Consider the following 55356-nt stretch of genomic DNA (forward strand, 5'->3'; position numbering starts at 1 on the left):
CAATTGCTGGTGCATGAAGCCACCTACACGGAAGCCATGCTGCAAAAAGTCGGCCCCGGCCCCACCCACAGCTCGGTGCAGCGGGTGGCGCAATTTGCCGCCGCCAGCCAGTTGCCGAACCTGATCCTCACGCATTTCAGCGCACGCTACCACCACGCGGCCGGCATGGCGGAACTGGAGGCGGAAGCGAGGCAGCACTACACCGGCAGCTTGTTCCTGGCACGCGATTTTGACACCTATGAACTCGATGCGGCAGGTGTGCTGAAGAAGCTGCCTCCCCCTGAACACCAGACCAAAGGAGAATAGCAAGTGGACAAACACATGATAGAGCAGCGCCTGAGCGAACTGAAACGCAACCAGGCACAAGGCGAACAACAGCTCCAGAAGCTGGAAACGCAAAAACGCGAGCTGCAAACCACGCTACAACGCATCGGCGGCGCCATCACGGTGCTGGAAGAATTGCTGGCGGAACCGGACGCAAAAACATGAGCATCGACAGCAAGCCTGTACCGCCAAACACAATACGTCCTTGCATAACGATATGACGCATCAGAGTCCCCGCCCCATCAAGCAGCGTGCGCATACGCTGCCCATACCAATCAGATCGATTCTTGACGCCACAAATCACCTATTATCGTTTGAACAAACATCAATGCGGCTATAAAATATGTTTTTCAATAAATAATAAAAGTTCGATATGAATAAATTTCGCTTTATTTTGGCGGCCCTGTTGTCTCTCGCTCTTGCGCATGCGAATGCGGAGGTATTCCAGGGGATAAAACATGGTTATTCACTCGCGAAGGTAAAGGAATTATTTCCAAAGGCTGACATAAAAACAGTTCCTGCCGCATGGGTTACCAAAGAAGATGGGTTTTACAAGCTTTCAGGGCAGGGATTCCCCGGCACCCTGTACATTGCATTCAACGATTATCGTCCGACCTTCAGAAAATTTGAGTTGGAAGCCAGAGAAGAAGAGTCTTCCAATACGAACGCATCTGAAAAAGAACCATTATCTGCAACCTGGAAAAAACTTGCGGATCAAACTGACGACAACGCGCTTGCTGTACGGTGGTTGCGCTGGGTTCCAGAATCTCCGATTCCATTGCAGCGCTACATATCAAAATATGGCAAGCCTGAAAAATCGGGCTTCAATGACAGCGATATGCAGCCATATGTCTCTTGGACAAAAAGAGGGATTTATGCCAACCTGTCTGACAACGAGAAGTTGGTTGTCAATGTAGAGTTTGAGTTTACCAAACAGGAAAAAACAGAAGCATGTCGAGAGAGAACGGCTAAAAAAGATTGGGCAAGCCGATGTAACTTTGATGGCTGACATGGCAGCAATCTATCACTTCCCGTTTCAGCTCCCTCCCCGCAGTACTGGATGGCCTTCGTTCGGTACTGCGACAAAGTTCAGCATTGGTCTCTTAACAGCCTCCTGATACATACACATACACGAGCATATGACGATACTCCCTGCATCGCTGAGCTTCAGCCCTGGCCGCGCCGACGACACGCCAGCCTATATCAACCTGCGCGGCAAGACCCGGCAAAACGCCATCGGCCAGGAGCGCCTGGCCGAACTGGGCATCACGGCAGCGTCGTGGGGAGAAATGATTGCATCCGGCAATCTGCCCGGACAGGTTTGCCATCAGGACGGCCAGATGCTCGGCTACTGCTTTGGCGACCGTGAAAGCGGCGAGATCGTCGTGCTGGCACTGCTGCCGCAAGCCGAGGGACTCGGTATCGGCAAGGTCTTGCTGGACAAGGTGATGGCCGAGCTGAGCGCAGCAGGCCACGCGCGCCTGTTCCTCGGCTGCTCCAGCGATCCGCAATCGCGTTCCTACGGTTTTTATCGCCATCTGGGCTGGACGTCCACCGGTGAAACGGACCAGTACGATGATGAAGTACTGGAATATCGATACAACACCAACGGGTGATCACATCATGAAGCTGCTTTCCCTTGCCACGCTGTCATTGGCATTGGCCGCCCCCGCTGGCGCCACAGAATTATTGTTCGCCGGCCAGGTACAGCAACTGACGCTGCAGCCTTCGGGCGTGGGCGACTGCCCGCCGATGTGCCCCGCAGATACTGGCCCCGACAAGAATGGCGTCAGCCATGTCTGCGTTTCCAACGCAGGCGGATGCCAGACTGCCACCGTCAAGGTGGTAACGGATTACCTGGCAACCAGCGAGACACCTTTGCTCAGCTTCAAGTCGCGCACGGGCGAATGGGGCAAGCTCAACTTTCCCGTCAAGGAAGAACTGATCCTGGTGCATGCCGTCGATGGCGTGGCGACCTGGGCGCCGTTGCTCATGCGTGATGGGAAAGCGTATTTCAAGGCAGCGGACATGCGGGAAATTAACCGCGTGCCCGTGCACGCGCTGGCCAAGGATGGCGATGGCCTGGTGCCGCTCGACCAGCTGGTCGCCGCCATCCATGCCGCGCATTAAGTTGCTGCCTCCTGTCGCCATCAGGGCATCAGGAGGCCAGCCCTGACTGCCACTTACAGCCCGGCAGCCTTTTCGATCAGGTTGGCGATTTCCTGTGGATGGGAAATCAGCGCCAGGTGGCTGCCCTTGACTTCGATGGTTTGCGCATGCATGCGCTGGGCCATGAAACGCTCGAAGTCCGGATTGATGGTGCGGTCTTCCGTCGAGACGGCGTAATAGCTGGGCTTGACCTTCCAGGCGGCCTGGGTAGTGCGGGCTGAAAAGATCGCTTGCGATGCCTGGCCTTGCACGGCGTACAGGGTGTGCGCCTTGACGCTGTCGAGGTCGCCTGCAAAATCATGCAGGAAAGCCTGTTCGCTCAACTGGGCATAACCGTCCGGCGTCTTGACCAGGCCGGCGCTGGCTGGCGCGGCCGGAAACTTGGCCGCCAGCGCGCCGTAATCTTCACCGGCATCCGGGCCGCGCGCCGCCACGTACACCAGCGCCGACACCTTCGGATCGGTGCCGGCTTCGCTGATCACCATGCCGCCGTACGAGTGCGCCACCAGCACGGTCAGACCGTCCTGCAGCGCCAGCACGCGGCGCGTCGCTTCGGCGTCGTCCGCCAGCGAGCGCAAGGGGTTTTGCACGGCCGTCACGTGCAGGCCAGCCTTTTGCAGCAGCGGAATCACTTCCGACCAGCTCGATGCATCGGCATACAGGCCGTGCACCAGCACCACATTCTTGGCGACAACCGGATTGGCGGTCGGCGCGGTGGCGGTACCTTGCGCCATGGCGCTGGTGGAAGCGAAGAGAAAGGCAGCGCTGGCAACCGCGGCGGAAATAAAACGTGCTTGCATGATGGTGTCCTTGAGAGTTGAGCTTTGAAATAAGTCAGCGAGTAAGGACAGTATGCAAGCGCGCCGGCAACAGAAGCATGACACGCTTATGACAAAATAATGACAGCCCGTCCATATGAAAGAATCAGGTGGCATCAGGGCTGGCAATCCGCATCAGTCAAACATCACTTGCACGGTGATCAAAGGCTGGCCATTGCTGCTGGCCTTGCATAAGCGGCCGATTTCCATGCCCATCGGGCCCGGCGTAAGCAACTCCGCGATACCCTTGATTTTCTCTGCCGGCGAATTGGGCATCACTCTTTGCACTTCCGCCAGCGTGGCTTCCGGAGTGTCCTTGGGATAAACGTTCTGGGCTTCACAAACAAATGCGATTTTTTGACCTTGGTGGCTAGCGCTCAATCCCGCCGATAACTGGTCATCAATTCCTTTGAGTACGGTGGCGCCCTTGATTTTCAAGGTATAGACATCGTGCGAGAAACTTCCTCCCGTAACGCACACTTTTGCCTCACTGGCCGTATCTGCCGCACAGACTTCCTTACCTGGCACTGCCGTCATCAAATACTGCTTTTCTTCTGCAGCATGCACTGCTGATGCACCCGCGATATACAACAAGGCCGATGCAACAATGGCTTTTTTAAACTGATCAAACATACATGCTCCGTCATAAATAATATCCATATTGTAATTCTAAAAATTTCCCAATGGAAATATTATGGGCAAATACAATATGAAAAAATAAGCAGAGCAAGACCAGCCATGTCGCAATACGCAACAGGGGCGTATCGGAAAGATCGCCCCTGCACCTGTTATTGCATAATATTAATAACGCGTGCTGCTCGCCGTCAGCCATGGCAGCGCCGTGGTTTGCCGGCCGTCGACCGTGGCGCCCGCGAACGCCAGCATCGGCGCCAGGTGTTGGTTGACGTCGGCCGGGAAGTTGAGCGCCGGTTTGGTGACCTGGTCCAGCCTGGCGATCTCCTCAGGCGTGAGCTTGAGCGTCAATGAACTCAGGTTGTCCTGCAACTGCTCTAACCGGCGCGCGCCGATCAGGGTGGACGCCACGCCGGCGCGGCCCTGCACCCAGGCCAGCGCCACTGCGGCCGGGCTGGCCTGGCGTTCGGCGGCGATGGCCTTGACGACATCGATCACGAGAAATTCCTGTTCCGACGGCGAAGCGCCGACCAGCTTGGAACGCTCGGACTGGCTGACGCCGGCATTTTCACGCGTATACTTACCGGACAGCCAGCCGCCCTTGAGCGGACTCCAGGGCATGGCGCCCAGCTTCAATTCGCGCGCCATCGGCATCAATTCGCCTTCCACCGTGCGCTGCAGCAGCGAATATTCCAGTTGCAGCGCGATCAGCGGCGCCCAGCCGCGAAATTGCGCGATGGTTTGCGCCTGCGCCGTCTTCCAGGCCGGTGCATCGGAAATGCCGATGTAGCGGATCTTGCCTGCGCGCACCAGATCGTCCAGGGTGCGCATGGTTTCCTCGATCGGCGTGCTCGGCTCCCAGTTATGGATCCAGTACAGGTCGATATAGTCCGTCTGCAGGCGTCGCAGCGATGCTTCGCACTGCTCGATGATGGCCTTGCGGCCATTGCCGCCACCGTTCGGGTCGCCCGCATGCAGGTTACCGAAGAACTTGGTGGCGATCACGCTGCGGTCCCGGCCTTTGCGTTTGGCAAAGAAGTCGCCGATGATTTTTTCCGAATGCCCATTCGTGTACAGGTTGGCCGTATCGATAAAGTTGCCGCCCTGCTCCAGGTAGGCGCTGAGGATGGCTTCCGATTCGGCCGGGCTGGCACCCCAGCCCCAATCTTCGCCGAAGGTCATGGTGCCGAGGCACAAGGGGCTGACATGCAGGCCGGAATGGCCGAGGGTAATATAGGAATCGAGCGACATGGTGTACTCCTGATGGTGATGGTGAAGCCTCCATCTAACCACCGGGCAGCCTGCGCGCACTAGCCGGTAACGCGCAGAGTCTTGCACGATCCGCTCAATTGCCGCCGCGCCAGCGATTTAAGCTTGCCGTTTGCGCCAGCCTGGGACTACCATCAACGCATGGATAAACTGACCGAACTACGCGCCCTGATCCAGCGCCAAGCCCGTCTATGGCCGGCGCCACTGGCCCTGGACGGCGTACACGTGTATGCCTCCGAGGGCGCCACGCCACCGGCCCAGCATATGACGGAACCGGTCTTTGCGCTGGTGGCGCAAGGCGCCAAGCAAACGATACTGGGCGAGCGCACCTATGACTATGGCGCCGGACAATACCTGGTGGCCTCCGTCGATTTGCCGATTTGCGGCTGCATTACCGAGGCCAGCGCGGACGCGCCCTTCCTGGCCGTCGGCCTGAACTTGAAACCGGCCATCATCGCCTCCTTGCTGCTGGAGGTGCCGCACAGCACGACCACTGCCACCGCCAGCATGTCCGGCATGCACGTCAGCAACGCCACGCCCGCACTGCTCGATGCTGTGCTGCGCTTGCTGCACCTGGCTGACCAGCCTGGCGACATCGCCGTGCTGGCGCCCATGATCGAACGTGAAATCCACTGGCGGCTCTTGTCGGGCGAACAGGGTGTGGCGATACGGCAAATCGGCATGGCCGACAGCCGCTTGTCGCACATCGGCCGGGCCATCCGCTGGATACGCGAACACTATGCCGAACTGCTGCGCAGCGAAGATCTGGCCCGGCTGGCGGCGATGAGCGTGTCATCGTTCCACCGCCACTTCCGCGCCGTGACCGCCATGAGTCCCTTGCAGTATCAAAAGCAAATTCGTTTGCAGCAGGCGCGCGTGCGGCTGATGCAGGAGCCCGGCGACGTGGCCGCCATCGGCTACAGCGTCGGCTATGACAGCCCCTCGCAGTTCAGCCGTGAATACAGCCGTTTATTTGGCGCGCCACCGGGCCGCGACAGCGTCCAGCTGCGGGCCACCGGCGTTTTAGAGCGTACAGGCAGACAGATGTGACGCACGCGCAGAGCGCGACCAGCCCAGCGCCGCGAATGCCAGCACCACCATGGCAATCGACACCAGCGGCAAGGCGTCCAGCCCCCACACGGGCGCCACCTTGCCGGCCGTCGAGGAACCGAGCGCCATGCCGATGAACAGGCACGAGGAATTCAACGCCAGCACCAGGCCGCGCCACTGCGGCGCCAGCTCCACCATGCGCCGCTGCTGGGCCGGCAAGAAAATATCGACGGCCAGCGCCCACAGCACCAGGGTGGCCAGCGCCACCAGCAGCCAGCCTGGCGTGACGGCCAACACCACGAAGGCAACAATCATCATTGCCAGCGACATCGTCAGCGAACGTTCGGCCGACCACAGCATCGCCAGCTTGCGCGCCACCTGGTTGCCGGCGATACCCGCCAGGCCATACATCAGCAAGGCGATCGACACCATTTGCGGGCCGGCGCCGAATTTGTCATGCAGGATGGGCGTGATCATGGTGTAGCTGCTGAACAGGCCGCCCAGGCCCAGCACCATCACGGCCAGCGCGCTGGCCAGGTCGCGCCGGCGCAGCACGGTCAACAAATCGCGCAGCTGCACTGCCTGCCCTGCCGATCGGTCATGCAGCAGCAGCGCCAGCAGCACGCCGGAAATGACGGACAGCAAGGCGATCAAGCCGAACATCGCCCGCCATCCCAGCGCATGGGCGATCCAGGCGGACAAGGGCACGCCCACCACCGACGCCACCGTCATGCCCGTAAACACGATGGCCAGCGCCTGGCCCTGGCGCTCGGGCGGCACCAGGGTCGAACCGAGCGAGGAACCGACGGGCGTGACGGCCGCCATGCCCAGTCCCGTGACGATGCGCGCCAGCACCAGTACCGTGTAATTGGGCGCCAGCGCGCAGCCGGCCGCACCCAAGGCCACGGTGGCCAGGCCGGCCAGCAGCAAGCTGCGGCGCGGCAAGTGGCCGGCAAATACCTGGATCAAGGGCGCGCTGATGGCAAAGGTGACGGCGAACACGGCCACCAGCATCGCCACGGCGCTGCGCGGCATGGCCAGCGAGGCGGCGATTTCCTGCAAGGCGCCCACCACCGACAGCGACGCCGTGCCGGTGGCAAAAAAGGAAAAGCTCAGCAATCTGAGGATGAGTGCGGTGGAACGGTCAGTCATGATGATCTCGAAGGGAGGACGCGATACCAGCATGATGGCGCCATCACTGGTATATTTGAAATCGATTGTTAATATTCGAGGTATAACCATGATCGATATGAGAGGCGCCGACCTGGCCTTGCTGGTGTCGCTCGACGTGTTGCTGGAAGAAGCCAACGTCACCCGCGCGGCATCGCGCCTGAACATCAGCCAGCCCGCGCTGTCGGCACAACTGGTCCGCCTGCGCGACTTGCTGGGCGACCCGCTGCTGCTGCCGTCCGAGAGCGGGCGCGGCATGGTGCCCACGGAGCGTGCCCGGCAATTGCGCGTGCCGCTGCGCGAGGCGCTGCTGGGCCTGGAAAAAACCGTGCGCGAACCAGCCGTGTTTGATCCGGCCAGCGCCCAGCGCACGTTCACCGTGGCGGCCAACGACAATGCCACCGCGATACTGGGGCTGGGCCTGGCGCGCACCCTGCAGGCGCAGCATAACGCCGGCCTGCGCCTGGCGTTCCGCAATGCCGACCCGGAGCAAGTGGTGGCCCAGATGGAACGCGGCGAGATCGACGTGCTGATCGCCGGCGCGCGTTTCCTGCCGCCCGCCTTGAAAAGCCGTGAACTGATCAGCGACGTGTTCATGATGGCCCAGCGCAAGGGCCACCCGCGCGGCACGGCCCCGCCCGACCTGGCCAGCTATTGCGCGCTGCAGCACGTGATCGTCTCGAACAGCGGCGGCTTCCATGGCTTCATCGAAGCGCATCTGGCCGCGCTGGGCATGCAGCGCCAGGTCGTTTTGTCCGTGCCCACCTACAACCTGGTGCCGCTGATGCTGGCCAGCACCGACTACGTCTGCGCCCTGCCCCTGTGCCTGCTGAACCGCTTTACCGACACGCTCGACATCTTCCCCCTGCCCCTGGCCAAGCTGGGCTTCACCCTGTCGATGGCCTGGCATCCGCGCAGCGACAATGATGCGGGGCACCGGTGGTTACGGGAACGGTTGATGGACGAGGCCGGGCAGGATTTATGATCTGCAACACTGTCGCCAGATGAGAGCGCCTAGCGTGGCCGCTGCATCTGGAACAGGGACTCACTGGTGACTTCGAAATAGTCTGCCGGTCCCCCGCCACGCAGGATAGGATGGGCAGCCGCCGTATCGTAGCTGCCGTTTTTCAGCAAGGCCTGGTCGATATGCACGCCGATCACTTCACCCAGTACTAGCCAGGTGGCAATTTCATCGCCGTCAGCGCTGGCCAGCTGCAGTATCTGGCTACAGCGGCATTCGAATGCCACCGGGCTTTCTGCCACGCGCGGCACCTGGACCATACGCCCGGGGACAGGCGTGAGGCCGGCCAGTTCAAACTCGTTGATCTCGGGCGGGGCCGCCATGGAACTCAGGTTCATGGCCTCGGCCAGGGGACGGGTTGCCAGGTTCCAGACAAATTCCCCCGTTTGCTCGATATTGTTCAAGCTGTCTTTACGGCCGACGCTGGCAAAACCGATGATGGGCGGGGTGTAGTTAAAGGCGTTGAAGAAACTGTAGGGCGCGAGGTTCAGCACGCCGCTGGCTGAATGCGATGCGATCCAGCCGATCGGGCGCGGCCCCACGATGGCGTTGAAGGGATCGTGCGCCAATCCATGGCCTTTGGACGGTTCATAAAAATGCTTGTTTTCTGTCATGTTTTTTCTGCCATCTCCATTACATCATCAAATTACATCATCAATTCAGCGCACCTGCGAAGGCGGGCATCCGAAACGCTCGCGGAAGCGCTGGGAGAATCGTGCACTGGCGCGGTATCCGCACGCTTCAGCAATGTGCTGCAGATTCCACCTGGTGGTCTGCAACAAGGTCATCGCGTGGTGCATGCGTATATCCAATAGCAAGCTTTCAAAACGTAAATTTTCAGCCGCCAGCCGGCGCCTTAAGGTCGCTTCGCTCATGGCAAGCTCCCGGCCAGCCTTGGCAGTCGTCCAGGGAAACGCCGGTGCGTCGGCAAGAATACGCCTGAGACGGTCCGCAATCTGTTGCGTCGAGGGCCGGGAAAAATGGCAGCCGCGCTCGGCCAGGGCCAGCAGCAAGCCGACCAGTCTGTGCATTTGCTCGCGCTCGCCGATGCTGGTTGAAGACATGCCGCGCAGGCAATGATCCAGGGTATCGGCCAGGTCCACATCGAGCACCAGCTGGCGGCCGTGTACCACGGCTGGCGATGTCGGCATGGCGTCCGCATGACGCCGGTGAAACTCAAGCACCACTTCCGGCGCGAATGCCAGCAGCAAGGATTGAAACGTCTGCGTCTCGCCACCCGGGATTTTCCGGATGTCCGCGCTCGCGTTTTGCGCCATTGCCACCAGCGTCAACGGGTCTTGCAAGGCCAACGAAGTTTCACCGTTGTCGATGCTCATCTGGCCTGACGTCACCAGCAGCAAGGTAACGTCAAAAAACCTGAAACCGCGGGCGTGCTGTGGCCGGCGCAAGCACGGCTGGACCAGCGTGCACAAGCCCCCGCGAGCGACGAGATTGCCCGATGGCAAAGACAGTATCGTTTCTCCCTGGCCGCTATCTGTCATCGTTCATCTACCTGCACGCATCTCAGTTCTTTTGCAAACGGGGATGCAGGGTGTAGGTGCCTGTGAGACTGGCTTGCGCCAGCACGTGACCGGCGAGCGCGTCCCGTACATTAGCGCCAGTCAAGGGGGCATTGACGGCGATCTGCGGCAGATCAAGTGCGTACAGCGTGAACACATAGCGGTGTACCAGCGTATCGTTCCACGGCGGACATGGACCATCGTAACCGTGATAGTCACCGCTCATTTGCTCATCGCCCGCAAACCAGTTGGTATAGTCATTGATGCCGTGACGCAAGCCGCCAGGCGCCGCGGGACCGGCTTTGCCGCGCGCTACCATGCCATCACTATGGCTGCCGGCAGCGATCTCACGGACAGCAGCAGGAATATCGAGCAAGAGCCAGTGGAAGAAATCGACGCGGGGCAGCGATGCTGGCACTTCCCGCCCTTCCTGGTTGACGTCCTCGCCACTGCCCGGCACGTCAGGGTCGTGACAAATCAAGGCAAACGATTGGGTACCGGCAGGCACATCGCTCCAGGCCAGGTGCGGGTTGCGGTTGCTGGATAAGGCCACGTGGGTCACCGGATCAATGACCGCAAAAGCAAATTCGCCCGGAATGATGGCGTTATCGGAAAAGCTCTGGCTGCTCAATTTCATGGGGACTGGCTCGCTATATCGTGGAGGGAACAAACAAAATTATAAGCAACATCCACCAGAATAAATTGACCATTCCGATCAACATAGCAACATTGGCAGTCAATTTGATTGGATTTGATGCACTTTACCACTACCGTGCACAGCGCGACGCCAGCCATGCATGGCAGCTGACGCAGACGATGCCGGCGATGACGAACAGTGCGCCAGCCAGGAATCCCGGATTGATTTTCTCATTTAACAGCCATGCGCCCAGCGCCACGCCGAACAGTGGCGTGAGGAAAGAAAACGCACCGAGTCCGGAGGCCAGATAGCGGCGCAGCAGGGCGAACCATAGCAGCAGACTGAGGAACGAGACGATCACCGACTGGAACAGCAGGTTGGCCATCAGCAAGGGCGTGGCATGGAAGGTGGTCTGCCCCGTCATTAGCGCCGCGCCGAGCAGGATGACAAACGCCACGGCCAGCTGGAAGATGCTGGTTTGCGCGGCCGACACCTTGGCCAGCCCTGAGCATCGCACCAGCACGGTGGTGGCGCCCCAGGCGGCGCCTGCCAGCAGGCACAGCGCGTCACCGAACCAACTGCTGGCATCGCCAGGCTGTGGTCCGCTGGCCGGCGTAAAAAACGTGATGGCAACGCCGGCAAAGGCCAGCACGATGCCCAGCCATTGCAGCGGCTTCAAGCGCTCGGAGCGCAAGCTGAAATGCAGGCCGACGGCGGCAAACAAGGGCGCCGTGTACAGGAACACCACGCCATGGGCGGCACTGGTGAAACGCAGGCCCGTGCCCAGCAGCAAATATTCCAGGGCAAACAGCAGACCAGCGCCCACGCCTGCGCGCCATGGTAAAGCGGCCAGGCTGGTTTTTTCGCGCCGGTACAGCATGAAGAGGGCAACCAGCATTGCGCCGATGCCGGAGCGCAGGGCGATCTGCAGGATCGGACTGGCGTCGTGCGCCGTCGCCTTCAGTCCGATCTGCTGCATGCTCCACACCAGGCACAGCATGGTCATCGCGGCGACCGCTTGCCGGTCGATATTCTTGTACATGGGCGATACCTTTCCTGAATAAAACCCATTATGTGACAGGCAGATTTTCTTGATATAGTGAATATCCGCCAAGCCATCGTGCTTTCCGGCCAACCTCAACGCTTCCCCAAAATAGGACCGCATTCGTGCAAAAGAAGACGCGGCAAGTCTTGCTCGCCCCCTACACACAGGAACTTCCTGGCGCCATTTATTTCCGCAGCGCCCCCATGCCGGCCGACGGTTTTTATCCCCCGCACCATCATCCCTGGGGCGAATTCGTCTCGGCGGTCAGCGGCGTGGTGGAAGTGCAATATGCTGGCGGACACTATGTGGTGCCGCCCCAGTACGGCATCTGGCTGCCGCCCCATACCGAACACCTGGCGCAGAACCGCAGGGAAGCCTGGCATAGCTCCGTGTACATCAGCGTGGCGGAATGCGCAGCCCTGCCCACGCAAGTGACGGCCTTGACGGTCAGCCCATTGCTACGCGCGATGCTGGAACACCTGCACCGGCAGCCGCCAGGCATACCGCCCAGCGAAGCAGAAACACGCTTCCTGAAGGTCTTGGTCGATCTGCTGGCGCATGCCGAGCGGGCAGGCAGCTACCTGCCCAGTTCGGACGATCCGCTGGTGCAAAAAGTACTGAACATGCTGGAGAGTGATCCCGGCGACAGCCGCTCCGTGGCCGAGCTGGCGGCGCACGTCCATACCAGCGAGCGCACGCTGGTGCGCCGCTGCCAGCGCGACCTGGGCATGACCCTGGCGGAATGGCGGCAACGGTTGCGGGTGGTCAAGGCCATGTCCCTGCTGGCGCAAGGCCGCACGGTGGAAAGCATCGCCCTGGAACTGGGCTATGCCAGCTCCTCGGCCTTCATCACGATGTTTCGCCGCCTGACGCAGGAAACGCCGGACGAATACCGCAAGCGCACGGTGGGACTGGCGCGCTGAAGCCAAGCCAGCCAGGCACTAGCGAAAAAAAAAGGCCGCGACGTCAACCACGTCGCGGCCTTCTCATTGTTGACTAGCGTTGTTCTGCTTGTCTACAGATCAGCTGGTGACTTACCAGCCAATTCCCAGCACCAGGTGTTCCGGTTTCGGGCCGATGACACTCGAGCTTTGGCCCGATACGTCGTCATAGGCAAAACCGTAAGCCTTGGCGCCGACACTATGGTCATGCCAGAACTTCGCATAGTAGTTCGCTGGCGATGCTGCATACCACGCAGCGGTCGGAGCGCCCCACAGGGAGGTGTCTTCCATGATATGGCGGTTCAAGGCGGCGGCGATTTGCGCTTCCAGTGCCAGTTCAATGGAAATGACTGCACCGTCGGTTTCGCCAGCCAGCGGACTGGCCAGCACGCCTTTGGCTTCCAGCATGTCCTGGGTGCTAGGCTTGCCTGGCACCGTGTAGACAGTGCTGCCAAGCACGCCATTGCCCTTGTCGATTTCATGGAACACGACAGTATCATCGGCCGCGACCTGGCCGACGAAACGGCGCGAATTGTCGTACATATCTACCACCAGTGGCTTGGTGCGGTACAGATTCCACATGTCGTTAATATATGCATCGAAATAAGCGGCGTTGACACGGCCAGTGTCGAAACTGCTCTTGCCTGGCGCCAGGATACGGCGCGGCTGCACTGCGTCTACCAGAAACTCTTTCGGCATTTCTTTCTGGTAAGCCGCAATGATGCTGTCGCGCGATTCGGCAATACCGACTTGCTGGTGGAAATTATGGCTATCGCCATATACGTCCATCAACAGCGGGAAACCGAATTGGTCCACTTGGGTCGGGTTCATGTACAAGTTGTCGTTGAGCGTGAACTCGTACCAGTCAAAATAGATATCGATGTTCGGATCATTATGGTTATTCAGATCCGGACCGGCGAAACCAGTTTGATGATTAATATCTTCATTAATCTTGATGAACAATGGCGACCCCATCGAAACAAAGATGCGGCCCGAATCCATCTTCGGCAACTTCAGGTTCTTGGCTTGCGCCAGGGTGAAGAAGTAGTTGCTGAAGTTCTCGCCATTTTTCGTCAAATGACCTGGTGCATCGTTATCACTCAGCAACATTGGCAAGATCGTACCATCGGCCTGCAGGTAAGCGAAGTTATCCTTGTTGCCAGGATCGCGGCCAATCACGGCCACGTAGATCTGATCATCAGTCCATTTACCATTGGTATTGTTTTTCAGATCGACCGTGACGAAACCCGGGATGACCGGATAGTCGGGATTAGTGCCGCCGTTGTTGCCACCGTTGTTGCCACCGTTACCGCCATTGTTACCAGTGCCACCATTATTACCGGTGCCGCCGTTGCCGTTGTCGACCGGATTCACGGTCAGCTTGGCGCCGGCCGATACTGCACCGATGCCGGCCGCGTTGGTGACGCTGACGCTAAACACCGCACCGTTGTCGCTGCTCTGCACCGCTGCAATGTCGTAGCTGGCAGAAGTCGCGCCCGGGATCAGGTCGGTATTGCGGTTCCATTGATACATGAAGGAACCGTTGCCGGCCACGCTGGCCTCGAAGTGGGCAGGCTGGCCTGCGGTCACGGTCACAGCGGCTGGCTGGGCCGAGAACTGCGGTGCGGGGCCGGGATTAGCCGGACCGTACACTTCGAACTCGTACAGCGAGTAGCCGTATGGCGTGGCGCGGGCAAAGCCTTGCAGGCGCACATAACGGGCCGAGACCGTCGGGAACGTGATCTGTTCCACGCCGCCCTTGCCGCCCGTGACGTGCTTGACTGGCACCCAGGTATTTTTATCGTTCGATACCTGGATTTCATACTCGCTGCCATAGGCGTTTTCCCATTGCAAAGTCACTTGCGAGATCAGGGTCGGCGCGTACAGGTCGATCGCCATCCAGGCATTGTCGACAAACTGCGACGACCAGCGGCTGTCGCGGCTGACGATGCCGTCGATCGCCAGGTTGGCGGTAGTGCCTTGCGGATTTTCGACAGGGCTGGAAAACGCGGTCTTGCCGAGTGCCAGATTGCTGCCCAGTACCACATCGCTACCATTGCCGGCGCCATTCCCGGCACCCGTGCCGTTGTTCGCGCCATTATTGGTATCGTTGCCGCTACCGGCGCCGATGCCTTGCGGTACGCCCACGGTCAACACTGCGCCATCGCTAGGCAGTTTGCTACCGTTCGAGCTTTCCACCACGACGCTGTAAATCGCGCCGCTGTCATCGCTGGTCACTGCCGGCGTATCGTAGGACGGTACGTCGGTACTTGCCACCAGCACGCCTTGCTTGAGCCATTGGTAAGTCAGCGTGCCCGGACCCACTGCGTCCACCGTGAAGTGGGCCGACTGGCCGACCGCCACGGTTTGCGCGGCAGGCTGGGTACGGATGGTCAGTGCCGGTGCGAACACTTGCATTTCATACAGGGAATAACCATATTGCGTGCCGCGTTTCACACCGTGCATGCGCACATACTGTGCCTTGGTGATGGCAAACAACAGATTTTCCACACGGCCCTGCCCGCTGTTCTGGGTATAGACCGGCGTCCAGTTCTGGTTGTCCACCGAGGTCTCGATGATGTATTTCGAGCCAAACGCGGTTTGCCAGTCCAGTACGACCTGGTTGATCTCCTGCACGGAACCGAGATCGATGCTGACCCATTGATTGTCGGACTGCGCATCGTCGCCCTGGAATACGAAGGACGCCCAACGGGTGCCTTCCAGTCCATTGTCGGCGCGCACTCTGCCAAAACCATCATTGACATATTGCGGGCCAAAGTAGTCGGCACTCTCCGTGGAGCTGGAGCTTGGCGTGCCTTTCAACGCCAGGTTGGCAGCATCGGACGGCACGCCGTCGATCACCAGCAAGTTGGCATCGTTACTGCTGGTCACTGCACCGTTGGCCGGATTGGTGACATCGACGCGGAAACGCTGGCCGTTGTCTGCCAGTGTCACAGGCGACGTGGCATAGCTGCTGCCGGTGGCGCCAACGATCAGTTGGTCGTCGCGGAACCATTGGTAAGTAAAGCTGTCGGCGCCGCTGGCGACCACGCTGAACTTGGCCGTCTGGCCAGGCACCAATGACTGGTTGAACGGCTGCGACACGATGGCCGGCGCCTGCTGCTGCGGTGGCTGGTTGCCGCCGCCAGTGCCATTGTCGTTTGCGGCGACGATGGTCAGGACAGCCGGATCGCTGGTAATGCTGTTGCCGCGGCTATTGCTGATGACCACCTTGTACTTGGCGCCATCGTCGCTTTTCGTCACGACCGGGCTGTAGACCGGGTTGAGCGAGGAAGCCACTTGCACGTCGTTACGGAACCAGGTGTAGGTCAGCGGACCGGTACCTTTGGCAACGGCAGCAAAATACGCTTGCTTGTCACCGCTGGCCGACAACTTGACCGATTGGGTCAACGGTTGTGCAACGATAGTTGGCACTGCAAATTGCAGCGTACCGCTGACGCACAGCACGTCGTTCGGGAAGTTGTTGAACAACTGGGTCGTGACATCGCCGTTGGACGAGACCACAAACGCACGCGTAGGATCGGGCGAGATGTCCGAAGTCCAGGTGCTCCAGCCGCCCGGGAAGGCGTCGACGTTAAAGCTGTCGCCAGCGATGGACAAGGCTTCTTCCTTGGTCGGCAAACGGCTGCCGATGGTGGAGCAATACTGGCCAGCCAGCACTTGCGTGAACTGGGCGATGCCATTCTTGGTCGGTACGCGGCTCCACAGCAAGCCGGTGCTGTTGTCGGTCACGACGTTGTTGTTGCCTGGTACCAAGGTATAACGCTCGGGAGCGCTGCCGTCCTTGGACAGATGGGCAACGTTATACACTTCGAACTCATCGATCGAATAACCATAGTCAGGGCTGCCGCGCAAGGTGCCGGTCATGCGCACATATTGACCGTTGACGAGTGGGAAAGAGGTATCTTCCACGCCGCCATTGCCTTTATCTTGCGAGTAAGCCTTGGTCCAGGTTTTCTTATCGTTCGATACTTCGACGATATATTGCTTGGCATACGCCGGATCCCAACGCACGATCATGCGGTTCATGTCCATCGGCGAACCGAGGTCGACCGTCAGTTCGGCCGTCGGTTTGAAATCCGAACCCCAGCGCGAATTGATGTCGCCATCGACCGCTTTGCCTGGCGCCAGGGCAATCGCATCCTGGGTGGTGTCGGACGTGGCCGTACGGGCGCGCGCCAGGTTGACACCAGGAGCAGCTTGCAGCAGCGAAACAGGATCGCTGGTCTGGTCGCCGGCGGCGTTGTGCACGAGTACCGTGTAGTTGCCGAAATCACCAGCTTGCACGGCAGGGAAGTCCAGGGTGGCGCTGCTGCCGACGACGCGCTGGTTCTTGTCGAACCAGGTGTAGGTCAGCGGCTGGGAACCAGTCGCCTGCACCACCAGGGTGGCATGGCTGTTCAGCGCTGCCACCTGATTGGCTGGCTGCGTGAAATGCGGTGCGGTCGCGGCGCCCACGGTCAGGGTGACCGGCGTCGATTGCACGCTATTGACCAGATTGCTTGCCACCACGTAGAACGAGGCATTGTTATCCGCCAGGACAACCGCAGGGATGGTGTAGCTGTTCGACGTTGCACCATCGATCTTCTGATTGTCGCGATACCACTGATAGGACGGTGGCGGTGCACCGTTGGCGACGATCTGGAAGGTAGCCGACTGGCCTTCGACCAGGCTCAGTGCCACGGGAGCGCTGACGATGACAGGCGCTTGCGGCGCGACCACCGTCTCGACGGCGTCGTTGCTGGTTTGCTCGCCGAAGTTGTTTTTCACCTTGACCGTGTAGACAGCGTTATTGTCGCCATTGACGGCCAGGGCCGTGTCATAGCTGCTGCCTTTGGCGCCAGCGATTTCAACGCCATTGCGGTACCAGGTGAAGTCCAGCGGAGCGGCGCCCGAGACGACAGCCTCGAAGTGCGCAGACTGGCCTACGCTGACGGTCAGCGATTGCGGTTGCGCCACGAATGCCGGCGGCAACTGGCTGGCGTCGGCAGGTTGCGGTACTGGCACCACTTCAAAGCTGGCCACGTTGCTGTGCAAGGTGCCGTCGGTAGAAGCTGCCGTCACCGTCACGGTACCCGGTTCAAACTTGCTGCGCACCGCGATACGCACCAGGCCGCCTTCGGCTGCCAGTTCGTGGTCGCCCGGCGAGTGGTAGCTGGTCGGCTTGTCTTGCGACACAGCATTGTTCCAGCCGCCACGGTAATTACCGTTGCTGCTGACCGTAAACGTGATGTTGGTGCTGTCTTCAGGCAACAGGATGTTGTTCGCGTCGACCACTTTGGCGGTGATGAACGCGGCATCGCTGCCGTTGGCGGTGATCTGGAAAGTGCTGCCGTCAGGCTTTTTCAAGCCAGGCTCGGTCGTCAGGATGATGTGGTCGGCCTTGCCGGCGGTGGCACGCTGGTCTTGTACAACCTGGCCATTGTATTGCACCACATTGCCGATTTCATCGAGACACTGGGCCGTGACGGTACCAGCTTGCCATTGAACATTGTCCCAGTGTGCCTGATGCGGCAGACCGGTGGTGTCCTGGGTCAGGTCGGTATTTTCAAAGTCCAGCGGATTCGGCGTCTGATCGTCGCCCTGCTTCACGCCATTGACCAGCAAACGTACCGCCGGGCAATTACTGAAGGTATTGACGCGCACGATGCCGGAACGGTTCCAGTGATGCGCCAGGTTGACTACCGGACGCGTCTTGTAATCGACCCAGGCTGCCTGGTAAGCGTAATACATCAGTTTAGGCAAGCGGCTGCCGTCCATCATCGACGAGCCCAGCGAGCGCACTTCATTCTTGCGCAGGTCAGGCGGATTCGGATTGTCGGCGGTCGGCACGGGCGCCGGGCCGGTCGAGGACAGGAACACATTGTTTTCACCCGGCGTTTCCGCCAGATACCATTGCACCATACCAAAGGTTTTCGCTGCCACGCCACGGCGCCAGTTGTTCAGGAACTCGGCGGTCAGCTCGATCTCGTGATCGTATTTGTAGCGGTAATCCCCCTTGCCCCAATACTCGGCGCCCCAGGCTGGCGAATTCGGGAATTCCGACTTCACGCCCAGTTCGCAGCCGTTCAGGGTGCATCCCAGCACGGTGCCGTTCTTGTCGTTCGGGGTACGGTCGGTTGCCACGCGGGTATTGACCGGATCCCAGGTGTTGTTTACGGCTTTCAACACTTGCGCGTAATTGGTATCCATCGGACCGTTATTCGATTCCCACGACAGGATCGAAGGATTATTCCGGTCGCGCACGATCATCTCCGTATGGATTTCCGTTTTCAGCGCAAATTTATCGAGCTCGCTTTGGGTACAGCTATCGCTCAAGGCTGCGTTGTAGCACTTGTCGAAAGCGCCTTCGCCTTCACCGCTAGGCTGGATGATGAAGATACCGAGCGCATCGGCTGCTTCGACGAATTCCTTGCTCGACGACGAATGGCCTGGACGGTACAAGCTGCCGCCGGCATCGGCCAGCAGCTTCAGGTCGCGCCATTGCTGCTCTTCCGGCACGGCGCTGCCCAGTGCCGGGTAGTCGTAGCGGCCGGAAGCGCCCCACAGATGATGGGCAAAACCGTTAATGATCGGGAAATCGTTATTCCAGGTGATGGTGCGGATGCCGAGCGGGCTTTCGACCGTATCGACCACCGCGCCATCGACGCTGACGATATGCACCACGCGGTACATATACGGCGTACCGTGGCTGCTATTGTTCGGGAACCACAAGGTCGGTTTGTCGACCGTCATGTTTTGAACAAACTTGTTGGTCGTCAAGCCGGGACCGGCATTCGGCTGCAAGACGCGTGCGTCCTGCGCCTGGGCCACCATGGTGCCGCTGGCATCGTAAATGCGGGTCGTCAGCGTGACGTTTTTCTGCACGCTGTCTTCGTTGAGCACATTGGTCTCGACCTGGATCGCAGCCGACGAGTTGTCGCTGGCAATGCTGACGGTGGACACATGCGTGCCCCAGGTCTTCAGGATGGCATAGACGTTTTCAGGAATATGCACCTTGTCGGTGATATGCATGTACACCGGACGGAACAGGCCTGAATCGCCCTGGCCGAAACGGGCGTCACCCGCGAAATGCGGATCTTCGAAGCCGTTCTTGGTGATTTTCACCGCCAGCACGTTATCGCTGCCGAGGTTGACCATATTGGTCACGTCCACAATGAACGGCACAAAGCCGATGACGTGGGTATAGGTCGGGTTCAAGGCACTGGTGCCCTGCACTTGCACGCCATTGATGAACACCTGGGCGCCCGTATGCGCGCCCTCGAATTCGATCAGGATCTTGCGGCCCGCATAAGCGGTCGACAAGGGCAGATGCTTGCGATACCAGACAGTACCGTAGGGCATGCCGGCCAGGCCCGACGTATTGTTGACGAACATGTCCTGTTCGTTGACAGAGTGCGGTACGCCAACGGAAGTCCAGCCGCTATCGTCATAAGCGATATCGGTGACTTTGGGATCGCCTATAAAACGATCATCGTTGGTATATTTCCACGGAGTCGCGCCCAGATTGATCTTCAGGCGCTCCGATGGCGGCGCCAGGGAGGACAAGTCTGCCGCCCTGGCAGTGGGTGGCCGATACAAGCTGGCCAGCAGGCATAGTACAAGGAACAGCCAAAAACTTGGCCGTATTGCAGGTCTACTATTTTTCATTAGTCACCATAGAGAAAAGAACCACGCCGCGTGCAGGGTTGCAGCGCGTGGCGTGGCACCAGGCACTTGCACGTCACGAACCTGCACTCACCAACCTCGTCAGTGCACAGCCGCTCCGTCAAGCATGTTTAACGCCTTTACGGCACGTTAAATGTTTCCACAAGGCATTATTATCTGAATAGTTTCCTAGTGCAACAGATTTCCATAAGGCAACAAGAGAATGATGAAAACAATAGCAAAAAACATTACTTAATTTATTATCTTTAGCGCAAAAGAAGGCCTATGGCACATAAAACAAAATTATCGACATTAATTTTAAAAAACACCGTTATATATTATTTCATCTGTCTGTCAGTTGGGCTGGAGAAAGGCGCACCCTTGATCGGCATCAGCGCCGTCGGAAATGAGGGTTTGTGTCTGCGCGCACGGCGTGTCTATTGTGATAAGACAGCACAGCAGCTGGCTCAGGCAACGACGCTGTCTTGGCGTGCAGGCCGGTGCAAGGAGCGCTTTGTTTGTCTTTGTTTAAGACGCCCGCTACCAATTGGAACTACCTTGAAAGTCTTGCCCCTGACTTGAGGAGACCTGGCATGGCCTACATTTATTCCAAAGCCGCACGATTGAAAAACCAGCCCGTCGTCGGCAGCCGCCATTGCGTGGCGCTGGTACAGGAATATGCGGGCGCTCCCGCCACCGCCCACTGGCGCCAGGGCGCAGCGGTGGCTGGCAATACCACGCTCACACCCGGCACGGCGATTGCCACCTTTGCCGGCGGGCGGCATGGCAGCCATGGCCACCATGCCGCCTTGTATGTCAGGCAAGGCATCAATGGCATTATCATCGTCGACCAGTGGCAAGCCGCCAGCAAAAGCAAGATTTCCCTGCGCCTGATCCAGTCGCAAGGCCAGGACCAGCGCGGCCATTATCGGCAAGCCAGGGACAATGCCGACGCTTTTTTTGTGATTGAGTGAGGTTGCAAGGGAAAGATAGGGTGCGGGGATGCAGTAATGGCCGCGCTGGCGTGGACTGGGTAGCCGTCGGCAGTACGGCTACCCGGCCCTGGCCTGGCGCGTTCAGCGGCTTGCCTGGCCCCCGGCCTGTTCCCCGACCACGGTGGTGCGCCCCGCGATCACCGGGGCGCCACTGCTATGGCGCGGCACACCTTGGTAGACCACCTGGTATTGGCCGGGCGCCATCCTGGCCGCTTCAAAATGCCCTTGATCATCAGCCACCACGCCGCTGATGGCGCCGGTTTTTTCATTGATGATGACAATTTGTTCGCCGGGCCTGGCGTGGCCTTCGATCTGGCCGGTCTCTGCAGCAGCCGCCGTTTGGGCAACGAGGGCAAGGCACACAGCGGGGAAGAGACTGATTTTACGGAGTATCATAAAAATAAGCTGGCATGAGTGAAGAGGATCACAACATAGCATTGCCGCCCGCTAGCGGCTAAGCCCATGCGATGGACGGATCTATGAGCCGATGGAACAGTGCATTCATGCGATGAGTGGATGCACTGCCTCGCCTGCTGCAGTGCTCACTGAAACACGGCCACCCACTCCAGCGCATTCATGCCCAGCTTGCCATTGGCAATCACTTGTCCGCCATCGGCATTCGGGAATTGACGTTGCAGCAAGGTAAAGTAGGCAGCGTTGTACACGCCGTTCAGGTGACCGCCATTGCTTTGATAGTAGGGGAAGGTTTCAGGGCGCAAGGTCCAGGCAGCGGCGGCCCGGTACGCTGCCGCCAGCTTATTGCCCTGTGGCGTATGCCAGACCGCTTGTCCCTGCAGGTCGAAAAGGCGTGCGGCGGCGGTGGTGGGCAGCAAGGTGTAATGGGTATAGCTGAGCCCATTGATGCCCTTGCGGTCGCCGCCGCAATAGTTATTATTGTCGCTACGGCAAATTTCCAGCGGCAGCGATCCATCGGGCGCCACTTCGCTGTCCATCAGTTCCAGCCAGCGGGCCCGGCTGCTGGCCAACAGGGCAACATCGCCGGTATAGGCGGCAATCGAGGCATTGAGGAAAACGCCCCAGTTGGCGTGGTTGTTCTTGCGGTCGCTATGCGACAGTGGCAGGGCGATGCGCGTGAGCAGGCGCCGGAAAGACGCATCATTCCAGCCATGCACATTGCGCACCATCGATGCGGCGATCACATATTGTGGCAAATCAAAATTGATGTCCGACGCCCCCTGTTCGGAGGGCACCGACTGCAAGGTATCGGCCCAGGCGGAAATCATGGCTTGCGCATGCTGCGCGTAGCGCATGTCTTGCGACACGGCATAGCACAAGCCGGCACGGAAGGCGACCCCGCCATCGCTGTCAAAGCGCTTCGCCATCGCGTTCTCGACCACGCCTGTCTTGCTGTAGTGCGCAGGCGGCGCAAATACGGCAACCGGCGCCGCTTGCACGTCGATCTCCTTGTCGCAGCGCTGCATCAGGGCAGCCGTCCTGGCGGGCTGGCTGCGCAGCAAGCCGATGTCTGCGCTGGTGAGCCAGATATTACCCGCCGCCATGGCCGCCGGCGCCGACATCCCCCCCGCCACCGTCAAGGCAAACACCATGCCTCTGCGGGCGAGCTGATTCAAACGGAAAATTGTTGCCATGGATATGACTCCTGCGTTTCAGACATGATGTCGTCATTAAACATCATGCTGCCTTCAGATCGCATTACAAGCTATCCATGTTGCTGGCAACGCGACTTTATAAAATACGGTACAGCGCCACCGCCCCCTGCTGGTACACCAGCGCGAACGATTGATCGAAATCGGCCTGGCTGGTGATGCCGGGCCAGCGCCCTACATTGACCAGCAGGCTGTCGTTGCCGCGCTCGCGCAAGGTGCTGGCCAGCGCCGCCGGCGCAAGCGTGGCGAGATCGCGATAGCGTCCCGGTCCAAAATGGTCGCCGCCCGTATGCAGGGGGGCGTAATACAGCGCGTCTTCCAGGCCGAACTGGTAAGTTTGCCGCATCGGATGCTGGCGCAAATAGGCCAGCACCGCATAGCCGGTAATCTTCCGCTCCAGGATCGCCTCGCGCGCCGCTGGCGCCGGTGCGATCAAGTCCCAGTTCTCCATCCATTTTCTGGCGATATTGGGCATCAGCGCCAGCACGGCCAGCAATATCAGCGGGGCCGCCGCGCGCTGCAGCAGTCCGGCGCTGGCGGGTAGCCGCTGGCCGATTTTCGCCATCCCGGTCATGAACAAATAGCGCCACACGGCTGCGGAGAGCAAGGCAAGCATCGGGAAATACGGCATCAGGTAACGCTCGTAATGCGACGTCAGATACCATACCACCATCGCGTACGCACTGAGCAGCATGGCCGGGCGGGCCCCTGGCATCTGCCGCACGCTGGCGATAAGCGGCGCGAGCAGCGCCGGCCAGAGGAGGATGTTCGGCCAGTTCGCCTTCTCCTTGAGGTCGGCGAACTGACCAGCATAATCGGCCAGGTTCCAATCCGTAAAACCGAACAGCTTGCCGCCGATGGGCGCGAAAGGATCGCCGGTCATCAGGTAATTCCGGGCGTACCAATAGACACAAGGCAACAAAAGACTGGCGCCGGCCAGCAGCCAGACGCGCGGCTTGCGGGTGCGCAGCAACAAGGCAATGGCCAGCGGCAGCAGCACCGTCAGCGCCTGGTACTTGGCGCCCACCGCAATTCCGAACAGGAAGGCCGCGCTGGCCAGCCAGCCATCATCGCGCGGCTGTTCCATCCAGCGCCAAAAGCCCACGCAGCCGGCAAACATGAAGGTTGTCACGCTGAGGTCGATCATGGCGCTGTCATAGTCCCAGCGCGTCAGCACCAGGAAGATGATGGTTGCCAGGCAAGCCAGGCCGGCACCGCCGTGGCGCTTGCCGGTCTGGTACAGCAGCAAGGTGGCCAGCCAGCCGGCCAGTGCATTGAACATGTGCGGCATTACATCGTCGTACACCAGCATGCCGCCGGCAAACAGCAGATCGACATTGTAGGGAAACCAGGGATAGCGCAGCCAGGTGTTGACCGTCAGCTTGCCATTGAGAACCCACTGTTGGGCGTGCGGCAAGTGGTACATCACTTCATCCCAGGCCAGGGGCGGGCCCAGCGGAGCGACCAGTGTCGGCAACAGCAGCAGCGCGATGATCAGTCCGGCGCCACGCAAGGGCCAGCTTGCGGCACGCCAGCGCTGGCGCCATGACGGCCAGGCGAACGGGCGCAGCGCATGCAGTTGCAGCAAGCCGGCCAGCACGCCCGGCGCCACGATGCCGATCACCGCCGCCAGATGCAATTGGCCGGCAATCGCCAGCCATTGCAAGAAACAGATCAGGATACCGGTGCCCAGGATGGCGCTGTAGGCGTGCCAGAAAAGATTATCCGGCGCACACGGCGATGCCGGCGCCAGGCGCCGCATCAGGTAATGGCCATAACCCCAGCTCGACAACAGGAAAATCAATAGCACCAGGTAATGCAGCGCGGCATAGGCGATCTTGTCCGTCATTCAAGCGCCGCAACAAGCTGGATCATCGTATTTCACCAATATTTTGACATAATCAACTACAATTATTGGCGATGCATACCATCGCGTCAAGCGCGCCACCGGATCCCGGCGGCATCGCGCGCGGGCCGGGGTTGGCTCAATTCGATGAGGACAAATGGCTATCCCGACAGGAATAACTTGATGATTTCCCAGCAGCAAATTGCGGTCTTAATCCCCTGCTACAACGAAGAAGTCGCCATCGGCGCAGTGATCCGCGGTTTCATGGCGGCACTGCCCGGCGCTACCGTCCATGTGTACGACAATAATTCCAGCGACCGCACCATCGCCATCGCCGAAGAACATGGTGCGGTAGTGCATCGGGTGCCGCTGCAAGGCAAAGGCAACGTGGTGCGGCGCATGTTTGCCGACATCGAGGCGGACGCCTATGTGCTGGTCGACGGCGACGATACCTATTGCGCCGCGAGTGCGCCCGCCATGCTGCACAGCCTGTTCGCCAATCAGCTCGACATGGTGGTGGCGCGCCGCGTCACCGACGAAGCCGGGGCCTATCGCGCCGGACACCGCTTCGGCAACTGGCTGCTGACCGAATGCGTGGCGCGCCTGTTCGGCCGCTCCTTCAACGACATCCTGTCTGGCTACAGGGTGTTTTCGCGGCGCTACGTCAAGTCATTCCCTGCCCTCGCCAACGGTTTTGAAATCGAGACCGAGCTGACGGTGCACGCGCTGGAATTGCGCATGTCGGTCGATGAAATCGCCTCGCCATACAAATCGCGGCCATCCGGTTCGCACAGCAAGTTGAACACCTATCGCGACGGCGCGCGCATCCTGTTGATGATAGTCAAACTCTTCCGTACCGAGCGTCCACTGATGTTCTTTGGCGGCATCGCCGCGCTGCTGGCAGTGCTGGCCACCTTGCTGGCCCTGCCCCTGTTCATCACCTACGCGGAAACCGGCCTGGTGCCACGTTTCCCGACCGCCGTACTAGTGACCGGCATGGGCATCACGGCGGCGCTGTCGGCCGCCTGCGGACTGATACTCGATACCGTCACCCGTGGACGCCAGGAAATCAAGCGCCTGGTCTACCTGCAAATTGCACCACCGCGTCAGCAGCAATGAAGCAATTCCTGCGCTTTTGCCTGGTCGGCACGCTGGGTTTCATCGTCGATGCCGGCATGCTGCAATTGCTGCTGCTGAGCGTTGCCATGAATCCCTACACGGCCCGCATTTTCTCGTTTCTGGCAGCCGCCAGCGTCACCTGGATCTGCAACCGGAGCTTCACCTTCCGCAGCGCCATCCCTGCCAGCCGCGCCGAATGGCTGCGCTACGTGGGCCTGATGGCCCTGGGCGCACTGGTCAACTACACGGTGTATGCGCTGTGCATTGCCGCTTCAAGCTACGCGCGGGCCCAGCCATGGAGCGCGGTGGCGGCCGGTTCCGTGGCAGCGCTGGGGATTAATTTCCTGCTGTCCCGGCTGCTATTGCGGCCGGCACCGGCCAGCCGCTGAGGCTGGGCGATGGAGTTCTGTGCAATCTGCGGCATGAGCATGACAGGGACAGGCGGGCCGCACCGCGCACGTCAAGCCATCCCCTTGCTTTTTCCTTAAACTACCAGCACCGCCAACCACGCGGTTTTTCAGGGACGCTCCAGATGCAATGTCGCTGCCAACTCACCGTTGAAAGGTCTTGCCATGCCCTTAGTCAGAATTAATCTCAGCCAAGACGCCACGCCGGAACAACTCAGCGCCATCAGCGACGTCATCTATGACGCCCTGGTCAGCGTTGCCAACGTGCCGGTGCACGACAAGTTCCAGATCATCACGCGCCATGCGGCCGATGAACTGGTGTACCCGCAGGCAGGCTATCTGGGCGTCGACTACACGCCTGGCATCGTGTTTATCCAGATCACCTGGAATCTGGGCCGCACCATCGAGGTCAAGCGGGCCTTGTACCAGGCGATTGCGCAAGGCATCCATGCCAAGGCGGGGCTGCGCATCCAGGATGTATGGATCAGCCTGGTTGAAGTGCCACGCGAAAACTGGTCTTTCGGCAATGGCGAGATGCAGTATGCGCCATTGCCCTGAGGGTGCGGCCGTGCACCCTGTCAAGACTGCTCTGGCCGTAACCCGCATACCGCGCTAGGCAGCAACAGATCTACGGGGTAAGGAAATGGTGAAAATGCAGCCCACTTCAGGAACATTGTGAACGCTGAGATTGCCACCGCTTGCCACCACACTTTGCTTTGCAATGGTGAGCCCCAGGCCGGCGCCAGTCCTATTTTTTCCGCTCTGGGAAAATGGCAAGAACATGGACTGCTCGGCTCCCGGCGGCAAGCCACCGCAATGATCCGTCACGTCTATCCGTATCCGATCAGCAGAAGCGTAGGCACTGAGCACAACCTCAGTATGCTCCTGGGTAAATTTGAACGCATTTTGTAAAATGTTCGCCAATGCAGCCAGCAGCAATGGCCGATTGCCGGAAATCTGCAGATCGGTATCGACGGCTTGCACTTTGAACTTGCAGCCTGATTTTTCAGCTGACAACTCTCCCGACGCCTGCGCTTCTGCAATAAATGCAGACAAGGAAAAAGAGAGTAGTTCGCCCTCCCTGCGCCCTATTTCCTTGATGTCGTCCAGGGAGGTATCGATCAACTTGCTTAGATTAAAAATACTTTTCTCAAGTATTGTTCCCGTCGCTCCCGACAAATTCAAGTTGCCGACTTTTGCCGCAGTAAATGCCAATGCCGTCGTACCAAGCAGATTGCGCAGTTCATGAACAAAGTATCCCAGGCGTTCATTATTGTCTTTTGCCAGCTTGGCCGCCGCCGCGGAGTCGCGCTGATAGCTGAATTCTGTCACGGCGTCCGCAATCGCATTGTCCAGGCAGCGATTCAAGGTCCGGAATTCATCAATTTGAAACGGTGCATCGCGCTCTATGGCCAGATCCGTAATTGCCTGGATGTGATCCTATGGGCATCAGCTGATACCATCAGCCTGATGCTGGGGAAGCACCACAGCCCTGATTCATATTAGCATCCATTACAAAAAAGGCATTTTCAGTTACAAATTGGGGGATCTACGTCGTAAAGTGCCATGGCAAGCCAACACTTTCGCGGTCCCAAGATTTTCTGGATGAATCGAGAACAGAAGCGGATTCGATCACTGCCCCGCCAGAGTAGCGCCTTCGGTTTCCGCGACTTTATGGACGGCTGAACAAAAAATCCAGGAATAAGAAATGTTAGAAATGGATATCCCCGTTGTAATTTTTAAAGATAAAAACAGTGTCTACGGCGTGAAAGTCCCCAATATCAAAGGCGTGCACTCCTGGGGCGACATGCGGGAAGATGCCCTGAAGAACGTGCGGGAAGCCACTACCAACCACATCGAGACCTTGCTGGAGCTGGGCGAACCTGTAGAGATGCTCAAAGCAAGATCGCAGCCCTGCAGGAGCAGCCTGAATATGCCGGCGGTATTTGGGCATTGGCCGAAATCGACCTTGATAAGCTCGACAGCAAGCCCGAACGCATCAACATCAGCCTGCCGCGCTTTGTCCTGAACAAGATAGGCCGCTAGGCTTATCTTGCGCGCCACTCAGCAGCTCATGGCGAGTGAATCCAGGGCAGCCGAGACGGCTGGCGGACAAGTGCGGGGCTATGCTGAACAGCATGCGCCCCGCAGGATACCCCCCACCGTCCTGGCAATCTCCTAGACAGCCACTGCCGGATAATCGGTATAGCCATGTTCCCCGGCGGAATAAAAGGTCGCCGGATCGGCTGGCTGCAGTGCCGCGCCCAGCGCGAGTCTGCGCGGCAAGTCGGGGTTGGCGATAAACGGACGGCCAAACGCGATAGCGTCCACCTGCATATCGGCCAGCGCCGATGCCGCGCCTTCCCGGTCAAATTCACCGGCGGCGATAATCCTGCCGCTGAAATGGCGCCGCAACTGACTCAGGGCGATGCCATCGCCGGCGCCTTGCTGCCGGTCTTCCGGGCTGACGCGGGTCAAATGAATATACGCCAGCGCGCGGCGGTCCAGCTCTTCCAGCAAGCGGCCAAAGGTGACCAGGCCCTCCGGATCGGCCGCGCCATTGACCGGCGCGCTCGGCGACAGGCGGATGCCGACCCTGCCCGGCCCCCACACGGCGACCGCCGCATCGACAATCTCCAAGGTCAGCCGCAAACGGTTCTCCAGCGAGCCGCCATACTGATCACTACGGGCATTGCTGCCTGGCCGCAAGAAACGGTCCAGCAGGAAGCCGTTGCCGTTATGAATTTCGATACCATCAAAACCGCAGGCTTTTGCCGCTGCGGCTGCCGTCGCGAACGCGGTGACGATGGCCGCAATGTCTGACAGCTGCAAGTCTTGCGGTGTCAAAGGGTTCCCCATGGCCCAGCCAAAAGGCAAGTTGCCGGCCGTGTCGTACCGCGCCTTGCCGATGGTCGACAGTTGCGCCACGATACGGCCCTGCTCGGCATGCACGGCAGCCACCACACTGGACCAGCCTTGCTGCTGTTGCGGCGTCCAGATCGCCGGCAAGGCGGGATAACCGTCGCCGTACGGCGCCACCATGATCGATTCGCTGATGATCAGGCCGGCGCTTGCGCGCTGCGCGTAATAACGGGCCGTCAAGGCACCGGGCGACAAATCCGCCGCCACCCGCAAGCGCGACATCGGCGCCATGACGATGCGGTTCGGCAGGCGCAGCGCGCCCAGTTCCAGCGGCTCAAACAAGGCCGGCGACTGGCTGGATAATTCTGACATAGGTTCATCCTAAAGGTATCAATAGAAAGTACATTATACTTTTAAATGAGACTTTCATTGATACATTTATAGCGGGCGCCACTTGCCACCGCAAATACGGGTATCATCGCTGTTTTCAATAGGATAATGGCATGGTCGACCTCCGCTTTTCGAGCGCACTGCAAATCATGCTCAGCGTGGCGAATGCGGCACAGTTGGGTGTAGACATCGTCTCATCGGCCCAGCTGGCGGTCGGCCTGAACTCGAATCCCTCGTTCGTGCGCAAATTGCTGGTGCCGCTGTCCCAGGCTGGATTGCTCAGCTCGGTCAAGGGCAAATTTGGCGGCGTCAGGCTGGGCAAAACACCGGCGCAGATTACCTTGGCCGACATCTACCTCGCCATCAACCCTGCCCGGAAACTGTTCGCCAGCCGCGAAGACATTCCCCACCGCTGCTTCGTCACCGCCAATATGGACCGCATTTTCGACGACGTCAGCGCCCGCTCGCAGGCGGCGGTGCTGGGCGTGCTGGGGGAACTGACGCTGGAGCGGTATTTGCGGGAGTATGCGGTCGGCAGCTAAGTGGAGTGAGGCTGCCTTACCAGTGCGGTTCCAGATCAGGGTAATGCCGCAAGATGGGCCGGAACAGATGCTCGTCGCACGCCGCCATCATGGGCCCCATGTGCTTGTCAAACTCTTTCCGCTCAGACTCGGGGCTGATTTCCTGCACCTTGTGGATGATGACGTTCAGCTGCGCGCTTAACTTGAGCACTTCCTGCATTAATTCAGTGGCGATTTGGCGGTCCATGGATGTGCCTTGATTAGCGTTGTGGGGTTTGTCATGCAGTGTTGCATGAGGATTCGGGACCTCGATTAATATTCTTGCCAGACGCTGGGAGATTGCTCTTAGCGATATTGCATTTATCGTAGCATGGCTGGAATGCTTGCTGCCAGCGCCTGCGGTCGATGGGACCATCTTGCGCAGGCGCAGCCTGACCTTGGTTTTGTGACAGATAAAAGATCACTGGCACACAACTTAAAAATAATTCAATATTACTATTGAAATTAACTTTTTCACCATGATGTGTGATGAGTATTGATGAGCCGGAACCCGTCCGGACCAATACCTTTTCAGGAGGCCCAATGGCCGATCATCGCACCACTCCGCTCCAGAAGAGCGATCTACAGTTCCGATACCCAGCCGGCGCTACTGGCAACGACAATCCTGCCTTGCGCGGCACGCCAGATAACGTGTTGCTGAACCGAGGGGAATGGTATGAAGTACTGTACTTCATCAATAAATTCGCAAACGAATACGGCACAGGCAGCGCCTTGGTGGCGAAGAAAGCGGAACGGCTGATACAGCGCTATCTGCCATCGGATCAGCGAAGCCAGGCTCATGTCATCGCATGGTTGCTCAGCAACTGGGAAAAGCATGGCGAGGCGCCGATTATTTGAGTCAGTGATGTCGAGATGCTTAATGAATGATGCTGGCTTTTGATGATGGCAGATTTCACATTCGGTAAAGACGGCACTCGTAGGCGCGGACCTGCCATCATTTTTACTTATCCCCACGTTGTTGGCGCTATTTCAAGATCGCATCATCAAGCGCATTACGCACGGCCTGCAACAAGCGTATCTACACCGTTGACACACTGAGGTTTCGTACATACATTGTATACACTTGCCCAGACGGAGATGATCATGATCAATCAGACAGCAGTAGACGCAACGGTGAGCCAATGGGGCAACGGCTTGGCCGTCCGGCTCAACAAGTTGATTGCTAAAACAGCTGGTATCACCGAGGGAACGCAAGTTCGCATTACCGCCGAGCAAGGCCGGATTGTGGTGGAAAAAGTCGTCGCCCCAAGTCTCAATCTAGACGAAATGCTAACTTCTTTTGATCCCGTTCGCCACCATGGTGAAGCGATGGCATTTGCGCCGGTTGGCAAAGAGATCATCTGATGATCGCGACTGCTGCAGGATGGGTACCTGAAAGAGCAGAGATCATCTATATTCAGCACAGCCCCCATGCTGGTGTGGAAATGCCGGGCATACACCCGATGTTGGTCTCGTCTACGCGCGCCTTCAATGAGCGCACCGGTATCGTTATCGGCTTCCCCATGACGCATGCCGAGTTCAACAAGGACAATCCTTTTGCCGTGACAGTCAAAGGACCAAACGAAGAAGTCGCCTACATCCTGGCCTTCCAGCCAAAGTCGTTCGACTGGCGAGAACGTAAAGCTGGCCCACATCAATGGGGCGGCCCTCATAGTGCCGTGCTTGAGGAGGCGCTCGATATCATGGGGGTGATTTGCGGGATGGCGCGCGGGTAGTGAGGGTTGGGGGGCTAATTGCAACAGACTGAGGCACAGGGTGCTAGTCTGTCATTTATATATTGGGCCCCAGGTATGGATAAGCATGACTATAGGTATGCCTGATAACATTTAAGCGCCCGCCTGCGGCAGCGGTGGAGGTTAAGAATGACGTTGGCCTGAATGGCAGATCTAACCATGCAATTGGTTCGCGCAGGAACAGTCGCCATTGCTGACATTACCTAAGCAAATTAGGCATCATCAGTTAACCGATGGCAGAAATCATCTTCCGTCGATTAATCAAAGTGCAGATTTTTCGCACTACCTAAATTTTTAGGCGGCATCCTCGTAATTTCCCTCTGCGAGGACGAGATGCAATTCATGAGCCTGGAGATTTTGCTCAGCTTCGCACAACATGAAAATACCTGAGTTTTCCACAAGGAAAATTTGCTGTCAGCTGTCGGCCCAAAGCGGGCATCTACCCGCCGCTTAATCGTCCCGCAGTGATGGCTATGCTATTTGCCAAAGCGAACCCTGCCCCGCCTGCCGATGCTGCCCGAGCCGCATCAGGTAATTGCCGCCGCATCAACGGATAGCGGCCGGCCATTCCTCGCCATCATGAAAAGGCCACTTCCAGACCGAGCATCCTGACAAGGTCGTAGGTGACGAACCCCAGGCCCACCAGCAATAGCACGAAGATGGCGACCGCCTTGCCGGTCGCGCGCAGCACCTCGCGCCGCTCCTGCTGCCGCCCCTTCTTCCCTTGATCGTAATGCCACTTGATGGCAAAGAACATGCCTGTGCAGAGCACGAGCGCCTTGAATGTCACGAAGACTATCGGGATCCAGTCCATGATGTTGAGTATTTCCAGTCTATTACTTGACGCTATCTATTGTGAGAAGCACTTCCTCAAAACGCTGCTTCAGCAGCGACATTTTTTGTTCCAGCCCCCTCCCCCTCCAGGCATGCTATTTCAATCTTTCATTATAGCTAGCCATGCAAAGATGCTGTTGCTGCAGGTTCTGATGCATACTACTTGAAAACAATTTCCATACATTGAGACAAAATGTCCCAGTTAAAAACCATACAAGATGAACATTTTCCCATCTGGCTGCCACGCCTGGCCGGCAACAAGGGGCCACGTTTCTTGCAGATTGCCGATGCCTTGCAGGCGGCGGTGGCAAACGGATCGTTGAAACCAGGTGACCGCCTGCCCCCGCAGCGCCACCTGGCAGCCCAGCTGGATGTCGACCTGACGACGATCACGCGCGCCTACGACGAAGCCCGGCGCCGCAACTTGCTGGAGGGCCGCGGCGCCCGGGGTACGTATGTCGCGGCGCCGAAAGTGGAATTGAACGCCATCCTCGACCTGAGCATGAATACCCCGCCGCCACCGGCTGGCGTGGACTTCGACGACATGTTGAAACAAGGTTTGTCCCAAGTATTGATGCGGGCAGATACCGAATTGCTGATGACTTACCACCTGGGCGGGGGAAGCGACTCCGACCGCAAGGCTGGCGCCACATGGCTGGCGCCGATGTTTGGACCTCTCGATCCGGGGCAGTTGCTTGTCTGTCCCGGTGCGCAAGCGGCGATCGCCGCACTGATCCTGGCGCTGACGCAGCCTGGCGATGTCATCCTGGCAGAGCCGGCCAGTTATCCAGGCTTGCGTACCGCAGCGGCCCAGTTCGGCCGGCGCCTGATTGCAGTGGCAGCAGACCAGCACGGGATGCTGCCCGAGATGCTGGAGGCTGCCTGCCGCCAGCACCAGCCCGGGCTGGTCTACCTGAATCCGACCTTGCAGAACCCGACCGCCATCACCATGCCGGAACGCCGGCGCAAGCAGCTCGCCGGCATCGCGCAGCGCTGCCATGTACGCATCGTCGAAGACGATCCCTACTGGCTGCTTGCCGACGCCCCGCCGCCGCCGATTGCCACCTTTGCCCCGCAACAGGTGGCCTACATCTCGACCCTGTCGAAATGCCTGACACCCGGCCTGCGCGTCGCCTTCGTGCTGATACGCGACCCGATCGAGCGCGAACGTTTCCTGGTCGCGCTACGATCATTTGCGCTGATGGCCGCGCCCCTGACAGCCGCACTGGCCACGCAGTGGATACTCGACGGTTCGGCTGGCGGCTTGATGGAAGGCATACGCAAGGAAGCCCGCCTGCGCCACCGCATGGCCCGCGACATCCTGGCGGGGCGCTACAGCGGCTCCGGCGACGGCCTGCATGTATGGCTCGAGTTGCCGGCGTACTGGAACTCCTCGCAACTTGCCCACGCCGCCGCCAGCTACGGCATCGCCGTCACGCCGGCGGAGGCATTCGCCACTGGCAGCTCCTCGGTGAATGCGATTCGGATTTCTTTGGGCTGTATCAAGGACCGGGGGCGCTTGCGGGCGGGGTTGCAACGGGTGTCTGAGTTGCTTGGGCAGAGGCCGGAGGGGGTTGGGGGGGCGGTGGTTTAGATGTCCTGAAACCCGAATTACCTCAGGTCTGACATTCAGACACGGACTCAACTGAGCCCCCCCCACCTGTTGAGTCGAAGAACTATCTGCGTGAGTATGCCAACGATAAAGTTAAGGAAGGGCTTGTGTTTGAATGGCAGAACTGCCCTTGACACCCTGACATGCCGTAATTCGTCCGGCTCTTCGGGCGACCAAAAATCCAATGCGCACAGCCAAGGCTGGGTAAATTCCACCACCTGCCCTTTTCGTTATTTACTCGTTCCAAGTCCACCAGGGGTAAACTTGCTTTTATTGGCCCATATGATGTGGGTATCGAGCAACTCCATTTCAGGGCCATCACTGTCTAGTTGCTTGACGCGTGCGACCTTTAACCGGCGACGCAGCCCCTGATCGGTCAAGCCCATTATCATCAGCGACCTATAGTGCCTTACGGTGCATAGGTCATTCAGCATGCTCCGCCCGACGGCTACGCCAGTCTTCCACGTCTTGGTCGCCTTTATTCCCATAACGACAACACCAAATAACTGTATATAAAGATAGTATCCTCACAGAGCTTGAAAACCCAAAGACGAGGTTTGCAACTAGAAGAGGACGCCTTGCTCTGTAGGTGCGATCAGCACTGGGTGAGCGACTGACGCCGTCCCCTACGACAGGTGACAATTGGATACATTTCCACTTGTCAATATTGCATATAATCGCCACATTAGGTGAATTTGTAAATTTAACTCAAGTCTACAGATAGTTGAGCGCCTCATGCCTGGGCAAGAGCAATATTGCGCTTGCAATCCCATGGATTGACCATACAATGATATCATCGGTAATATCGTGGATCTAAAAAAACTAGCCAAAATCAAAATTGAACTGAAAAATTTGCTAAATAAGCAACATAGCATTAAGCCATCTGAGTTGCAGTCCATTGCAAAGCAACTGGGAAGAAGTATGGTGGATCGAGGCAAGGAGCCTAATTATGAAAAAAAGGATCCACCTCCATTCCCGTACCCGTTGAGTATACCTAACCATAAGCCAACTCTTAAAGCTGGCACTGCCAAAAGCGTCATAGGCACTCTTTTTGATGACGCCGATATTTGGGAGTTATATTTAAATGAATAAAACACAAAGCACTAATCCGCCGCCAACAATAATAGATTCATTAATTGCGCAAGCGCAAAAAATTTTACAAGATAATTATTCACGCCGATTAATACCTGAGGAAGAAGGTGGTTACTCTGCAAGCATCATGGAATTTCCAGGATTGGTAGCAGAGGGCGACTCTGCTGATGAAGCTCTGCAAAATCTTAATCTCGCAGCGGAATCATGGATCGTGGCACACTTGGCGAATGGTGAATCCGTCCGCCCCCCCGTTGACTTCATTGGCGCCAGCGGCAAGATTGCCCTACGCATCCCTCGTGGGTTGCATAAACAAGTTTGTGAATTAGCTGAGCTAGAGGATGCTAGCATCAATCAACTTCTAACTTTCGCAATTGCCGAATACGTTGGACGAACGACTACTTTAAAAACTTTGGAAGCTACTATTCTTGAACGTTTAAATACGCCGCCAACTGTGTTAAACGCCTATATTAATTTTAGCACTGATTTTAACCAACTTAAATCTGTAATTGCTCCCCCACTACCCAAAATGAATTTTCTAGATTCGTTTATGCCGTTAGTGACTAACGTAAAAGGGTAAAAAATGGCTGAACCAATTCATCACATGCTGACACACCAAGAGTTGACTGAGCTGCTCATCAAGCATTACGATATCAACGAGGGATTCTGGGCAATCGCAATCGAGTTCCGTATGGGAGCAACTTTGGCCGGGCCCAACGAGAAGGAGCGCATTCCGTCCGCCATGGTCGGAATTGGAGGTATAGGGATACAATCCGCTGGCGCTGAGTCACCCATTGCCGTTGACGCGGCTAAAATAAACCCAAGTCCCAATGCTTCCCCAAAGAAACCTTCAAAACCTCGCAAAACATCAGGTTGAAGCTAGATTAAGTATCTCCCACTAGGCCCGCCTCGTGCGGGACTTTTTACGTCTATCAGCAGCCCACAGCCGCCACCTCAAGTTCATTCTCATAGTTGCGCACTCGCGACCGGCCACGCATCAGCACCAAGATAATTTACGGCATTAAGCTGCCGCTGCGCACAACCAGGTAACACTCCCGCCTTGCCACTCATCAAAATCAGGGTCTGAGTATCTCGCGCCGCCGTGTTCAGAAGGAACCCGCTGACGAGATCAGTAGTAGCACCTCCTTCGAAGCCACCAGCCCCGGTCGGGGCGGCAGGCCCACCACTTACACAGAGGGCTGGCTTGTAGATCTGTTAAACAGCAGCAAGCCGAACGCGCACATCATTGATTTCTTCATCCTAGACTTTCGTGATGACCAGTTGGAGCGAGGACCAGCTCCGTCTTTCGTAAACGAACTCATGCGTTGTGTAACATACAAACCAGCTCAGTCGAAAACCTGATTAGAATCACGAAGCGCGCAGTGCCAGTAATTGAGCGATTCGGAGAGGCTAGCGTCAATAGGCGCAAGACCTTCGAATCTCGCACGCAGGGTGTGCAGGTATACGGCTCGCTTCCTCCAGGAAATAAAAGCAGCTGCTCAGGGATGCGGGGGGCAGTTTGAGGTAGTTGGGGTTTTCAGGACATTTAAGTAAGCACACGACAAACACTCGGTAAGATTCGCCCACTCAACTAATGAAAGGGAAACTTATGCGCATTCGTCCATGGCTATTGCCAGTCCATGCTTCAGGCCGCGCGCTACGCCTGGGAGTCTTGCTGGCGGTGGCAGCAGGTAGCGGCACCGTCCACGCGGGCGAGTCCGATATCGCCGGGCGTATCGCCGGGGTGCTGCGACAGCGGGTGGATATTGCAGGCGAGCCAGCGCAGACCTTCGATATCCAGCAGCGCCTGCGCCGCTATAATGTCTCCAGCGTCAGCGTGGCGGTAATTCGTGACGGCAAGATCGCCTGGGCCGGTGTCTACCGGCAACCGTCCGCACCTGCGGCCGACACCGACACGCTGTATCAGGCGGGGTCCATCAGCAAGGGTGTGACCGACGTACTGGCGCAGCGGCTGGCGGCCAGCAACAAGCTCCAACTCGATAGTCCGGTGGACGCCTGCCTGCGGCCGTGGACCCTGCCCGCCGGACAGCAAAGCCCCGAGCATCCGGTGACCTTGCGCAATTTGCTCGACCACACCGCAGGGGCAACCGTATCCGGCTTCCCCGGCTATCCACCGTCGCAACCGATCCCTACGGACCTTCAGGTAACCAAGGGCGAACCGCCGTCGCTCACGCCAGCGGTCACCATCCAGACCATCCCGGGCGCAGCCCATGCGTATTCCGGTGGCGGCTACACCATCGCCCAAGTTGCCATGCAACAATGCTTGCACACGCCTTTTGCGGAGTTGATGCGCCAGCAAGTATGCAACCGCTGCAGATGCGGCGCAGCACATTCGCGCAGCCATTGCCGGCGGCAGAACACAACCGCGCGCGCGGCCATTACGCCGACGGCAGCGAAGTCGAAGGCGGTGCCTTCGTCTATCCCGAACTGGCGGCCGCCGGCCTGTGGACCACGGCCAGCGACCTGACGCGCTTCGCCATCGGTGTCCAGCAGTCGTGGAAAACTGGCACGGCCTTTCTGAGCACCGCCGAGGCGCGTGATCTGCTGACGCTGGCGCTGAACAATTATGCGCAGTTCGTGGTCGGCGATGGCGAGCACGAACGCTTCATGCATTCCGGCGGCAACACCGGCTTCAAGAGCAACTACGCGATGTATCTCAACAGCGGCAACGGTGTAGTAGTCATGACCGACGGTGACAACGGTAGCTATCTTGGCGGCGAGATCGTCAAGGCGGTGGCGCCATCTACGACTGGCCGGACTTCAAACCTCGCCTGGCCCAGACTGCGCCGCTGGACCTGGCAACGGCCACACGCTACGTCGGCACCTACCAGCTCGATAACTTCGAAGGCCGTTTCGCCAACCGCTACGAACTACGCTTCGACGGCAAGGACTGGACGATGTTGATGCCAGACATCGGCGCCACCCGACTGGTGCCGACTGGCAAAACCAGCCTGGTGTCTCCCGAGACTGGCGACATTCTTGAACTGACGCAGGATGGCGTGCAGGACGTTTTGTTAATCGGGGGGCGTAAGGCTCGTCGTCGTACGGGGAGTTGAATCAAGGATGCGAGGGGCAGCCCTGCCTTTCGGATACGGGTTCATACGTTCTCCGCCGTACAAGCTAGCTCAGTCGAAAACCTGAAGTGATCGACGATGCTTGCGAGATTATCTGCGGTCAGTACGATGTTGATCGCCAGATCGAGCACCTCTTCAAATCCAGTGATCATCCGCATGTTCGGCAAGGTGTTAGCCGACAGCTTGAAGTGCTTGACTGCCGCGCACCAACTCAATGCCATTGTGGGACTTGTTCTGGCGCATGGCATCGCCTTTCAGGTAGCTGTAGTTTTAGGTACCAGCCGGGCGGCGACGCTGGCGGTATATGCCGAGCAGAGCCTCAACGGATGCTTAACGGCTGCAATAACAAGCGCTGGAATACTTCACGCCGGTGACAATCAGATAGAGTTACAGGAAAATAAACCTATAACATTACCGTTCCAACAATCAAGAAAGGGGCCCTGAATGTCAGAACATCGAATCTCTTGCATTAACAAGTCCAATAGGACGAGTGCGCACGAACGGATCCAAAGTATCGGCGGCATTAATCCGGACGGAACCGCGTGGAAACTGTCCGTTTCGCAAGCCATTGCCGATATCGAGGCAGGCAAATACAGTTTTTATGTCTCTGCCAATGGCCAAAGTGTTCGCGTGATTGTTGCCATCAGTGCTGCTGGCAACAAATACCTCAAGACTCAGAATGATGGAGAGCAACCCAACAATCTGCTAAGCCTGCCGGAATGTCCATAAGAGCGCCTGATGGAATCAAACCTTACGTTTACTTGCGCCAGCTGCGGCAGCGGCAAGTTCGAGATACCCAGCGATCCACGGCCCGATGACATGGTTACCTGCACCGGCTGCGGTGGTGCCGCTCGATACTCCGACCTCCAAGCGAGCGCCGTCAAGCAAGCCAAGGAATTTGTCCAAAAATCTCTGAACGGTCTTTTCAGGAAGTAATCCAATTTGCTGAGTAAGTGCGGCTAAGGGAGGCGAGGGCCAGTTCCGCCATTCAGACACGAGCTCATGAGTCGTGGGACGTAAAAGCCAGCTCAGTCGAAACCCTAATTAGAACCACGAAGCGCGCCGCAGGCGCGCAAAGCTGCCGCGCAGCGGCAGCAGGTGGGCGATTCGGGGCGGGCTGGGCCGGTAGGCCCAGCCCTTCGAATCTCACACGCAGGGCGCGCAGGCGCCCTGCTCGCTTCCGACAGGCAATAAAAAACCGCCCGAAGGCGGTTTCTTTATTTCCTGGCGGAAGCGGTGAGATTCGAACTCACGAACAGTTTAACCCGTCGCTAGTTTTCAAGTCTTCTAAATACTTCATACACTTCAACGGCCTACGTGTAATTTCGTTCCGCACGTAATGTTTTTCTACCACCGTGCAACATGCTGTTTTCACCGCCCCACAACGGCGATGCGGAAACGTTTTTTTCGAGGAAGAGTGGTCAGTACAGCCAACGCTTAGCCGTTAGATCGACCAGGTTCGCAACATCTATCATGCGGGCTCGATTCCCGCCGCCTCCATCACCAAATTGTTTAGAATCAATTAGTTAGCAATAAGAAGGCTGTCATTATTTGGGTTGTTTTTGGGCTGTTTTAGCCTAGGAATGACAACAAAATGACAGCCTTTTTCTATCTGTAGACCCCATGCCATAGACTAGAGCGCCGCACTTTGATCATGGCGCCAAGCTACACGCCAATGATGCAGCTGTGCATCTCCCCTATGCATGATATAAGCTAATTTAACAAGGCCACGCTATAAGTTACGCTATTTAGTATCCGACGTACAAAAAATGCCTTCTGAAGATGTTTTTTTACCTGATGGCAAACAAATCAATAATCCTTCATCGGATATTAACTCACGCGAACGGGCGCTTAAAAAGAGAATAATGGAATAATTCTTTGTTTGGCGGCAATATGAAATTGCGTCAATCTCAATCTAGCATTACAATTTATCTTTGCTAATTCGGAGAGAAAATGAACGATCTAATTAACGGTATAAAAGCGCAGCTTTACGATAGGCTAAGTAGTCCATTGCTATTCACGTTTGCTTTTTCGCTATTAGCTTGGAATTACCGTGCAGTTTTAATTTTCTTATCTTCCCTCACTCCATCGGACAAATTTTTGGCGCTCGACCTACTCAGTCTGTCCTGGAATAATGAGACGTTTTACTGGCCATCCCACCTTATTTTTTTCCCGCTCGCCACATCCGCAATTTATATTTTTGCATTGCCTTGGGTGGAAAAAATAGTTTTCGAATATTCGCTAATGAGGAAAAGAGATCTAAAAATATCCAGGCAAAAAATAGAGGATAAAACACCAGTTTCCACCGAGGAGGCACGAGAATTACGAAGTCTCGGCGAGGTCGCATACAAGGAATACGACGCTGTTATTAAAAGTAGGCAAGAGGAAATCGCAAGACTAAAGATTGAAGTAGATGATCTGAAAGAGAAACTAAAAAGTCTTTCTCCGTCCTCGACAAATGCCGACACACACTCGAAGGATCTCCAAGAATCACAGATAGCTTTGTTGCGAAAAATCGACGAATTTGGAGGTGATAATATCTCGAAAAACTCTATTTTTAAACGGGTATCTGTTCCTCGCCTGAAAATTCAATATGATATTGACGAGCTTGTTAGAAGAGATTTCATTTCTGAGCACGACGCCGATGACGACGATAACGATACTACATATAGTGCCGTTAGTCTAACGGTGGCCGGACGTCGTTTTCTTATTGAGAACTTATCAGCGGATTTGATTTAGTTCAGCTCGCTCCTCAATTACATCACAACCTGCTATTTATGTCAGACAGACAGAGATATGCATGGGGAGGTACTTCTCAGGGGATGCGAGGGCCGGATGCGAGGGCCAGTTCTGCCTTTCGGACACGGGCTGATGCATTGGGGATGTAGAAGCCAACTCAGTCGAAACCTGATTAGAACCACGAAGCGCGCCGCAGGCGCGCATAGCTGCCGCGCAGCGGCAGCAGTTGGGCGATTCGGGGAGGGCTGGGCCGGTAGGCCCAGCCCTTCGAATCTCACACGCAGGGCGCGCAGGCGCCCTGCGTGTAAGATTCGAATAACTAGTCTTTATGGGGCCTATAGGGTCAAAATAACAGCCATACCTACCAATCTACCTACGCATGAAAATTAGTATAAAAAAGTCTTTGCGTACAGGCAATCCGTCAGCTAAATGACCGAAAAGACACCCTTAATTTACAGGTGCCAAAGAACTGGATAGTACAATTTTAGCGAGTCTTTGCTGAGTACTATGGGCTATGGAGTGCCTCCAAATCCAATGATAAGCTTTCCGCCTTCATACACAATTGCTCCAACAGCAATGAAATCGCTCGCAGTGCTAACTTTTGCCGCCATTGCCTGCGCTTTGTTCAAAAGCGCTCCAAACTTGCTGATTTCGGGTGAGTCTTGGTTCTCCTGCAATATGTTCCGGTGCTCGTACAAATCTGCGGTCATTTGCTTGAGAGCATCTCTTAATGCTTGTGGACCTCTGATTGGGTAGCGAGCTAAGCCCTCACGCAACAAAGCTATGTGATTTTTGACAATTTGCAAAAGTGGGGGAGGTAGAGCAGACGACTCGATCGACTCTTGCAGTTGGGCAAGCAATCTGTTCAACTCAACCAAGTCTTCGGCTTCAAATTCGCTTTCCACGGTTTCTAATGCCGGAACCATGTACCGAAATGGCGTCCTAACCTCTGCTAAGAGGTATGATTTTGCTTGATTAATATTCCCCCCCAACATCGCGGGTGAGATTGCACGCCGAGCAACCTGTATAGGTGTTGCGTAAAGATCGGCGCCATGGCTTCCGCCTGCGACCAGAGCTGCCTCCATCAGGTTTAATTCACAATTTAATACACAAAGGCGTTCGGCAACTCTAAATACTTGTTGGTGTGCATCCGCCTCGTCTATAGCAAATACTCTTAGCCATGCATCCAAAGCAGTCATGCCATCTGGGGAGCTCAGTATTGCCTCAAAGTGCCGGAGCAGACGCGATGCAGAATTGTAATGGTGAGGGATTGGCACTTGCTGTCCGTTCATTGTTAAAAATTCACTTTAAATCAAAGTAGAAATTAATTCAATTAGGAATGCATTAAGAGAATCACCGTAAACTGCTTTACTAAGTTAATGCCAAGCAGTCACTTAGCAGGCAGAGCCGGGGACAGGTCTGCCATTTGGTCATGGACTCATACTATGGGGAAAAAGTACCTTGGGTATGGGACAGACGGCGCCCAAGTGCCCAAGCAGGTGTTTATTTTTTCACACGCGGTGGAAGCGGATCAGCGACAGCTACGAGGCGTTCTGCTGGATACTGCTGGAACAAATCCTCTTCAGTCACAAGGGAACCATCGAGCCAGCCGTGATACTGGTCCGGGTCGAGGATCATCACCATACGCTTTTCATCATCCGGCTTGTGGAAACGCTGCATAAGCGGGTGGCCATCGGCGTTTATCGTCAGCATCGAGAACGACAACAGCAAATCTTGCGGCCGGAATTCCCATATTCCGGCGATGGCGGCCGGCCTTCCGTCGGCGCGCTCGATGCGCCAGCGGATTGGCTTCCCGGTTTCGTAGCAGGGTTCAAAGAAGTTATCTGCGGGGATAATGCAGAACTGTTTGCGCTTCCAGGCATTGCGGAAGGATGGCTTTTGCGCCACGGTTTCGGTGCGGGCGTTGTAGGTCTGGCGGGCCAGCTTCATATCGGCCCAATGGGGCACCATCCCGAAACATGCCGGCGCGACTTCCATTTCACCGGACGCGTCGTGCGACGCGCGAATGATCGGCGCCATGTATCCTGGCCAGGCTTGAGGCGGCAGGTCAAATTGCGGGGAGCGGACAGCAAAATGCTGTTCGATTTGATCGCTACGGCTGGGGGTATAGTCGGCGCACATGCAATTTATTCTACCTGCCTTCTGGAATTGGCGGCGGCTCCGTCCCAACAAAGCACAGCCAGGACTGCGCATAGTCGCAAAACTGCATATCGACCTTGCTGCGCTCAAACCCTGACAACACCATGCGCCCATCCCGATACCAAAGCAAATTTACATCGAAAAGTGTATCAACGTAGTTGCCGTGCTCTCCGTAAGTGAAACGGGCCAGCTTTACCAAACGGTGCAAGCCCTGGTCTGTGGTTTCAACGACTTCCAACCTGCCGGGCCGTGCCGAGTTATAGCGATCATGCAGCCGTCGCTTGGGCACCTCCACGCCAGCAAGGCGCATCTTTAACATTTTAACAATCATCATGCCACCTGAATAAAATACTGTACATTTATACAGTATATCAAGTGTTCTTGAGGTCGCAATACTCACCCATGATACGAGGGCACGCCGATGAATGACGCCCAGAATCAAGAGGCCAATACATTGGCCAGAACAGCGCCAGGACGCCGTGCAGCGCGAAAACAACACCGTTCCCACGGCGCAACACCTTTCGCACGAAAAACCGCTCAAAGTGCATCAAAATGCGTCAAATCGCACACCCCCTCTTCACCCCGCCGCGCCAGTCCTCATGCCCCTTCGGCCATGGCGCAAATTTGAGTCAAAAGACCCCTATATAGCGGGCAGGTGTGGAGCGGGGACAACTGCGCGCGCCGGGCCGAAATCATCATTTTTATTGCCCCTGAGACAACATCGATCATCAGGACGTGAAAAAGCCGCCTCATGGGCGGCTTGTGCGGTGGCTGGGGCAGTCTGGCGCGGCTGGGCTGTCGCGGCCCTGCCCTGCCAGCTAGCGCGGCGTGGCGGTCATCCTGTGCAGCCGGCGCGGGCCTTGGCCGCTTGCTCCTTATCGTAATCGTCGCGGCACTCCACGCCGCAGAACAGCATGGCCGGCGCCAGTGCTTCGTCGCAGAAATAGCAGCAGCCGTGCGCCACCAGGGCAGGACGGCTGCGCACGGCGGCCAGGCCGCGCTTTACCTCTGCAAAGATGATCTTGTCGGTGTTGTCTACGTGATCGCTCATTACGCGCCCTCCTTGGCCAGGCCCAGCTCATATGGCGCGAACTTCACCACTTCCACGCCGGCCCATTCATTGATGGCCAGGAACTGCGTCTGCAAGGGCACCAGCTCATTGCGGGCGAAGACGCGCGCGGCTGGTTCCACCGCGCCGAAGCCGCCTGCGTTGTTCGGCAAGATGCCCATCAGCTGCGGCGGCACGCGGTGCGCGGCCAGCTGGTCGTCACGCGTCACGCTCTTGATGTTGAAGAATTCGTCCTTGGCAGCCACGTCCGACACAGGCAGGATCTGGATACCGTCCTTCTTGCCATTCGGCGCGTACATGAAGAGGTTACGGAAATTGCCCGGTCCTTTGCTGTCGCGCATGGCCTGGCGCAAGTTGTCCACGTCCTGCGTGTTGGCGGCGGCATCGGTCATGTAGAACACGAAGCCCGCATGGGAGCCGTTCTTGTAATACTTGCGGCGGAACAGGGTGGCCGCCTCGTTGAGCCAGGCCGATTGCAAGGCACTCAGGTACTGCGGCACGCCGTATAGCTCCTGGTTCACGTCCGGTTCCATCAGGTGAAAGATGCGGCCCTTGTCGAATTCATGCACAGCCTGGTAGCCATTCACAAAGAAATATGTGTCCAGGTCGACACCGCGCCGCATGTACTTGCCCAGGGCGTGTTCAAACTTCAGTTTCACGCCGCTACGGCTGGGCCGGTCTTCCAGGTAGGCATTGCCAAACGTCAGATAGTCCAGCGCCATGCGCTTGAAAGCATCGCGCGACAGGTATTTGCTGGGGATCAGGGTAGACGCCAGCACGTTGGCCTTGAAGTGGATCGCGCTGCTGTGATGCACGCCGGCATTGAAGGACTTGGCCAGGCCGGCCAGATTGATGGGCGGCTCATACCAGTGCCCGTTCTTCCAGCATTCGAAGCAATCGAGAATATCGGCGTGCTCGAGCACGGGCGTCGGATCGCCGAAAGAAAACGCTTCGATGCCGGCGGCGCTGGCCGGCGCAGGCGCGGTGGCTGGTGGTGCGGGCTGGGCCTGGCGGCCACGCGCGCGCAAGTGTCGTGCTTTACTCAAGAATAAATCTCCATGAAAGATTGGTTGTTTTCGGTGGTGCCTTCGAATGGCTCATGATCGAGGGCGTGCATGCAGGCCCATGCCAGGTCGGCATGGCCGGTTTCTTCGCTGCGGCCGGCGACGTAGGTCACGTGCCGACCGCTGGGGGTAAGGGTCTTGCGGATCGCCATGAATGACTGCGCGATGTCGGTCCAGCCGGCATCAAATTCCAGCCGTCCCTTGCTGATGATGTTTTTGGCCTTCAAGACCATGCGCGTTTTGACTTCAGGCGAGTAGTTCAGCGCCGTGACGGCCGGGAAGAAGCCGCGCACGATGGGCAGCACGCCGATGCCCATGCCGGTGGTATCGATGCCGATGTATTCCACGTTGTAGCGCTGGGTCATCTGGCGGATGGCGTCGGCATGGTCCTTGAAGTCCTGGCCGCGCCACTGGTGCCGCTCCAGGATGCGGAACTTGCCGCCGGCCGTCATGGGCGGCGCCAGCACCACGCAGCCGGCGCTGTCGCCGTTCAAGGCCGGGTCGTAGCCGATCCACACAGGGCGGTTGCCGAACGGGCGCAAGCCCAGCAGCGGCTTGTAGTCGTCCCACTCCACCCAGGAATCGACCATGCAGCGCTGCAGCTCGTTCAAGGGGAAGACGGACGCCGAATCGTCGATGAAGTTGCACATCAGCAGGTTTTCGAACTGGTCCGGGCTGTATTCGAAGTTGCGCAGCTCGTCGATGTCGAACAGGTTGCAGCCGCCGCGCTCGGCGTCCAGGATCGTGACGATCTGGCGCCAGATTTTGTCCTCGCCCGTAAAGCCCGACGACAGGCGACCATGGCTCACGTCGATGTTGACCTGGTCCGCCTTGGCGCGGCGCTTGTTGAACAGCTCGCCCGTCCAGAATGGAAACGCCTGGTGCGTGGTGCTGGACGGCGTCGAGAAATACGTCTTGCGCCACTTCTTGTGGATGGCCATGCCCGAGGCCACCTTGTTGAGTTCCTGGAAATTCTGCGTCCAGAAAAACTCATCGAAATAGAAATTGCCGTGGTAGCCCTGCGCCGTGCGCGCATTGGTGCCCAGGAAGTACAGATGGGCGCCGTTCGGCAAGACGATGGGATCGCCCGTCAGATCGATGCCGGCCGCCTCGCGCGCGAATTGCACGATGTATTGCTTGAAGACGTGGGCCTGGCTCTTGGAAGCGGACAGGAAAATCTGGTTGCGCCCCGTCTGCATGGCGTCGGCCAGCGCTTCACGGGCGAAATACCAGGTGGCGCCGATCTGGCGCGACTTGAGAATGGCGCGCGTGCGCTGGTCGCCGTTGCGATACCAAACCTTCTGATAATCGAACAGCGAATCCTGGAAGGCGTCGAGCAGCTGGATTTTCTGTTCTTCGCTGAAGTCGTTGCGCGTCGGCTTTTTCTTCGGGCCTGCGTTGCGATTCGCCAGCTTGGGATTGAGATCGACCTCATTGCCGCCCGGTTGCTCGTAGCGGCGCACGCGCGCCATCTGCACGATGGTGCGCGCCAACAAGTCGATTTCCTTGAAATCGCTGCCGCTCTTGACTTCCTTTTCGATCAGCTTGACCAGGCGCAGCTCGGCCGACGCTTCGACATGCTCGATGGCTTGCGCCTTGTCCCATTCGTCGCGCTCTTTCCAGCTATTGATGGTGCTGCGCTTGATCCCCAGGTGCCGGGCGATGGACGAAATGCGCCAGCCCTTCCAGTACAGGCCGCGCGCAACGCGGCGCGGCTCGGTTTCCGGCACGGCCAGTTCGGCGATTTTTTCGGCCGTGATTTGTTCGCTTGTTTTCTCGATTGTCAGCATGCCGCCAGCGTAGGCGGTGCGCGCGCGCAACGGGTGCGTGCGCGAGTCACTACGGCGCATAGCAACCCGCGCGGCATTGAATGCAAGCGCCAAGACGTTGACCATGGCGCTATCCGATCAACCGAGAACGCCACCATGCCCCAATCGAAATTCTTTCGCGTCGCCACCGAAGGCGCCACCACGGACGGCCGCAACATCGACCGCGCCACCATCGAGCAAATCGCCGCCACCTACAACCCGAAGACCTATAGCGCCCGCATCTGGCTGGAACACATACGCGGCATCCTGCCCGACAGCCAATTCAAGGCCTATGGCGACGTGATCGCCGTCAAGGCTGAGGAAGTTGACACGGACAGCGGCAAGAAACTGGCCCTGTTCGCGCAAATCGAGCCCACGCCAGAACTGGTCGCCATCAACAAGGCCAAACAAAAGCTCTTCACCAGCCTGGAAATCCAGCCAGACTTTGCCGATTCGGCGCAGCCTTATCTGGTCGGCCTGGGCGTCACCGACAGCCCGGCCAGCCTGGGCACCGACGCGCTGAAATTTTCCAGCAACCGCAAACAGCAAAGCGGCAATCTGTTCTCGTCCGCCGTCGAGGTCGTGCTGGAATTCGACGAGCCGCAGCAAGGCGGCAAGCTCGCCGACGCGGTGAAAGGCTTGCTGGCGCGCTTCTCCACCAAGACCGGCAGCGATGCAGCGCAGTTTGCCGACATCACCGAAGCGGTGCAGGAGCTGGCCGGCCATGTCGTCACCGCCAGCGACAACTACGCCGCCGCAGTCAAGCGCATCGATGCAACGGAAAAGGCATTGAAAGCCACCCAGGACGAGCTGGCCACCTTCAAGGCGCAGATGGATGCAGAGCCAGGCAACGGCCCGCGCCGTCCGTCCGCCACCGGCAACGACGGCGCCGTGCAAACCGAGTTTTAAGCGGCTGCGCCCCTCAACAACACTCCCATCAACAACGGAATACCAAACCATGAAAAAGCAAACGCGCCAGGTCTTTAGCCAGTACGAAACCCGCCTGGGCCAACTGAACGACACGGACAACGTGGCCAAGACGTTCAGCGTCACGCCCAGCGTGCAACAAAAGCTGGAAACAAAGATGCAGGAATCGAGCGAATTCCTGTCGAAAGTGAACATCATCGGCGTGACCGAGCAGGAAGGTGAAAAGCTGGGCTTGGGCGTATCCGGCCCTATTGCCAGCCGTACCAACACCAACAGCAAAGACCGCGAAACGCGCGATCTGTCAACCCTGGACGGCACCAAATACCGCTGTGAGCAAACCAACTTCGATACGCACCTGAAATACGCCAAGCTGGACGCCTGGGCTAAGTTCCCCGACTTCCAATCGCGCGTGGCCAATGCCATCCTGACGCGCCAGGGACTGGATCGCATCGTTATCGGCTTTAACGGCGTGAAGGCCATGGCCGATACCGATCTGGATGCCAATCCCTTGCTGGAAGATGTGAACAAGGGCTGGCTGCAGCACTTGCGTGAACTGGCGCCCGAGCGCGTGCTGGGCTTGGTGGCCAGCGGTATGCCGGGCAAGGTCATCATCGGCGATGTGGCCGGCGCCGACTATGCCAACCTGGACGCGGCTGTGACGGACGCCGTCAATCTGCTGGACCCGTGGTATCAGGAAGATACCAATCTGGTAGCCATCGTCGGGCGCAAACTGTTGAACGACAAGTATTTCCCGCTGGTCAACACCAAGCAGGCACCCACAGAAACGCTGGCGGCCGACATCATCATCAGCCAGAAACGCATCGGTGGCTTGCCAGCCGCGCGCGTGCCCTTCTTCCCGGATAACGCCATCCTGATTACGCGTTTCGACAACCTGTCGATCTATTTCCAGGAAGGCGCGCGCCGCCGCCGCGTGGAAGACGTGCCAAAGCGCGACCGTATCGAGAACTACGAATCGTCCAATGACGCTTACGTGATCGAAGACCTGGGCCTGGCCGCCCTGGTGGAAAACATCGAGCTGAAAGACAAGTGATGGGCAATCAATCCCCTGCACTGCGCCACCGTGCGCGCATGCTGGCCGAGCGCACGGCCGGCGCCGCCGCGCCGCAGGGCGTGACCACCGGCACGGCCTACGAAATGATGCTCTACAAGCTGGCAGATGATCGCCGTCGCTTGAAGTCCATCCAGTCCGTGGAACGCAAGATCGAAGTCAAGGCTACCTTGCTGCCCGACTATGCGCAGTGGATCGACGGCGTGCTGGCTGGCGGCAAGGGTGCACAGGATGACGTGTTTGCCACCTTGCTGGTATGGCACATCGATACGGGCGAGTATGAACGCGCACTGGTCATGGCCGAATACGCGCTGGCGCACAAGTTCACCCTGCCCGATACCTACAGCCGCGACATCGCCACCCTGATGCTGGACGAGTTTGCCGAAGGCTATTTGCACGGCAAGCTGGCCAGCGATCCGCAGCACGCCACACAGGTGCTGGGCAAAGTCGAGCAATTGACGGCTAGCAACGATGCGCCAGACCAGGCGCGCGCCAAGCTGCACAAGGCTATCGGCCTGGCCATGATCGCCGTACTGGACCAGGCCGACGATACCGATATCGCCCCGGCGCTGGTCGGATCGGCAGAGCAAGCCATGGTGCACCTGAAACGCGCCCGCGCCCTGTCGGAATCGTGCGGCGTCAAGAAAGATATGGAACGGCTGGAACGGCGCATCAAGCGCGCGGTCGATTCCAAGTAAGAGCAGCCCCCGCAGCACGGCGGCACGGGGGGATTCTGGTCTATGCATCATCAACGATGCCGAGCAGATGAACCCCGTCCACCGCCCCACTTTTGAAAGCCACGCATGTCTTTTATGGCCCATCCCCCATTGCACCAGCAGGCGGCCACGCCAGCGCCGCCGGCGCCAGCCGCTGGCGTCATCGAGAACGATGGCTGGTTTCCCGATATTGCCCTGGCTGACATGCGCGACGCCATGCGCCTGGATGGCACCGTCACTGATGCGCGCTTGGTGCAAGCCGTGGTGGACGCCATCTTGCAAGTCAACCGCGAGCTGGCTAACTGGCAAAGCCAGCATGCGCAAGCGGGCATCGCCGCGCTGGTGGACGTTCCCGCCACGCGCATCAACCGTGAAAGCCGTCTGGTGGCGCAGTACCGGCGCGCCGTCTACAGCACGGCGAAAGCCGATCTGATCGAGCGCTACCGAGATTACGACAGCACTGCCACCTCATTGAGCGACAAGAAAACCATGGAGTGGCTGGACGAAGCGCCTGGCGCCCAGCGCCGCAATGCGCAATGGGCGATCGCCGACATGATCGGCCGCACGCACCTGACCGTAGAGCTGATCTGATGCAGGTACGCACCCAGCAGCACGATACGGTTGACGCGCTGATCTGGCGCTACCTGGGCGATGGCGCCGGCTACGTCGAGCAAACGCTGGAACTCAATCCCGGCCTGGCGCAGCACGGCGCCGTACTGCCATCTGGCCTGATCGTCACCCTGCCCGAACCGGCGCCTAACACCGCCGCCGTGGCCGCAGCCGATCTTGTGCAGTTATGGGATTAACGCTGGCATTCCCCCTTTTATCCATCATGAAAAATCTATCCCCTCTCACCTCGGAGTATCAAGCAATGTCCGCAGAATCGTTTGGTGGTTTTGCCACCCTGGTCAAACTGTATGGCTTCAAGGCCGCGCTGGGCATGGTCGGCGCGGCCATGTTGTACATCGTGCTGCCGCCGTTAAATGCCGATGGCACCTTTAACAAGGGCGAGTTCGTCGCCCGCCTGGCCTGCGCCGGCGTGTTTTCCTGCTTACTGGGCAGCACCGTGTATCAGCTGCTGTGCGCCCAGCTCCCCACCATCGGCGCCATGGTCAACGCATCCGCTGTCGATCTGATCGTGGGCGCACCTGGCTGGTGGGTATCGCGCGCCGTGGCCCTGTGGTTCCAGCGCCGCAGCGATAAAGATATCGCCGAGCTGGTCAAAGACGCAAAGGAGCATTGATGCCCACCACTGAAAACCCGCTGATCACGCGCGCCATCGACGCCATCTTGCGCGCCGAAGGCAGCTATGTGAACGACCCGCTTGATGCTGGCGGTGAAACCAACTTCGGCATCACCGTGGCAGTGGCACGCGCCAACGGCTATCAAGGCCCGATGCGCGACATGCCTGTTGCCGTGGCCCGCGCCATCTACACGGCGCGCTACATCGTGGAACCGAAGTTCGACCAGGTGCTGGCCATCCATGCCGGCATCGGCGCCGAGCTGATCGATACGGGCGTGAACATGGGGCCGCGCGCGGCCACTGAATTCCTGCAACGCTGGCTGAACGGTTTCAACGATACCGGTACGCGCTATGCCGCGCTGGTCGTCGATGGACGCCTGGGCGCGCAATCGCTGGGCGCGCTGGCCGCCTTCCTCAAGTGGCGCGGCCAGGACGGCGCCACCGTGCTGCTGCGCGCCCTGAACGGCTTACAGGCAGCGCGCTACCTCGACATCACCGAAGCCAACAAGACCCAGCGCCGCTTTCTGTTCGGCTGGATCAAGGAACGGGTGGCCATGTGATTACGCCCAACTGGCGCCCGCTGGCTACCTACCTGCTGTGCGGCTTTGTCGCGGGCTGGACGGCGCAGGGCTGGCGCAAAGATGCCGCCATCGCCGCGCTGCACAGCGCAGCGGCCACCCAGGCGGCTACCGCCGCCACCGAACTGGCCCAGGCCACCGCCCGCGTGCTGACCTTGGAGCACGCCGCCAGCGCCGCCCTGACGCAGCGCGCCGACCAACTCACCCAGGATCAAACCCATGCGAAAACTGAACGTAACCGCTTTAATGATGACGTGCGCAGCGGTGCTGTGCGCGTGTCAATCCCCATTGCCGGCAGCTGCAGTGCAGCCGCAGATACCCCCGCTGCCGATGGAAATCGCCACCAAGCGCGAGCCGAACTTGACGCAGCGACTACGGCAGCTCTTGGCGCCATCGCCGGCGACGGCGACGACGCCACCCGCCAGCTAAACGCCTGTATCGACGCCTACAACACCGTGCGGAACACCTACCATGTACAAACCGAATAGCCTGCGCCAGCACCTGGCCGCCGCCATCCCCGAGCTGCAGCGCGATCCCGACCGCCTGCTGGTGTTCGCCGACGAGGGTAACGTGGTGGCCAGTGCCACCGCTTCGCTGTCCTTCGAATACCGCTTCAAGTTGAACCTGATCGTGACCGACTACGCGGGCGACGCCGACGCCATCATGGTGGCCCTGATCGCCTGGCTGAAAGTCCACCAGCTCGACCTGATGGCCAACGAAGAGCGGCGCAAGCACGGCATCAGCTTTGAAGTCGATTTCAACAACCATGAAACGGTCGATATTTCGATCAAGCTGGAACTGACCGAACGCGTAGCCGTCAAGCGCGGCGAGGCTGGCCGACTCGATATCCAGCACCTGGCCGAAGTACAGGACACGCCGACCTACGCAGACGAGTTCTGGACCCTGTACGCCGGTGACACCCTGCTGGCCGAATGGCAAACGCCCCAGGCAAGCGCATGAGCGAGGACCTGCAAGCGCTCGAAGCCTGGGCGGGCGCCCTGCTGGCCAAGCTGCAACCGGCCCAGCGCCGCTCCATCAATCACAAGGTAGCCATCGACCTGCGCCGCAGCCAGGCGCAGCGCATCAAGGCGCAGCAGGGGCCGGACGGCGCGGCATATCCGGCGCGCAAGCGGCGCAAGGAGCTTAAAAGTAAAAATGGGCGGATCAAGCGGCAGAAGGCGGCGATGTTTGCCAAAATCCGTACCGAGAAATATCTGAAAGTGAAGGCAACCGGTGACCAGATTGAAGTCGGCTTCCTTGGTCGGGTGGCCCGAGTAGCGCGGGTGCATCAGTTTGGACTGGAAGATCGCGTGTCGAAAAAAGGGCCCGCCTATAAATATCCTGAGCGGCCGCTGCTGGGCTTGAATGAGCAAGATAAAACGCTGATACGTGAATCGCTATTGCAGTACCTACAAAAAGGTTGATTTACACCTGTGAAAATTTCAAGCAAAATTAGTTGCTAAATGAGTTATAGTCACGCGCTACTGGCAGCTTTCGGCCAGTAACGGACATTCGCCGCCCGTGGCGAACTAGGGGAAATAATGAGTGATGTGCGCAGCATAGCAGGTCGGCAATACGAACTGCTATTCGGCAGTGATGTGATTCGGGACGGGGTGTTTCTCGAACTGTCAGAACTTGCCGATGGCGTGAGAGACATAATGGCTGAGGCATTCTTTTACGATGAGCTTGGTTACGTCGTCTTTAACGCGTATCGTTTAGAAATACCATACCCACTAATCATGTGGTTGTACGATGCTGTACTCAAAGAGGGCTGGCCACTCGATGAATATAAGTCTTGAGTGCATTTAAGACGTGCTTACTCGCGAACTTCGGCACTCGGCCAAAAGTGGACATACGAAAAAAACTGAGATCACCTTACAATGGCAATTTGGCAATATGATATGTTCTTAGTTGGCGAAGAAAATACACTGCCGCTTCCGAAGGATGACGGTTGGGAGCTTCCTCAACTACTTGCCGCATCAACACTAAACGCACAACGAACTTTGGTTGGCTCAATGGGTAATCCATGGCTGATGATGGAAGACTGGATAGTATTCGGGAGTGAAGTCGGTACCCGCGTTGATCTTCTCTTTGACTCAAACAAAGTAGAAATTCTCATTCGCTTAGACGCATCAGCAACTGACCGAGAACTTAATGCTGTCTGCTCCTTTGTAGGCGAGCTAAATGGTCGACTCTTCGATCCAGCCACGCGGACACTGCTGCAACCCGACCGCACTACATTAGCTTCTGCTCTGGCCACGTCCCGTGCGGCGGCGTTTTCCCAATCCCCGCGATCTTATCTGTCAGGACAGTCAAGAGGATAATTGGCTCCACATGCACCGTCCGCTTAGGGGCGATAGCAGTCAGTCATCTTTCATCTCCACCACTCAAAAATATGCTTCCCTGCACCACGAGCTTCCATAGTCACTAAGCCCCATATCAACCCGCCCCCGCGTGCATCCGTACGCGGTCTTCGGCAACATGCCATGCATGAACGCCGACCTGTCCGACATCCTCCGCTTGCTGCAAAACCTGATCCGCCTGGGCACCATTGCCGAGGTCGATGGCGCAAAGGCGCGCGTCCAGCTCGGGCCGAATCTCACTACTGAATGGCTGAAATGGGCCACGCCGCGCGCTGGTAGCACGCGCACCTGGTCAGCGCCTACCGTGGACGAACAGGTAATAGTGCTGTCCCCTGGAGGTGATCTGACGCGCGGCACCATCGTGCCGGCGCTGTACTCCAAGGAATTTGACGCGCCCGAAACCAGTGACAGCATCCACACCACCCACTACCCCGATGGCGCCGTGGTGCAATACGACCATGCGTCCCACGAACTGACTGCCACCCTGCCCGGCGGTACCGCCACCATCACGGCCGACAAGGTCACATCGAACGCGCCCAGCACCATCTGCACGGGCGATTTGACCGTCATGAAAAATCTGATCGTCATGCAGGGTGCTACCGTCAAGGGCAGCGTCAAGGCTAGCGGCGACGTACTGGCCGGCGACATCAGCCTGGCCAAACACACGCACGGCGGCGTCAAGGCCGGTGGCGACAAGTCGGGCGGGCCGCAATCATGATGGGCATGAACGCCAGCACCGGGCGCAGCCTGACGGGCCTGGCCCACTTGCGCCAATCAATTGCCGACATTCTCACGACACCTATCGGCTCGCGCACCCGGCGCCGGCGCTACGGTTCGGAAGTGCCCGAACTGATCGACCAGCCTTTGAACGAGGCCACGCAACTGCGCATCTACGCCGCTACCGCCTTTGCGCTGCGCCGCTGGGAGCCGCGCCTGTCCCTATCCAATGTGCAGCTCACGCGTGATACGGATGGCGCCATCGCGGTGCTGCTGGAAGGCACCGCCAATGGCCAGGGCATCACCCTGGCCGTGCCCGTCAAACAAGGCGGCATCGTATGAGCACGCCCATCGACCTGACCCAATTGCCGGCGCCAACCGTGGTTGAAGTGCTGGACTTTGAAGCCATCCTGGCCACCCGCAAAGAACACCTGGTCAGCCTGTTGC

The 55356-nt window shown here is 58.2% G+C and carries 61 protein-coding genes and 2 pseudogenes (2 of these 63 cut by a window edge); 41 read left to right on the forward strand and 22 right to left on the reverse strand.

Annotated elements, in window-relative coordinates; all coding sequences use genetic code 11:
* From ACL9RI_RS17010 to ACL9RI_RS17030, 5 genes are all read left to right on the forward strand, one after another.
* Positions 1–306, forward strand: partial view of a ribonuclease Z gene (locus ACL9RI_RS17010; RefSeq protein WP_422727694.1) — the 3' portion only. The gene continues 678 nt to the left of window position 1, outside the view; the window shows 306 of its 984 coding nt (coding positions 679–984); the start codon falls outside the window, past its left edge; the stop codon is at positions 304–306.
* Positions 307–309: 3 nt separating this feature from the next.
* The gene (locus ACL9RI_RS17015; protein ID WP_422727695.1) at positions 310–489 is read left to right on the forward strand and encodes a hypothetical protein; all 180 of its coding nucleotides are present in this window, start codon (positions 310–312) and stop codon (positions 487–489) included.
* 208 nt (positions 490–697) lie between these two features.
* Complete coding sequence (locus ACL9RI_RS17020; protein WP_422727696.1) at positions 698–1333, forward strand: hypothetical protein; 636 nt, start codon at positions 698–700, stop codon at positions 1331–1333.
* Positions 1334–1463: 130 nt separating this feature from the next.
* Positions 1464–1940 (forward strand): GNAT family N-acetyltransferase, encoded by a 477-nt coding sequence (locus ACL9RI_RS17025; RefSeq protein WP_422727697.1) that lies wholly within the window; start codon positions 1464–1466, stop codon positions 1938–1940.
* A 7-nt stretch (positions 1941–1947) separates the two neighbouring features.
* Entirely contained in the window at positions 1948–2454 is a 507-nt protein-coding gene (locus ACL9RI_RS17030) for a hypothetical protein (protein ID WP_422727698.1), read from the forward strand.
* A 53-nt stretch (positions 2455–2507) separates the two neighbouring features.
* Here the strand turns inward: ACL9RI_RS17030 and ACL9RI_RS17035 are convergent, their stop codons facing one another.
* The 3 genes from ACL9RI_RS17035 to ACL9RI_RS17045 form a co-directional block, all read right to left on the reverse strand.
* Positions 2508–3293, reverse strand: a complete 786-nt coding sequence (locus ACL9RI_RS17035; RefSeq protein WP_422727699.1) for an alpha/beta fold hydrolase — start codon at positions 3291–3293, stop codon at positions 2508–2510.
* Between the two features lie 153 nt (positions 3294–3446).
* On the reverse strand, positions 3447–3971 hold the full coding sequence (locus ACL9RI_RS17040; RefSeq protein WP_422727700.1) for a hypothetical protein: 525 nt from the start codon (positions 3969–3971) through the stop codon (positions 3447–3449).
* Between the two features lie 141 nt (positions 3972–4112).
* On the reverse strand, positions 4113–5195 hold the full coding sequence (locus tag ACL9RI_RS17045; protein ID WP_422727701.1) for an aldo/keto reductase: 1083 nt from the start codon (positions 5193–5195) through the stop codon (positions 4113–4115).
* Between the two features lie 81 nt (positions 5196–5276).
* Between ACL9RI_RS17045 and ACL9RI_RS17050 the strand changes: the two genes are divergently transcribed.
* Positions 5277–6263, forward strand: coding sequence for an AraC family transcriptional regulator N-terminal domain-containing protein (locus ACL9RI_RS17050; protein WP_422727702.1), 987 nt, complete (start codon positions 5277–5279; stop codon positions 6261–6263).
* Here ACL9RI_RS17050 and ACL9RI_RS17055 read toward each other — a convergent pair.
* The gene (locus tag ACL9RI_RS17055) at positions 6237–7415 is read right to left on the reverse strand and encodes an MFS transporter (RefSeq protein WP_422727703.1); all 1179 of its coding nucleotides are present in this window, start codon (positions 7413–7415) and stop codon (positions 6237–6239) included. The genes ACL9RI_RS17050 and ACL9RI_RS17055 overlap by 27 nt on opposite strands.
* An 88-nt stretch (positions 7416–7503) precedes the next feature.
* Between ACL9RI_RS17055 and ACL9RI_RS17060 the strand changes: the two genes are divergently transcribed.
* Positions 7504–8418 (forward strand): LysR family transcriptional regulator, encoded by a 915-nt coding sequence (locus ACL9RI_RS17060; protein ID WP_422727704.1) that lies wholly within the window; start codon positions 7504–7506, stop codon positions 8416–8418.
* Between the two features lie 29 nt (positions 8419–8447).
* Here ACL9RI_RS17060 and ACL9RI_RS17065 read toward each other — a convergent pair whose 3' ends face one another.
* The 4 genes from ACL9RI_RS17065 to ACL9RI_RS17080 all read right to left on the reverse strand — a co-directional run bounded on the left by ACL9RI_RS17065 (position 8448) and on the right by ACL9RI_RS17080 (position 11653).
* Entirely contained in the window at positions 8448–9068 is a 621-nt protein-coding gene (locus ACL9RI_RS17065) for a flavin reductase family protein (RefSeq protein ID WP_422727705.1), read from the reverse strand.
* Between the two features lie 45 nt (positions 9069–9113).
* Positions 9114–9791, reverse strand: coding sequence for a helix-turn-helix transcriptional regulator (locus tag ACL9RI_RS17070; protein ID WP_422727706.1), 678 nt, complete (start codon positions 9789–9791; stop codon positions 9114–9116).
* Positions 9792–9978: 187 nt separating this feature from the next.
* Positions 9979–10611, reverse strand: a complete 633-nt coding sequence (locus ACL9RI_RS17075; RefSeq protein WP_422727707.1) for a YbhB/YbcL family Raf kinase inhibitor-like protein — start codon at positions 10609–10611, stop codon at positions 9979–9981.
* Positions 10612–10741: 130 nt separating this feature from the next.
* Complete coding sequence (locus tag ACL9RI_RS17080) at positions 10742–11653, reverse strand: DMT family transporter (RefSeq protein ID WP_422727708.1); 912 nt, start codon at positions 11651–11653, stop codon at positions 10742–10744.
* Positions 11654–11778: 125 nt separating this feature from the next.
* Between ACL9RI_RS17080 and ACL9RI_RS17085 the strand changes: the two genes are divergently transcribed.
* The gene (locus ACL9RI_RS17085) at positions 11779–12579 is read left to right on the forward strand and encodes a helix-turn-helix domain-containing protein (protein ID WP_422727709.1); all 801 of its coding nucleotides are present in this window, start codon (positions 11779–11781) and stop codon (positions 12577–12579) included.
* A 111-nt stretch (positions 12580–12690) separates the two neighbouring features.
* Here ACL9RI_RS17085 and ACL9RI_RS17090 read toward each other — a convergent pair whose 3' ends face one another.
* Positions 12691–20166 (reverse strand): beta-1,3-glucanase family protein, encoded by a 7476-nt coding sequence (locus ACL9RI_RS17090; protein ID WP_422727710.1) that lies wholly within the window; start codon positions 20164–20166, stop codon positions 12691–12693.
* A gap of 692 nt (positions 20167–20858) precedes the next feature.
* Here ACL9RI_RS17090 and ACL9RI_RS17095 point away from each other — a divergent pair.
* A complete protein-coding gene (locus tag ACL9RI_RS17095) occupies positions 20859–21239 on the forward strand; it encodes a BPSL0067 family protein (RefSeq protein WP_422727711.1) in 381 nt (126 codons plus the stop codon).
* 102 nt (positions 21240–21341) lie between these two features.
* On the opposite strand, the gene ACL9RI_RS17100 is transcribed toward ACL9RI_RS17095, so the two are convergent.
* From ACL9RI_RS17100 to ACL9RI_RS17110, 3 genes are all read right to left on the reverse strand, one after another.
* Positions 21342–21656: a carboxypeptidase-like regulatory domain-containing protein gene (locus tag ACL9RI_RS17100; protein WP_422727712.1), complete on the reverse strand. Its 315-nt coding sequence runs from the start codon at positions 21654–21656 to the stop codon at positions 21342–21344.
* Between the two features lie 146 nt (positions 21657–21802).
* Positions 21803–22870, reverse strand: a complete 1068-nt coding sequence (locus tag ACL9RI_RS17105) for an alginate lyase family protein (protein WP_422727713.1) — start codon at positions 22868–22870, stop codon at positions 21803–21805.
* Between the two features lie 97 nt (positions 22871–22967).
* Entirely contained in the window at positions 22968–24737 is a 1770-nt protein-coding gene (locus tag ACL9RI_RS17110; protein WP_422727714.1) for an ArnT family glycosyltransferase, read from the reverse strand.
* Positions 24738–24917: 180 nt separating this feature from the next.
* On the opposite strand from ACL9RI_RS17110, the gene ACL9RI_RS17115 reads away from it, so the two are divergent.
* The 3 genes from ACL9RI_RS17115 to ACL9RI_RS17125 all read left to right on the forward strand — a co-directional run bounded on the left by ACL9RI_RS17115 (position 24918) and on the right by ACL9RI_RS17125 (position 26818).
* Positions 24918–25853 carry a glycosyltransferase family 2 protein gene (locus ACL9RI_RS17115; RefSeq protein ID WP_422727895.1) on the forward strand — a complete coding sequence of 312 codons (936 nt, stop codon included), beginning with the start codon at positions 24918–24920 and terminating at the stop codon, positions 25851–25853.
* Entirely contained in the window at positions 25850–26242 is a 393-nt protein-coding gene (locus tag ACL9RI_RS17120) for a GtrA family protein (RefSeq protein ID WP_422727715.1), read from the forward strand. The genes ACL9RI_RS17115 and ACL9RI_RS17120 overlap by 4 nt, the downstream gene beginning before the upstream one ends.
* A 183-nt stretch (positions 26243–26425) precedes the next feature.
* A complete protein-coding gene (locus tag ACL9RI_RS17125) occupies positions 26426–26818 on the forward strand; it encodes a tautomerase family protein (protein WP_183743376.1) in 393 nt (130 codons plus the stop codon).
* Positions 26819–26872: 54 nt separating this feature from the next.
* On the opposite strand, the gene ACL9RI_RS17130 is transcribed toward ACL9RI_RS17125, so the two are convergent.
* On the reverse strand, positions 26873–27628 hold the full coding sequence (locus ACL9RI_RS17130; protein WP_422727716.1) for a sensor histidine kinase: 756 nt from the start codon (positions 27626–27628) through the stop codon (positions 26873–26875).
* Between the two features lie 349 nt (positions 27629–27977).
* On the opposite strand from ACL9RI_RS17130, the pseudogene ACL9RI_RS17135 reads away from it, so the two are divergent.
* Positions 27978–28306 (forward strand): annotated as a pseudogene (locus tag ACL9RI_RS17135) (type II toxin-antitoxin system HicB family antitoxin).
* A gap of 132 nt (positions 28307–28438) precedes the next feature.
* Here ACL9RI_RS17135 and ACL9RI_RS17140 read toward each other — a convergent pair.
* Complete coding sequence (locus ACL9RI_RS17140; protein WP_422727717.1) at positions 28439–29494, reverse strand: alkene reductase; 1056 nt, start codon at positions 29492–29494, stop codon at positions 28439–28441.
* Between the two features lie 131 nt (positions 29495–29625).
* On the opposite strand from ACL9RI_RS17140, the gene ACL9RI_RS17145 reads away from it, so the two are divergent.
* Complete coding sequence (locus tag ACL9RI_RS17145) at positions 29626–30054, forward strand: RrF2 family transcriptional regulator (protein WP_422727718.1); 429 nt, start codon at positions 29626–29628, stop codon at positions 30052–30054.
* Positions 30055–30070: 16 nt separating this feature from the next.
* On the opposite strand, the gene ACL9RI_RS17150 is transcribed toward ACL9RI_RS17145, so the two are convergent.
* Complete coding sequence (locus ACL9RI_RS17150; protein WP_422727719.1) at positions 30071–30280, reverse strand: hypothetical protein; 210 nt, start codon at positions 30278–30280, stop codon at positions 30071–30073.
* Between the two features lie 281 nt (positions 30281–30561).
* On the opposite strand from ACL9RI_RS17150, the gene ACL9RI_RS17155 reads away from it, so the two are divergent.
* From ACL9RI_RS17155 to ACL9RI_RS17165, 3 genes are all read left to right on the forward strand, one after another.
* Positions 30562–30930, forward strand: coding sequence for a hypothetical protein (locus tag ACL9RI_RS17155; protein ID WP_422727720.1), 369 nt, complete (start codon positions 30562–30564; stop codon positions 30928–30930).
* A gap of 246 nt (positions 30931–31176) precedes the next feature.
* Entirely contained in the window at positions 31177–31437 is a 261-nt protein-coding gene (locus ACL9RI_RS17160; RefSeq protein ID WP_422727721.1) for a hypothetical protein, read from the forward strand.
* Complete coding sequence (locus tag ACL9RI_RS17165; RefSeq protein ID WP_422727722.1) at positions 31437–31808, forward strand: type II toxin-antitoxin system PemK/MazF family toxin; 372 nt, start codon at positions 31437–31439, stop codon at positions 31806–31808. Before ACL9RI_RS17160 ends, ACL9RI_RS17165 begins: the two co-directional genes overlap by 1 nt.
* Before the next feature lie 595 nt (positions 31809–32403).
* On the opposite strand, the gene ACL9RI_RS17170 is transcribed toward ACL9RI_RS17165, so the two are convergent.
* Entirely contained in the window at positions 32404–32643 is a 240-nt protein-coding gene (locus ACL9RI_RS17170) for a hypothetical protein (RefSeq protein WP_183677975.1), read from the reverse strand.
* Positions 32644–32853: 210 nt separating this feature from the next.
* On the opposite strand from ACL9RI_RS17170, the gene ACL9RI_RS17175 reads away from it, so the two are divergent.
* The 9 genes and pseudogenes from ACL9RI_RS17175 to ACL9RI_RS17215 all read left to right on the forward strand — a co-directional run bounded on the left by ACL9RI_RS17175 (position 32854) and on the right by ACL9RI_RS17215 (position 41195).
* Entirely contained in the window at positions 32854–34254 is a 1401-nt protein-coding gene (locus tag ACL9RI_RS17175; protein WP_422727723.1) for a PLP-dependent aminotransferase family protein, read from the forward strand.
* 825 nt (positions 34255–35079) lie between these two features.
* Positions 35080–35364, forward strand: coding sequence for a hypothetical protein (locus tag ACL9RI_RS17180; RefSeq protein WP_422727724.1), 285 nt, complete (start codon positions 35080–35082; stop codon positions 35362–35364).
* Entirely contained in the window at positions 35357–35941 is a 585-nt protein-coding gene (locus ACL9RI_RS17185; RefSeq protein ID WP_422727725.1) for a toxin-antitoxin system HicB family antitoxin, read from the forward strand. The genes ACL9RI_RS17180 and ACL9RI_RS17185 overlap by 8 nt, the downstream gene beginning before the upstream one ends.
* Positions 35942–35944: 3 nt before the next feature.
* A complete protein-coding gene (locus ACL9RI_RS17190; protein ID WP_422727726.1) occupies positions 35945–36238 on the forward strand; it encodes a hypothetical protein in 294 nt (97 codons plus the stop codon).
* 732 nt (positions 36239–36970) lie between these two features.
* A pseudogene (locus ACL9RI_RS17195) lies at positions 36971–38286 on the forward strand (serine hydrolase domain-containing protein).
* A gap of 278 nt (positions 38287–38564) precedes the next feature.
* Entirely contained in the window at positions 38565–38900 is a 336-nt protein-coding gene (locus ACL9RI_RS17200) for a hypothetical protein (protein ID WP_422727727.1), read from the forward strand.
* A complete protein-coding gene (locus tag ACL9RI_RS17205; RefSeq protein ID WP_422727728.1) occupies positions 38901–39185 on the forward strand; it encodes a DUF3892 domain-containing protein in 285 nt (94 codons plus the stop codon).
* Positions 39186–39194: 9 nt separating this feature from the next.
* Positions 39195–39392 (forward strand): ECs_2282 family putative zinc-binding protein, encoded by a 198-nt coding sequence (locus ACL9RI_RS17210; RefSeq protein ID WP_422727729.1) that lies wholly within the window; start codon positions 39195–39197, stop codon positions 39390–39392.
* A gap of 1017 nt (positions 39393–40409) precedes the next feature.
* Entirely contained in the window at positions 40410–41195 is a 786-nt protein-coding gene (locus tag ACL9RI_RS17215; protein ID WP_422727730.1) for a hypothetical protein, read from the forward strand.
* A 512-nt stretch (positions 41196–41707) separates the two neighbouring features.
* On the opposite strand, the gene ACL9RI_RS17220 is transcribed toward ACL9RI_RS17215, so the two are convergent.
* The 6 genes from ACL9RI_RS17220 to ACL9RI_RS17245 all read right to left on the reverse strand — a co-directional run bounded on the left by ACL9RI_RS17220 (position 41708) and on the right by ACL9RI_RS17245 (position 47383).
* Complete coding sequence (locus ACL9RI_RS17220) at positions 41708–42394, reverse strand: hypothetical protein (protein ID WP_422727731.1); 687 nt, start codon at positions 42392–42394, stop codon at positions 41708–41710.
* Between the two features lie 304 nt (positions 42395–42698).
* Positions 42699–43337, reverse strand: a complete 639-nt coding sequence (locus tag ACL9RI_RS17225) for an SOS response-associated peptidase (RefSeq protein ID WP_422727732.1) — start codon at positions 43335–43337, stop codon at positions 42699–42701.
* Between the two features lie 10 nt (positions 43338–43347).
* A complete protein-coding gene (locus ACL9RI_RS17230; RefSeq protein WP_422727733.1) occupies positions 43348–43689 on the reverse strand; it encodes a hypothetical protein in 342 nt (113 codons plus the stop codon).
* A gap of 501 nt (positions 43690–44190) precedes the next feature.
* Entirely contained in the window at positions 44191–44406 is a 216-nt protein-coding gene (locus ACL9RI_RS17235; RefSeq protein ID WP_422727734.1) for a hypothetical protein, read from the reverse strand.
* Positions 44406–45470, reverse strand: a complete 1065-nt coding sequence (locus ACL9RI_RS17240; RefSeq protein WP_422727735.1) for a phage portal protein — start codon at positions 45468–45470, stop codon at positions 44406–44408. The genes ACL9RI_RS17235 and ACL9RI_RS17240 overlap by 1 nt, the downstream gene beginning before the upstream one ends.
* Positions 45467–47383, reverse strand: coding sequence for a terminase ATPase subunit family protein (locus ACL9RI_RS17245; RefSeq protein WP_422727736.1), 1917 nt, complete (start codon positions 47381–47383; stop codon positions 45467–45469). The genes ACL9RI_RS17240 and ACL9RI_RS17245 overlap by 4 nt, the downstream gene beginning before the upstream one ends.
* 30 nt (positions 47384–47413) lie before the next feature.
* Between ACL9RI_RS17245 and ACL9RI_RS17250 the strand changes: the two genes are divergently transcribed.
* From ACL9RI_RS17250 to ACL9RI_RS17320, 15 genes are all read left to right on the forward strand, one after another.
* Positions 47414–48205, forward strand: a complete 792-nt coding sequence (locus ACL9RI_RS17250) for a GPO family capsid scaffolding protein (RefSeq protein ID WP_422727737.1) — start codon at positions 47414–47416, stop codon at positions 48203–48205.
* A gap of 49 nt (positions 48206–48254) precedes the next feature.
* Entirely contained in the window at positions 48255–49274 is a 1020-nt protein-coding gene (locus ACL9RI_RS17255) for a phage major capsid protein, P2 family (RefSeq protein ID WP_422727738.1), read from the forward strand.
* A complete protein-coding gene (gpM, locus tag ACL9RI_RS17260) occupies positions 49274–49990 on the forward strand; it encodes a phage terminase small subunit (protein WP_422727739.1) in 717 nt (238 codons plus the stop codon). The genes ACL9RI_RS17255 and gpM overlap by 1 nt, the downstream gene beginning before the upstream one ends.
* A gap of 105 nt (positions 49991–50095) precedes the next feature.
* Complete coding sequence (locus ACL9RI_RS17265) at positions 50096–50599, forward strand: head completion/stabilization protein (RefSeq protein WP_422727740.1); 504 nt, start codon at positions 50096–50098, stop codon at positions 50597–50599.
* Entirely contained in the window at positions 50599–50814 is a 216-nt protein-coding gene (locus ACL9RI_RS17270; protein WP_422727741.1) for a tail protein X, read from the forward strand. Before ACL9RI_RS17265 ends, ACL9RI_RS17270 begins: the two co-directional genes overlap by 1 nt.
* Before the next feature lie 65 nt (positions 50815–50879).
* Entirely contained in the window at positions 50880–51251 is a 372-nt protein-coding gene (locus ACL9RI_RS17275; protein ID WP_422727742.1) for a hypothetical protein, read from the forward strand.
* Entirely contained in the window at positions 51251–51811 is a 561-nt protein-coding gene (locus tag ACL9RI_RS17280) for a glycoside hydrolase family 108 protein (protein WP_422727743.1), read from the forward strand. Before ACL9RI_RS17275 ends, ACL9RI_RS17280 begins: the two co-directional genes overlap by 1 nt.
* Entirely contained in the window at positions 51808–52317 is a 510-nt protein-coding gene (locus ACL9RI_RS17285) for a lysozyme (RefSeq protein WP_422727744.1), read from the forward strand. Before ACL9RI_RS17280 ends, ACL9RI_RS17285 begins: the two co-directional genes overlap by 4 nt.
* Positions 52301–52789: a phage tail protein gene (locus ACL9RI_RS17290; protein WP_422727745.1), complete on the forward strand. Its 489-nt coding sequence runs from the start codon at positions 52301–52303 to the stop codon at positions 52787–52789. Before ACL9RI_RS17285 ends, ACL9RI_RS17290 begins: the two co-directional genes overlap by 17 nt.
* On the forward strand, positions 52786–53253 hold the full coding sequence (locus tag ACL9RI_RS17295; protein WP_422727746.1) for a phage virion morphogenesis protein: 468 nt from the start codon (positions 52786–52788) through the stop codon (positions 53251–53253). Before ACL9RI_RS17290 ends, ACL9RI_RS17295 begins: the two co-directional genes overlap by 4 nt.
* A 117-nt stretch (positions 53254–53370) precedes the next feature.
* A complete protein-coding gene (locus ACL9RI_RS17300) occupies positions 53371–53628 on the forward strand; it encodes a hypothetical protein (RefSeq protein ID WP_034785554.1) in 258 nt (85 codons plus the stop codon).
* A gap of 102 nt (positions 53629–53730) precedes the next feature.
* Positions 53731–54153 (forward strand): hypothetical protein, encoded by a 423-nt coding sequence (locus tag ACL9RI_RS17305; RefSeq protein ID WP_422727747.1) that lies wholly within the window; start codon positions 53731–53733, stop codon positions 54151–54153.
* Between the two features lie 166 nt (positions 54154–54319).
* Positions 54320–54910: a phage baseplate assembly protein V gene (locus ACL9RI_RS17310; protein WP_422727748.1), complete on the forward strand. Its 591-nt coding sequence runs from the start codon at positions 54320–54322 to the stop codon at positions 54908–54910.
* A 5-nt stretch (positions 54911–54915) separates the two neighbouring features.
* Complete coding sequence (locus ACL9RI_RS17315; protein WP_422727749.1) at positions 54916–55251, forward strand: GPW/gp25 family protein; 336 nt, start codon at positions 54916–54918, stop codon at positions 55249–55251.
* On the forward strand, positions 55248–55356 hold the 5' portion of the coding sequence (locus ACL9RI_RS17320; protein ID WP_422727750.1) for a baseplate assembly protein. The gene runs 803 nt beyond the window's last position; 109 of the gene's 912 nt are visible here — the first part of the coding sequence; it begins with the start codon at positions 55248–55250; its stop codon lies off the right edge, out of view. The genes ACL9RI_RS17315 and ACL9RI_RS17320 overlap by 4 nt, the downstream gene beginning before the upstream one ends.

This window comes from Janthinobacterium sp. Mn2066, assembly GCF_049319705.1.
Taxonomy (GTDB): domain Bacteria; phylum Pseudomonadota; class Gammaproteobacteria; order Burkholderiales; family Burkholderiaceae_D; genus Janthinobacterium.

Coding starts and splice junctions, on each gene's coding strand:
- ACL9RI_RS17020 (WP_422727696.1), top strand. CDS start 698: ATGAATAAATTTCGCTTTATTTTGGCGGCCCTGTTGTCTCTCGCTCTT.
- ACL9RI_RS17025 (WP_422727697.1), top strand. CDS start 1,464: ATGACGATACTCCCTGCATCGCTGAGCTTCAGCCCTGGCCGCGCCGAC.
- ACL9RI_RS17030 (WP_422727698.1), top strand. CDS start 1,948: ATGAAGCTGCTTTCCCTTGCCACGCTGTCATTGGCATTGGCCGCCCCC.
- ACL9RI_RS17035 (WP_422727699.1), bottom strand. CDS start 3,293: ATGCAAGCACGTTTTATTTCCGCCGCGGTTGCCAGCGCTGCCTTTCTC.
- ACL9RI_RS17040 (WP_422727700.1), bottom strand. CDS start 3,971: ATGGATATTATTTATGACGGAGCATGTATGTTTGATCAGTTTAAAAAA.
- ACL9RI_RS17045 (WP_422727701.1), bottom strand. CDS start 5,195: ATGTCGCTCGATTCCTATATTACCCTCGGCCATTCCGGCCTGCATGTC.
- ACL9RI_RS17055 (WP_422727703.1), bottom strand. CDS start 7,415: ATGACTGACCGTTCCACCGCACTCATCCTCAGATTGCTGAGCTTTTCC.
- ACL9RI_RS17060 (WP_422727704.1), top strand. CDS start 7,504: ATGATCGATATGAGAGGCGCCGACCTGGCCTTGCTGGTGTCGCTCGAC.
- ACL9RI_RS17065 (WP_422727705.1), bottom strand. CDS start 9,068: ATGACAGAAAACAAGCATTTTTATGAACCGTCCAAAGGCCATGGATTG.
- ACL9RI_RS17070 (WP_422727706.1), bottom strand. CDS start 9,791: ATGAGCATCGACAACGGTGAAACTTCGTTGGCCTTGCAAGACCCGTTG.
- ACL9RI_RS17075 (WP_422727707.1), bottom strand. CDS start 10,611: ATGAAATTGAGCAGCCAGAGCTTTTCCGATAACGCCATCATTCCGGGC.
- ACL9RI_RS17080 (WP_422727708.1), bottom strand. CDS start 11,653: ATGTACAAGAATATCGACCGGCAAGCGGTCGCCGCGATGACCATGCTG.
- ACL9RI_RS17095 (WP_422727711.1), top strand. CDS start 20,859: ATGGCCTACATTTATTCCAAAGCCGCACGATTGAAAAACCAGCCCGTC.
- ACL9RI_RS17100 (WP_422727712.1), bottom strand. CDS start 21,656: ATGATACTCCGTAAAATCAGTCTCTTCCCCGCTGTGTGCCTTGCCCTC.
- ACL9RI_RS17105 (WP_422727713.1), bottom strand. CDS start 22,870: ATGGCAACAATTTTCCGTTTGAATCAGCTCGCCCGCAGAGGCATGGTG.
- ACL9RI_RS17110 (WP_422727714.1), bottom strand. CDS start 24,737: ATGACGGACAAGATCGCCTATGCCGCGCTGCATTACCTGGTGCTATTG.
- ACL9RI_RS17115 (WP_422727895.1), top strand. CDS start 24,918: ATGATTTCCCAGCAGCAAATTGCGGTCTTAATCCCCTGCTACAACGAA.
- ACL9RI_RS17120 (WP_422727715.1), top strand. CDS start 25,850: ATGAAGCAATTCCTGCGCTTTTGCCTGGTCGGCACGCTGGGTTTCATC.
- ACL9RI_RS17125 (WP_183743376.1), top strand. CDS start 26,426: ATGCCCTTAGTCAGAATTAATCTCAGCCAAGACGCCACGCCGGAACAA.
- ACL9RI_RS17140 (WP_422727717.1), bottom strand. CDS start 29,494: ATGTCAGAATTATCCAGCCAGTCGCCGGCCTTGTTTGAGCCGCTGGAA.
- ACL9RI_RS17145 (WP_422727718.1), top strand. CDS start 29,626: ATGGTCGACCTCCGCTTTTCGAGCGCACTGCAAATCATGCTCAGCGTG.
- ACL9RI_RS17150 (WP_422727719.1), bottom strand. CDS start 30,280: ATGGACCGCCAAATCGCCACTGAATTAATGCAGGAAGTGCTCAAGTTA.
- ACL9RI_RS17155 (WP_422727720.1), top strand. CDS start 30,562: ATGAGTATTGATGAGCCGGAACCCGTCCGGACCAATACCTTTTCAGGA.
- ACL9RI_RS17160 (WP_422727721.1), top strand. CDS start 31,177: ATGATCAATCAGACAGCAGTAGACGCAACGGTGAGCCAATGGGGCAAC.
- ACL9RI_RS17165 (WP_422727722.1), top strand. CDS start 31,437: ATGATCGCGACTGCTGCAGGATGGGTACCTGAAAGAGCAGAGATCATC.
- ACL9RI_RS17175 (WP_422727723.1), top strand. CDS start 32,854: ATGTCCCAGTTAAAAACCATACAAGATGAACATTTTCCCATCTGGCTG.
- ACL9RI_RS17185 (WP_422727725.1), top strand. CDS start 35,357: ATGAATAAAACACAAAGCACTAATCCGCCGCCAACAATAATAGATTCA.
- ACL9RI_RS17190 (WP_422727726.1), top strand. CDS start 35,945: ATGGCTGAACCAATTCATCACATGCTGACACACCAAGAGTTGACTGAG.
- ACL9RI_RS17200 (WP_422727727.1), top strand. CDS start 38,565: ATGTTGATCGCCAGATCGAGCACCTCTTCAAATCCAGTGATCATCCGC.
- ACL9RI_RS17205 (WP_422727728.1), top strand. CDS start 38,901: ATGTCAGAACATCGAATCTCTTGCATTAACAAGTCCAATAGGACGAGT.
- ACL9RI_RS17210 (WP_422727729.1), top strand. CDS start 39,195: ATGGAATCAAACCTTACGTTTACTTGCGCCAGCTGCGGCAGCGGCAAG.
- ACL9RI_RS17215 (WP_422727730.1), top strand. CDS start 40,410: ATGAACGATCTAATTAACGGTATAAAAGCGCAGCTTTACGATAGGCTA.
- ACL9RI_RS17220 (WP_422727731.1), bottom strand. CDS start 42,394: ATGACTGCTTTGGATGCATGGCTAAGAGTATTTGCTATAGACGAGGCG.
- ACL9RI_RS17225 (WP_422727732.1), bottom strand. CDS start 43,337: ATGTGCGCCGACTATACCCCCAGCCGTAGCGATCAAATCGAACAGCAT.
- ACL9RI_RS17230 (WP_422727733.1), bottom strand. CDS start 43,689: ATGATGATTGTTAAAATGTTAAAGATGCGCCTTGCTGGCGTGGAGGTG.
- ACL9RI_RS17235 (WP_422727734.1), bottom strand. CDS start 44,406: ATGAGCGATCACGTAGACAACACCGACAAGATCATCTTTGCAGAGGTA.
- ACL9RI_RS17245 (WP_422727736.1), bottom strand. CDS start 47,383: ATGGTCAACGTCTTGGCGCTTGCATTCAATGCCGCGCGGGTTGCTATG.
- ACL9RI_RS17250 (WP_422727737.1), top strand. CDS start 47,414: ATGCCCCAATCGAAATTCTTTCGCGTCGCCACCGAAGGCGCCACCACG.
- ACL9RI_RS17255 (WP_422727738.1), top strand. CDS start 48,255: ATGAAAAAGCAAACGCGCCAGGTCTTTAGCCAGTACGAAACCCGCCTG.
- gpM (WP_422727739.1), top strand. CDS start 49,274: ATGGGCAATCAATCCCCTGCACTGCGCCACCGTGCGCGCATGCTGGCC.
- ACL9RI_RS17265 (WP_422727740.1), top strand. CDS start 50,096: ATGTCTTTTATGGCCCATCCCCCATTGCACCAGCAGGCGGCCACGCCA.
- ACL9RI_RS17270 (WP_422727741.1), top strand. CDS start 50,599: ATGCAGGTACGCACCCAGCAGCACGATACGGTTGACGCGCTGATCTGG.
- ACL9RI_RS17275 (WP_422727742.1), top strand. CDS start 50,880: ATGTCCGCAGAATCGTTTGGTGGTTTTGCCACCCTGGTCAAACTGTAT.
- ACL9RI_RS17280 (WP_422727743.1), top strand. CDS start 51,251: ATGCCCACCACTGAAAACCCGCTGATCACGCGCGCCATCGACGCCATC.
- ACL9RI_RS17290 (WP_422727745.1), top strand. CDS start 52,301: ATGTACAAACCGAATAGCCTGCGCCAGCACCTGGCCGCCGCCATCCCC.
- ACL9RI_RS17295 (WP_422727746.1), top strand. CDS start 52,786: ATGAGCGAGGACCTGCAAGCGCTCGAAGCCTGGGCGGGCGCCCTGCTG.
- ACL9RI_RS17300 (WP_034785554.1), top strand. CDS start 53,371: ATGAGTGATGTGCGCAGCATAGCAGGTCGGCAATACGAACTGCTATTC.
- ACL9RI_RS17305 (WP_422727747.1), top strand. CDS start 53,731: ATGTTCTTAGTTGGCGAAGAAAATACACTGCCGCTTCCGAAGGATGAC.
- ACL9RI_RS17310 (WP_422727748.1), top strand. CDS start 54,320: ATGAACGCCGACCTGTCCGACATCCTCCGCTTGCTGCAAAACCTGATC.
- ACL9RI_RS17315 (WP_422727749.1), top strand. CDS start 54,916: ATGAACGCCAGCACCGGGCGCAGCCTGACGGGCCTGGCCCACTTGCGC.